We start from the raw sequence: 56,361 nt of genomic DNA on the forward strand, positions 1-56,361 counted from the left end.
CACCACGATCCGGTCGGCGCGATCGAATCGCACCGCCTCGCCGAGGAATCCGGTGGCCACCAGCACGATGGCCAGAATCGCGCAGCACACCACGGCCAGCAGCAGAATCCGCCACGGCGACATGGCATGCCAGATGCCCTCGACCATGCCCGCGCTGAAGGCGCTGTAGACCACCAGCAGGATGGACCCGCGATCCACCAGCTTGGTGGGCTCGGCGTAGCGGGCCAGGAAACCCTTGACCTTCGGCCGGATCAGCTGGCCCAGGAAGAACGGCACCAGTAGCTGCAGCACGATGTCCACCACCGCGGACGGGTCCACACTCGCCTGCCCGGTGGTGTTCATCAGCAGGATCACGAGTGCGGGAGTCAGGAAGACGCCCAGCAGGTTCGACACCGTGGCGCTCACGATCGCGCCCGCCACATTGCCTTTGGCGATGGAGGTGAAGGCGATCGACGACTGCACCGTGGACGGCACCAGGCACAGGAACAGCACACCGGTGTAGAGATCGCTGGTCAGCACATGCGGCACCAGCACCCGGGCGGCGAGACCGATCACGGGGAAGAGCACGAAGGTGCAGACCAGTACGGTCAGGTGCAGTCGCCAGTGCTTGAGGCCCGCGATCGCCTCCTGCGGCGCCAGGCGCGCACCGTAGAGCAGGAACAGAAATCCGATGGCGATCTTCGTCAGCCAGCTCACGACCTCGGCCGCCTCGCCCCGAGCCGGGAAGATACTGGCGAGGACGACCATCGCAAGGATCGACAGGATGAACCCGTCTATGTAGAACTTGCTGAGAAATCGCACCGAAACAGGCTAAACACCATGCTTCCTTGGGATAACACAGCACCCGCGCAGCCGCGATACTGGTGGTGATCGACAGTCACGACGACTCCCGAGGTGGAATCGCCATGGTCCTTCGGACCGACGCGGCCGCGGCCGCAACCGATACGTGGGGGATATCCGGCCCGGCCTTCCTCCTGTTCTATGTCCTCGCCGGCCTTTCGGCCATCGCCTTCGGCTACGCACGGCGCGCGGCGGTGATGCGCGCGGTCGACCCGGCCTGGCCACCGGGCGGGCCGCTGCGCCCCAGCGAAACCGCCATGCTGGTCGACGACCGGCGTCCGGTGCTGGCCGGGCTGGCGCAATTGCGCGGCCACCAGATCATCGACTCCGCCGGCGCGCCGGTCCGGCCGCTGACCGCCGCCGAGGAACAGCAGCTGGATCCGATCTCCCGCGCGCTGCATGCGCACCTGCACAGATCCGGGCAGGCGCGCATGCCCGGCATGCTCGTGGGAACCGCCGGGGTGTCGATGGCGATGCGCGGCGACCTCACCGAACGCGGCTATCTGTTCGGCGAGAAGCAGCGAAAAGCCCTGCGGACAGCGCGGTTTCCGCTCTTCGTATTGCTCGTGCTCGGACTGGTCCGGCTGATCGCGGGCGCGGCCACCCATCATGCGGTCGGCTTCCTGGTGTTCGCCATGATCGTGCTGGCGGTCCTCACCGTCGCGGTGGGCCGGCCGCCGCGCCTGACACAGCGCGGCCGCGACGCCCTCGCCGCCGCCCAGGCCGGCAACCGGCACCTGCGGCCCGCCAGCTCGCCCGCCTATTCCGCCTACGGACCCGACAGTGCCGCGCTCGCCGTCGCGCTCTACGGCGGGCTGGTGCTGTGGACCCTCGACCCGGCGCTCGCGGGGGCAGCCAGCGTGGTCGCAGGTGGCGGTGGTGGCGGGAGTGACGGCAGCTCCTGCGGCAGCGACAGCGGAAGCACCTGCAGCAGTAGCAGTTGCAGCAGCGGCAGTAGTTGCAGCAGCGGCAGCAGTTGCAGCAGCAGCAGCAGTTGCGGCAGCAGCTGCGGAGGAGGCTGCGGGGGATGACCGGTTCACCACTTCCCGAGGGGTCGCTGGGCATCGGCTGGCGGCGCGAGATCTGCGGTCTGGTGGCGGCGCTGGAGGGCATCGGATTCTGCGAGGTCATCGCGGAAACGCTGGCGCCCAGGGATTCCGGCGGCCGGGCCGGCGCGTTCCTCCGGCGCGGTCGCGGGTCCCGGCCCGGTGTCGACGTGCCCGAGGAGCTGGCCGCGCTGGTGGCCCGGGGCATTCCCGCGGTGCCGCACGGTATTTCGCTGTCGCTCGGCGGTGCGGAGTCGGTGGACGACCGGCGGGTCGCCCATCTCGCCGACTGCGCGCGGGCCCTGGGTTCGCCGCTGGTGAGCGAGCACATCGCCTTCGTGCGCGCGGGCGGCCTGGAGGCCGGGCACCTGCTGCCGGTGCCGCGCACACGCGAGGCGCTGGACGCCCTGGAGCGCAATATCTTTCGCGCGAGCCGGCAGTTGGATGTGCCGCTGGCGGTGGAGAACATCGCGGCGCTGTTCGAATGGCCGCACGCCGAGTACACCGAGGCGGAATTCCTGCAGGAGCTCGTCGAGCGCACCGGCGTCCATCTCCTACTCGATATTGCGAATGTCTATGCCAATGCCCGCAATACGTCACGTGATCCGCTCACGGAGCTGTCGCGCCTGCCCGCCGAGCGGGTGGCCTACTGCCATATCGCGGGCGGCCACGAGTCCGGCGGCCGCTATATCGACACCCATGTCCATCCCGTCCCCGCCGAGGTGCTGGCTCTGGTCGCCGAGTTCACGGCCGGCCGCGCCGTCCCCCTCATGCTGGAACGCGACGGAAACTACCCGCCCGCAGCCGAACTCACCGCCGAACTGAACGCCATCGCCACCGCCTCCGGCCGCCCGCCCATCACGCTGCGCCCGGAGGCGATCCCGGCATGACCATCGAATCGGCCCGGACGGCAGGGACACTCGCCGAACAGCAGGCGGCCGTGGTGCGCGCGCTGGTCGCCGGCGCGCAGCCGCCGCCCGGTTTCGACACGGACGATCTCGCCGCCACCGCGCACGGCCTGCTGCACAAGCGGGCCGAGGAGGTGGCGCGGCGGTTCCCGCGCCTGGCGCAGGCCGCCGGGCCCGACTTCCGGGCCCGCTACCTGGACTGGGCGCGTATCCGGCCGAAGACCACCACCAGCGAGGACGCCGCCGCCTTCGCCCGCGACCTCGGACTACCCGATCCGCGGCCGCAACCCGGCAGGCGGCCACGGTGGCCCGGCCGCCGTGGACGATGATGCGTGGGTGGCCTTCCTCACGCGCGATCCACACCACGGCTACCGGCCGAACCCGGCCCCGGCGACCCGGACGGCCAGCCGGATCCTGCTTCGATTCGGGCCGGCGCGCTGGGATTTCGTGCTGCGGCAGACGGTCCTTGCGCCCGGCGGGCAGTCCGGGTGGCACTACCACGACGGGACCCTGTTCGTGCTGGTCACCGGCGGTGCGCTGGATCATCCGAAGGCCGATTGCACCCCGGTCACCATCCGGCCGTGGCGGGTCTTCCGGGAGCCGAGCGGTCCCGGGCACGCGCACCTGGCCCGCAACAGTGGCCCGCGACCGGTGAAACTGACCGTCTTGTACGTCAATCCGAAGGGGAGCCCGCTCGGGCGAACCCTCGGCAAGTGATCCGGATCATTGAGGCAAGCTGGGCCCATGATCGAAGTCGTCACCGTCAGCACCGAGCAGGAACTAGCCGACGCCTACGCGGTGCGCATGAAGGTCTTCGTGGACGAGCAGGGCGTGCCCGCGGACATCGAGATCGACGAACTCGACGAGACGGCCGATCATTTCCTGGCCCGGCTGGACGGCAGGCCGGCCGGGGCCGGGCGGTTGATCGTGCGGGACGGTGTCGGGGTGCTCGGGCGACTGGCGGTGCTGGCGGACACGCGCGGCACCGGGCTCGGCGTGGCGCTGGTGCGCGCCATCGAGGAGCGCGTGCGCGAACGCGGCCTGGGCGCGGTCGAACTGCATTCGCAGACCCACGCGCAGGGCTTCTACGAGAAGCTCGGGTACGAGGCGTACGGCGAGATCGGCATGGACGCGGGCATCCCGCACATCTGGATGCGCAGGTCGCTCACGAACTGAGAGCTAGGCGGTCTCGCAGGCGTCCCGCAGCGAGCACGCGCCGCAGGCGCTGCCGCAGCCGCCGACCTTCACCTCCGGGAACGCGGTGGCGAGCGCCTTCTCGGCGGCGGCCGCACCGGCGCCGAGGGTGAACACCGCGATGACCACGGCCACCACCGCCACGACCAGGGCCGCGATGCCGCCGGCGACCAGCGCGACCGCACCGGCGGCCGCGAGCAGCAGCCCCGCCACCACGGAGGTCGGCGCGGCCACCCGGTTGGCCAGCTCGAAGGATTCCTCGGACTTCACCGCGGCCTCGGAGTGCACCCCGAAATACCGGTTGCCCGGCAGCGTCCCGGTGAATCCGAGCACGCCCGTGACCACGGCCACAACCGCGAGGACAAAGAGGATCAGCGCCACGACGAACACCCGGTAAACGGTACCCCTACCCTTTTTGGGCTCGGGTGAGGCTACGTTTTACCCTGGTGAGCGACCTTATCGGGGATTGGCTGGACAAAGAAGGCAGGACCGTGCAGGACACCCGTGCATCCGAAACACCCACCGCGACCGCGGGTGGGGGCGGCGACGTTCCCGCACACCGCTACAACGCCGACCTCGCCGGCCGCATCGAACAGAAGTGGCAGGGCAACTGGCAGCAGCGCGGTACCTTCTACGCGCCCAACCCGGTCGGTCCGCTGCAGGGCGAGACCCCGGCCGACAAGCTGTTCATCCAGGACATGTTCCCCTACCCGTCGGGTGCGGGCCTGCACGTCGGTCACCCGCTGGGCTACATCGCCACCGATGTCTTCGCCCGCTACCACCGCATGCACGGCCGGAATGTGCTGCACGCCCTGGGTTATGACGCCTTCGGCCTGCCCGCCGAGCAGTACGCGGTGCAGACCGGCGCGCACCCGCGCGACACCACCATGGCGAATATCGCCACCATGCAGCGGCAGCTGGACCGCCTGGGCCTGGGCCACGACCGCCGCCGCACCTTCGCCACCACCGATCCCGAGTACTACCGGTGGACGCAGTGGATCTTCCTGCGTATCTACAACGCCTGGTACGACACGGGCCTGGGCAAGGCCCGGCCGATCGCCGATCTGATCGCCGAATTCGAGGCCGGCAAGCGGGCGGCCGTCGCGGGCCGCGCCTGGAACGAGCTGTCCCCGTCCGAGCGCAATGCCGCCATCGACTCCCATCGCCTGGTCTACCAGACGGATTCGATGGTCAACTGGTGCCCGGGCCTGGGCACCGTGCTGTCCAACGAGGAGGTCACCGCCGACGGCCGCTCCGAGCGCGGCAACTTCCCGGTGTTCCGTAAGCGCCTGTGGCAGTGGATGATGCGCATCACCGCCTACTCCGATCGCCTGGTCGACGACCTGGACGAGCTGGACTGGCCGGAGAACGTGAAGGCCATGCAGCGCAACTGGATCGGCCGCTCGCGGGGCGCGCAGGTCAAGTTCGAGGCCGGCGCGGATCTGATCGAGGTCTTCACCACCCGCCCCGACACCCTGTTCGGCGCGACCTACGTGGTGCTGGCCCCCGAGCACGAGCTGGTCGGCAAGCTGACCGCCGCCACCTGGCCGTCCGGCACCGACGCGCGCTGGACCCTCGGCAACGCCGACACCCCCGTGGAAGCCGTTGCGGCCTACCGGAAGTCGATCGCCGCCAAGTCGGATCTGGAGCGCCAGGAGAACAAGGAGAAGACCGGTGTCTTCCTGGGCACCTACGCCACCAACCCGGTCAACGGCGCACGCGTGCCGATCTTCATCGCCGACTATGTGCTGAGCGGCTACGGCACCGGCGCGATCATGGCCGTCCCCGGCCACGACCCGCGCGACTGGGACTTCGCCACCACATTCGGCCTGCCCATCATCGAGGTCGTCGCGGGCGGCGATGTCGCGGAGGGGGCCCACGCCGGTGACGGTGTCATGGTGAACTCCGGCTACATCGACGGCATGGACATCGAGTCCGCCAAGGCCAAGGTGATCGCCGAACTGGAGGCCAACGGCCACGGCAGGGGCACCGTCCAGTACAAGCTGCGCGACTGGCTGTTCGCGCGTCAGCGCTACTGGGGCGAGCCGTTCCCCATCGTCTACGACGAGGACGGCGCGCCGCACGCGCTGCCGGAATCCATGCTGCCGGTGCGTCTTCCGGAGATGGACGACTTCGCGCCGGTCACCTTCGACGCAGACGACGCCGACTCCGAGCCGTCCCCGCCGCTGGCCAAGGCCACCGACTGGGTGCACGTCGAACTGGACCTGGGCAACGGCGTCAAGAAGTACCGCCGCGACACCAATGTCATGCCCAACTGGGCGGGCAGCTCCTGGTACCAGCTGCGCTACGCGGACCCGACCAATACCGAAACCTTCTGCGCCCCCGAGAACGAGCAGTACTGGCTGGGCCCGCGCACGGCTGAGCACGGCCCGAAGGATCCGGGCGGCGTGGACCTGTACGTCGGCGGCGTCGAGCACGCGGTGCTGCACCTGCTGTACGCGCGCTTCTGGCAGAAGGTGCTCTTCGACCTGGGTGACGTGTCCGGCTCCGAGCCGTACCGCCGCCTGTTCAACCAGGGCTACATCCAGGCCCACGCCTACACCGACGCGCGCGGCGCCTACGTGCCGGCCGCGGAGATCGTGGAACGGGACGGAAAGTTCTTCTGGACCAATGCCTCCGGCGTGGAGGAGGAGGTCTTCCAGGAGTACGGCAAGATCGGCAAGTCGCTGAAGAACGCCATCTCCCCCGACGAGATGTGCGATCTGTACGGCGCCGACACCTTCCGCTTCTACGAGATGGCGATGGGCCCGCTGGACACCTCGCGGCCCTGGGCCACCAAGGATGTCGTGGGCGCGCACCGCTTCCTGCAGCGCGTGTGGCGACTGGTGGTGGACGAGGAGACCGGCGCGGTGAAGGTCACCGACGGCGAGCCGTCGGCCGAGGCCCTGCGCCTGCTGCACAAGACCATTGCCGGTGTCGACGACGACTACGCCAACCTGCGCGACAACACCGCGGGCGCCAAGCTCATCGAGCTGACCAACTTCCTGACCAAGAACTACGGCGACGGCGCGCCCCGCGCGCTGGTGGAACCCCTGGTCCTGATGCTGGCCCCGATGTCCCCGCACGTGGCCGAGGAACTGTGGGAGCGCCTGGGTCACACCACGGCCCTGGCCCACGGCCCCTTCCCGGTCGCGGATCCCGCACTGCTGGTGGCGGATTCGGTCGAGTACCCGATCCAGGTCAACGGCAAGGTCCGCAGCCGCGTCAGCGTCGCCGCCGACGCCGACCAAGCCGCGGTCCAAGCCGCCGCGCTGGCGGACGAGAAGATCGCGGAACTGCTGGGCGGCAAGGCGCCTCGCAAGATCATCGTGGTGCCCGGCCGCCTGGTGAACATCGTCGCCTGAGGTGACCGGCGTTCGGCCCGGTGCGCACCGCGCACCGGGCCGAATTCATGTGCGGCGCAGTCCTACCGGGGTGGGATCAGGACGTCGTCGAGGGTCACCAGCTGCAGGCTGCGTTCCCGGATGATGTCGCTGAGCTGGTCGTAGAGGTGGGTGACCGTCGGCCGGTTGGCGTGACCGATGACGATGGACTGGGCCCGGAACCACTGGCGCGCGGCATCGAGGAGCATGCCGTCGTTGATCACCGGATTGGTGTCGTTCAGGGTGCCGTACCACATGGTCGGCACGGTGTAACCGCAGTCGGCGGCCACGGCGTCGACGCTGCCGTTGTGGTGGCCGTAGGGCGGGCGGTAGTAGGGCGTGCCGTCGGTGCCGTACTGGTTCCAGAGGAAGTCCTTGCACCGCTCGAGCTGGTCGGCGATGGCGCCGCCGGACAGCTTGGTCAGGTCCGGGTGGTCCCAGGTGTGGTTGCCGAGCTGGATCTGGCCCGAGTCGACCAGGGGGCGCAGCACATCCCGATGGTCGAGCCAGCCGGGATAGTAGGCGGTCACGAAGAAGGTCAGCCGAGCCCCGGTGTCCCGGGCGAAATCGATGAAGCCGCGGATGGTTTCGGAACTGGCGCCGTCATCGATGGTGAGCGCCATATGGTTTCCGGCACCGGGCAGCGCGGTGATGGTGCCCGGCCCGATCGGCGTCCTGGGTCCGAAATCCGGTGTCACCTGCGGTATCCCGGGCAGCTGGGGAATGATCCCGCTGCCGGATCCGGTGTCGAAGGGGAAGTCGGCGCGCGATTCGCCCGTGCCCAGCAGGGTGGCGGCCGTACCCGCCGCCAGCATCGTCAGCAGCCGTCGTCTGTCCATTTCGACCCTCATTCAATTCACTACGGTTTGAAACTTCCGCTCCCCCGGCGAAAACCGGCTACGTCGGCGAGACCAGGACATCGTTGAGCGTCACCATGGACAGGTTGCGCTCCCGGATGATCTCGGCCAGACGGTCGTAGCAGTGCGTCACGGCGGGATGATTGGCATGTCCGATGACAATGGCCTGCGCGTTGAAATACTTTCGCGCACACTCGATCAGATAGTCCTCGGTAATGACACCGGAGTCGGACAGCGAGCCGTACCACATGGTTGGGACGGTGTATCCGAGATCCGCTGCCACCTTGTCGACCGTAGCATTGTGGCGGCCGTAGGGAGGACGGAAATACGGCGTCCCGTCCACGCCGAAGGTGTTGCGCAGGAACGTCTTTGCCTGGGTGAGCTGCGTGGCCACCTCGGTGGCGGACAGTTTGGTGAGATCCGGGTGGTCCCAGGTGTGATTGCCCAGCTGGATCTGCCCGGCGTCCACCAGCGGCCGCAGCTCGGCCCGGTGCGTGGTCCAGGAGTCGTAATTCGCGGTGACGAAGAAGGTGAACCGCGCGCCGGTGTCCTTGGCGAATTTGATATACGCGCTGACCACGGCCGGATCGGCGCCGTCGTCGACGGTGAGTGCCAAATCGTTGCCGGTGCCGGGCAATCCGGTAATCGTCCCGGCGGGAATGCGGGATTTCTGCGCGGCCGGCGGCGCGGCGAGCACCTTCGGAGTCGGTGCCGTCGACGGCGTTCCGGCGGGTCCGCTGATGCGTGGCGTCACCTTGTGGGAGGGGCCGGACTCCGCGGAGCAGCCGGTCAGCGCCGCCGCAGTGCCCGCGGCGAGCATCACGAGCAGCTGTCGTCTATCCATCTCTGTCGTTCACTCCGAAGATATATATTTCTCTGCCTCGCCTCCCTCGCAGGGCCTACCCGTTATATCTACGCGCCGTGAACTGAGCACCAATTCTGTGCGAAATGATCGAAATTCAGGACGGAATTTAAGGCTGCTCTCAGTGTGGGATGGGGCGCAGCACGATTTCGGTGGGATGCGCGTCACGCGGGGTCTCGACGGCCTGCCGCACAGCGCGGGCAACCGTTTCGGCCCTGAGGAATTCGCCCGGCCGGTACTCGCGGCCCTCCCCCGCGATGATCTCGCGCTGCATGTCGGTGTCGATGCGCCCGGGATGCACCGAGGTCACCCGCAGCGCGGGCTCCTCCAGGCGCAGTGCGTCGCCGAAGGCGCGCAGCCCGAACTTGCTGGCCGCGTACACGCCCCAGCCCGGATTGGCCCGCAGCCCGGCTCCCGAATTGATCAGCACCACATGGCCGTTGGCGGCGCGCAGCGCCGGCAGCAACACCCTGGTCAACTCCGCGACCGCGATCAGGTTGGCTTCCAACGTATTCCGCCACTGCGCCACCGAGGAATCGGCTATCGTTCCCAGGTCGGCGATTCCGGCATTGTGCACCAGTACATCCAGCCGTTCGATGCCCGCTACGGCGCGCGCTACCGCGGCGTAGTCGGTGAGATCCACCGGCCATCCGGCGCTGCCGGGCAGTTCACGCAGTATCGGTTCCAGGGCCCGGGGCGTGCGCGCGCCCAGCAGCAGCCGATGCGTGGGCGCCAGTTCGCGGGCAATGGCCGCGCCGAGCCCCCGGCTGGCTCCGGTGATCAGCGCGGTCGGCTGGTCGGTGCTGGACTTCGCGGAATTCGCCATGTGATGACCGTAACCGCGTTACCTCGGCCTGCGATGCTCCGGTCGGGCACACCACCGCTAGCTGATCCACGAGAAGGCGAACGAAGTGCAATCTGGCGATCAGGACCCACCCGTCCATCGCGCATACCTGCGGGTGGGGGCGCAGAATAGGGCGATGACACACCCGGGATTCACGCCCACCCAGCTCGCGGCCCGCGCCGCCTACCTGCTGCGCGGCAATGACCTGGGCACCATGACCAGCGCCGCGCCCAAGCTGTATCCGCACATGTGGAGCTGGGACGCGGCCTTCGTGGCGGTCGGCCTGGCCCCGCTCAGCGTGGAGCGCGCCGCGCTCGAACTCGACACCCTGCTCTCGGCGCAGTGGCGCAACGGGATGATCCCGCACATCGTCTTCGCCAATGGCGTGGACGGCTACTTCCCCGGACCCGCACGGTGGGAATGCCGCCGCCTGGCCGCCGACGCCCCCGACGGCCCGGACACCTCGGGCATCACCCAGCCGCCCGTGCATGCCATTGCGGTGCAACGGATTCTGGATCACTCGCGCCGGCACGGCCGCAGCACCCGCGCGGTCGCCGAGGACTTCCTGAACCGGCGCTGGCCCGATCTGATGCGCTGGCACCGCTGGCTGGCCTACGCCCGTGACCCCAAGCAGCACGGCCGGATCACGCTGTACCACGGCTGGGAATCCGGCATGGACAATTCGCCGCGCTGGGATCGCGCCTACGAGAACGTGATTCCCGGTCCGGACCTGCCGCCCTACGAGCGCGCCGACACCCAGGTGGTGGGCGATCCCACGCAGCGGCCCTCGGACCGCGAGTACGACCGCTACCTGTGGCTGGTCGAGCAGATGCGCCGGGCCGGCTACGACGACTACCAGCTGGCCTCGACCATGAGCTTCGCGGTCGAGGACGTGTTCGTAACCGCCATCTTCGCGCTGGCCTGCGATGTACTGGCCAATATCGGCGAGGACTACAAGCAGCCGCACGCGGATGTGCGCGAGCTCTACGAGTGGGCCGACTACTTCCGCGCGGGCGTGGTCGCCACCACCGACGCCCGCACCGGCGCGGCGCGCGACTTCGATGTGCGCGCGGACCAGTGGATCGACACCGAGACCCTGGCCCTCTTCGCGCCGCTGCTCAGCGGCGGGCTGCCGCGCGATGCCGAACGACGGCTGCTGCGCCTGTTCGAGGGCCCGCGCTGGTGCGGGCATCCGGATCTGCGCTACGCGCTGCCGCCCTCGACCTCCCCGGTGTCCAGGGACTTTCGCCCACGCGAGTACTGGCGCGGGCCGGTGTGGCCGGTGATCAGCTGGCTGTTCTCCTGGGTCTTCGCCCGCCGCGGCTGGGCGGAACGCTCGTTCATGCTGCGTGCCGAGGGGCTGCGGCAGGCCAGTGACGGCAGTTTCGCGGAGTACTACGAGCCCTTCACCGGCGAGCCGCTGGGCAGCATGCAGCAGTCCTGGACCGCCGCGTCGGTGCTGGACTGGCTGGGCTGATTCGAGTTAACGATTGGCAAACATCACCGCCCTGCCTTCCCGGCCATAGCGGGCGATCGGCCTAGCCTTTCGGGGCATGACCGGACGCAGCCTGATGAAAGCGCTAACAGTCGCAGCTACAAGCATCCTCATGGCAACCCCGGTGGGGGTGGCCGCCGCCGATATCGACGGCCCAGATGTGGCCTCCTGGCAACACCCGGGAGGCGGGGGCATCAACTGGTTCGCGGTGCGCGGAGCCGGATACGAGTTCTCCATGCTCAAGGCCACCGAGGGCCTCAGCTACGTGAACCCGTTCTTCGTGCAGGACAGCCTGGCCATGCGGGTGGCCGGAGTCGCGCGCGGCACTTACCATTTCGCGCGCCCGAACCTGCCGCCGGAGCCCCAGGCCGCCTTCTACTCGACGATGGTGCTCGGCCAGAACGGGATGCTCGACCTACCGCCGGTGCTGGACCTCGAGGACTCCGGCGGGCTGCCGCCCGCCGCGCTCATCGACTGGACCCACCGCTATCTCAACACGGTCCGGGCCCTGACCGGCCGCATGCCGATCATCTACACCTATCCCCGCTTCTGGCAGACGGCCATGGCCGACACCAATCAGTTCACCAACTACCCACTGTGGATCGCCGACTACCGGGGCAATGACAAGCCCGAGGTGCCGGGCGGCTGGCCGACGTGGACGTTCTGGCAGACCACCAGCTCGGGCAATATCCCCGGCATCGGCGGAGCCGTGGACCTCAATGTCTACAGCGGCGCCCAGGGTGATTTCGCCCGCTTCGCGAACATGCCCTTCAGCGGCAGCAGTTAGCCGCACCCGCAGGCGCGGTGATCCCCGCCCTTGGCATCGTTCACAACACCTGCGACAGGAACTGGCGCAGCCGCGGGGTTTCGGCGTTCTCGAAAAGCGCCTCGGGCTTGCCGGTTTCGACCACCTGGCCGTGATCCATGAACACCACCTGGTCGGAAACCGAACGGGCGAAGCTCATCTCGTGGGTCACCACGATCATGGACATCCCGCCCCCGGCGAGCTCGGACATGAGCGCGAGCACGCCCTTGACCAGTTCGGGATCCAGGGCCGAGGTGGCCTCGTCGAAGAACATGATGTCCGGCTTCATGGCCAGCGCCCGCGCGATGGCCACCCGCTGCTGCTGTCCGCCGGACAGGTTGGCCGGGCGCACATCCGCCTTGCCGGCCAGGCCGACCGCCTCCAGCTGCTGGACCGCCAGCGTGCGCGCCTGCTCCTTGGACAGGCCGTGCAGTTTGCGCGGGCCGAGCGCGATATTGTCCGCGACCGTCATGTGCGGGAACAGGTTGAAGTGCTGGAACACCATGCCGATCCGCTGCCGCAGCCGGTCCGGGTTCTCGCCCAGCACCGACTTACCGCCGAGCAGGATGTCGCCGGAATCGGGTTCGTGCAGGCGGTTGAGCACCCGCAGCAGCGTGGATTTGCCGGAGCCGGACGGCCCGATCACCGTGGTGGTCTTGCCGGCATCCACGTGCACGTCCACGCCGCGCAGAATCTCGTTGCGGCCCAGCGTCAATCGCAGGCCGGTGCCGGTGAGGGAGGCACTCATGCTCCACGCCCTTCCGTGATGACGGCCTGTTCGACCGGGTCCGCGGGATCGTGCCCGCCCTGGGGACGGCCCTCACGCATGCGCTTGTCGATGTAGTTGACCAGGTGGGTGAGCGGCACCGTCAGCAGCAGGTACATCAGGCCCGCCGCCACCAGCGGCGACAGATTCCCGGTCTGCGCGTTGAGATCCCGGCCCACCGCGAACAGTTCGCGCTGGGTGGCCAGCAGGCCCAGGAAGTAGATGAGCGAGGAATCCTTGATCAGCGCGATGAACTGGTTCATCAGCGCGGGCAGCACCCGGCGCACGCCCTGCGGGATCACCACCAGCGTCATGGCCTGCCGGTAGCCGAAACCGATGGCGCGGGCGGCCTCCAGCTGTCCGGCTTCCACCGACTGGATGCCGGAGCGGAAGATCTCACCGATGTAGGCGGCGGCCAGCAGCGCCAGCGCGATCGCGCCCAGCCAGTAGGGATTGTTGCCGGTGACGTTCTTGACCACCGGTCCCACGCCCAGGCCGATGATCAGGATGATCACCACGGCGGGCAGGCCGCGGAAGATGTCGGTGTAAACCCGTGCGGGCCAGCGCAACCAGCGGGTGCGGGAGATGCCCGCCACCGCGAGCAGCATGCCGAGCACGCTGCCCAGCAGGCCCGAGACCAGCGCCAGGATCAAGGTATTGGGCAGACCGGTCCTGATCAGGTCCGGGAAGGCCTTGCGGTACAGCGACCAGTCGAAGAAGGTGTCCTTCAGCTGCTGCAGCGTGGATTTCGGTTGCACCGCGCTGTTGTCGGGCCGGTTGCCCGCGTTCTCGGCCGCGATCTTGGCGAAGTCCGGCAGCTGTGGCGCCGCAACGGCTTTGGAGCCCGGCTTCCAGCCCGGCGGCAGCTCCCGCGGCACCCAGTCCTCGTACAGCTTGGCGTAGGTGCCGTCGGCGATCACCGCGTCCAGCCCGGCATCGAGCGCGTCGGTGAGCGGCTGATTGCCCTTGCGCACCGCCCAGGCGGTGAAGTTGTTGACGCTGAAGGTGTTCTGCACGATCGAGGTCGGATCACCCGGCTTGATGGCGCCGATGGCCTGCTGCGACGGCGCGACCCAGGCATCGATCTGGCCGGTCTTCAGATTCGCGTAGGCGGTGTTGTAGTCGGGGAACTTCACCGGGTCCAGGTGCAGTTCGTTGACGACGTACTCGTCCTGCACGGTGCCCTGCACGACGCCGACCCGATTGCCGCGGTGCAGATCCGCGAAACCCTTGATGGCACTGCCGTTCGGCACCACCAGCGAGAAGTAGCCGAAGTCGTAGCCATTGGTGAAGTCGACCAGCTGCCGCCGCGCGTCGGTGGTGGTGATGCTGGAGGAGCCGATGTCGAAGCGGCCGTTGGCGACCTGGGCCAGCAGGCCGGCGAACTCGGTACCGGTGAACTCCACCTGCAGGCCGAGCTTCGCGCCGATGGCCTTCAGCAGCTCGTTGTCGAAGCCGGTGAACACGCCCTTGGAGTTGACGCAGATGCTCGGCGGCGCGTCGGAGAGGGTGCCGACGCTGAGCTTGCCGGGCGTCAGCAGGCCCAGCTTGCTGATATCGATCTTGGCCGGCGGCTCGGTGGTGGCGGTGGTGAACCGGTCCGCGCCCGCGTTCTGCTGCTCGGAGGCCAGATTGGTCGGTGCGGCGCTGGCCGCGGCCTGGCCGGGCGGCGAACACAGATCGCGATCATCGGCACCGGCACTGCCCGCGAGCGTCGCGATGCCGAGCAGACCGACCAGCACAACTCCTGCCAATGCCGGCAAGCGCGGGGGACGATCTGGGCGCTGCCGCAAGGAAACCATGGCAGACCACCCTAGTGGGGGTGGTCTGCCAGGCCAGAGTTAGCCTCGGCCTGATTCGGCGGAAATCACAGTTCAGGCGCGTCCCTACCGCCGGTTGAAGCCGTCCCGCCAGGCCACGGCCTCCTGGATCCGGCTCATGTCGTAGTCCGGCCCGCCCGAGCTCACGGTGAACAGTGTCACGCCCGCGTCCGCGTAGCCCTCCACCTGATCCAGGCCCGGCCAGGCCACGGACTTCTCGATGGCGGTGGGGTCGGTGCCGACCTCGGCACAGTGCTCGCCCAGGATGCCGATCTTGCGCTGCAGCTCGCCGATGTCGGAGAAGCTGTGCCAGATATCGCCGTACTGGGCGACCAGCCGCAGCGTCTTCTTCTCGCCGCCGCCACCGATCAGGATGGGGATGTCGCGCACCGGCTGCGGGTTCAGCTTGGCCAGCCGGTCGGTGAGGCGGGCCATGGAATCCTTCAGCAGCGCCAGCCGGCTTCCGGCCGTGCCGAATTCGTAGCCGTACTGGTCGTAGTCCTTCTGGAACCAGCCCGCGCCGATACCGAGAATGAGGCGCCCGTTGCTGATGTGGTCCACGGTGCGGGCCATATCGGCCAGCAGATCCGGATTCCGGTAACCGCCGCCGGTGACCAGCGCGCCGAGCTCCACCCGCTCGGTCTGCTCGGCGATGGCGCCCAACATGGTCCAGCACTCGAAGTGCGCGCCCTCCGGGTCCCCGTACAGCGGATAGAAGTGGTCCCAGTTGAAGACGATGTCGACGCCGATGTCCTCACACCGCCGCACCGCGTCCCGGATCAATCCGTAGTTGGGCGCGTGCTGCGGCTGCAACTGAACTCCGATACGAACCGGTCGGCTCATGAGGTGCTCCTCCGTCGGTGATCACTGCGCCCCATTCTGCCCCTCGGCTACGCTCTGGGCCGACCCTCTACTACGGATCGTCCGGCACGTTCCTGCCGGTGAAGGGAAGTGTGAAACCGTGGCAACGGTGACTTTCGACCAGGCCACCCGGCTCTACCCGGGCTCGGCCAACCCCGCCGTCGATGCCTTGAACCTGGAGATCGCCGACGGCGAATTCCTGGTTCTCGTCGGCCCTTCCGGCTGCGGCAAATCCACCTCGCTGCGCATGCTCGCGGGGCTCGAGGAGGTGAGCGACGGCCGAATCCTGATCGGGGACAAGGACGTCACGCACGCCGAGCCCAAGGAACGCGATATCGCCATGGTGTTCCAGAACTACGCGCTCTACCCGCACATGAGTGTGGCCGAGAACATGGGCTTCGCGCTGAAGATGGCCAAGGTCGCCAAGGAGGAGCGGCAGCAGCGCGTGCTCGAGGCCGCCAAGCTGCTCGACCTGGAGCCCTACCTGGACCGCAAGCCCAAGGCCCTGTCCGGCGGTCAGCGCCAGCGCGTGGCCATGGGCCGTGCCATCGTGCGCCAGCCGCAGGTCTTCCTCATGGACGAGCCGCTGTCCAACCTGGACGCCAAGCTGCGCGTGCAGACCCGCACCCAGATCGCCCAGCTGCAGCGCCGGCTCGGCACCACCACCGTCTACGTCACCCATGATCAGGTCGAGGCCATGACCATGGGCGACCGGGTGGCGGTGCTCAAGGACGGGCTGCTGCAGCAGTGCGCCTCCCCGCGCGACCTGTACCGCGACCCGGCCAACCTGTTCGTCGCGGGCTTCATGGGCTCGCCCGCCATGAACCTGTTCACGCTGCCGGTCGGCAATGGCTCGGTCACGCTGGGCGGCTGCCCGCTGCCGTTGCCGCGGTCGGTGGCGGCGGCCACCGGCGAGCGGGTGGTGGTCGGCATCCGGCCCGAGCACCTCGACTCGGTCGGCGACGGGGCCGGGATCGCCATGGAGGTGGATGTGGTCGAGGAGCTGGGCTCCGACGCCTACATCTACGGCCGCACCCTCGGTGACGGGGAAACCATTGTGGCGCGCGCGGATTGGCGCAACCCGCCCGCGAAGGGCACCAAGCTCGCGCTGGTCGCGGACTCGGACCACACGTACTTCTTCCACCCCGGGGACGGACGCCGCCTGAACTGACCTTCGGTCAGTTCCAAGGGGTTCCGGGGGCCGAGCCCCCGGGCCCCCTTATTGACGGGCGCGGGGGCTCCGCGTCTGCTTCCGCCGCCATTCGTCGTTCACCCGGATGCGCAGATTCTCCAGGGGGACTTCGTTTCCCGACGCACTGCGCAGTTCCGCGCGCACGGGTTCGCCCGTGGCATCCTCGAGCCGCTCCAGTGGCGCGGTGCCGTCCTGCAGGTACTTGTCACCCCACTGCCACAGCGCCACGACCGCGGGCAGCAGATCCAGACCCATCGGGGTGAGCACGTATTCGTTGCGGGTGCGCTTGCCGTCTTCCTGGTAGGGCCGCTTCTCCAGCAGTCCCGCATCGACCAGTTTGCGCAGCGCGCTGGAAGCCGCCGCGTCGGTGATGCCGATCCGCGCCGCGAAGCCGTCGAAGCGCGTCGTGCCGTAGTACGACTCGCGCAGGATGAGGATCGCCGAGCGCGTCCCGACGATGTCCATCGCCTTCGCGATCGAACAGGCCTCGGGCTTCCACGAGCCCAGATCGCTGAGTTTTCCCTCCAGTACTGCCGACATGACACACATCATACAACGCTGACTTGCCTTCACTATGGTCAGCTCCTACTCTGACTTTAGAGCGATCAAGTCAGACGCCGTTGTCGGACTCGAATCCGGGGCGGCGCGCCTGGAAGGAACGTCATGAGAGACGCAGTCATCGTCGAAGCCGTCCGCACCCCCATCGGCAAGGGCAAGGCCACCGGCGCCCTGCACGGTGTGCACCCCGCCGATCTGCTCGCCCACAGCCTGCGGGAGGTGGTGCGGCGCACCGAGATCGATCCGGCCCTGATCGACGATGTGATCGGCGGCGTGGTCACCCAGGTCGGCGAGCAGGGCTCCAACCTCACCCGCCGCGCGGCCCTGGCCGCCGGCTATCCCGAATCGGTCCCGGCCACCACCGTGGACCGGCAGTGCGGCAGCAGCCAGCAGGCCATCCACTTCGCCGCCCAGGGCGTCATCGCGGGGGCCTACGACATCGTGGTCGCCGCGGGCGTGGAGTCCATGAGCCGGGTTCCCATGGGCGCCAACCTGATCGGGGCCGAGGACATCGCGGGTGCCGGCTTCGCCGAACGCTACCCGGAGGGCCTGGTACCGCAGGGCATCAGCGCCGAACTCATCGCCGCCAAGTGGGGCCTGAGCCGCACCCAGCTCGACGAGTTCGCCCTCGCCAGCCACGAGAAGGCCGCCGCCGCAACCAAGAACGGCTCGTTCGAGGCCCAGCTCGCCCCCTACGCCGGGCTCTCGCACGACGAGGGCATCCGCGTCGGCAGCACGCTGGAGGCGCTGGCCGGGCTGCGACCCGCCTTCTACAGCGAGGAGATGGCGGCCCGTTTCCCGCAGATCGGCTGGAACATCACCGCCGCCAACGCCAGCCAGATCAACGACGGCAGCGCCGCCACCCTCATCATGACGAGTGAACGCGCCGCCCAGCTCGGACTGCGCCCGCTGGCCCGGCTGCACAGCTTCTCCGTCGCCGGCGACGACCCGCTGCTCATGCTCACCGCGGTCATCCCCGCGACCCGGAAGGTCCTGCAGCGCTCCGGACTCGAACTCTCCGACATCGACCTGTTCGAGGTGAACGAGGCCTTTTCCTCGGTGGTCCTGGCCTGGGCGCAGGAGACCGGGGCCGACCTGTCGAAGGTCAATGTGAACGGCGGCGCCATCGCCCTGGGCCACCCCCTGGGCGCCTCCGGCGCGCGGCTGGCCACCACCCTCGTGCACGCCATGCACGAGCGCGGCGCCCGCTACGGCCTGCAAACCATGTGTGAGGCAGGCGGTCTCGCCAACGCCACCATCTACGAGCGCCTCTGACCCGGTCCGGTCGGCCTGGCAATCCGGGGCCGTGATCGGCGGCCGCCGCCACCCGGCCACCCTTCCAGGATGCCGGGTGCTCGGCAGCAGCGCTGGAGATCAGTTGACGGCGGTGGCCACCAGGATGTGCCCCGCCCCGCCCGCGACGAGAATCACGGGCAGCGCCATCGCGGTCCAGATCCAGCCCCGGCGGCCCGTCATGGCTGCCACCGAGGCCAGCACCAGCGCGCCGACCAGGGCCAGGAACATGCCTCCACCACCGATCAGCAGGCCCCACAGCGCCGATGCGGGTGGGCGGATCACCACGCACTGCACCGAGAAGTCCTTCTTCGCGGTGCAGCGATTGTGGATCAGGTCGAACAGCTTCGCGAACAGGTCGTAGGCCCAGCCGAAGGCCATGACGACCCCGGCCAGATACAGCACCGCCGAGATCAGAATATCCTTGCGGCGCAGCGGCTTACGATCCGGCGCGGCACTCGGCGGTGCCGCTGCGGCCGCCTCCGCCGGGGGCAGTGTGGCGGGCATGGTCCGATCGGCCTCACCGGGCGCCTGCGCGGAACCGCCGCCGACCACGTACTGCGGACCCGAAGCCCACGGCTCCGGCAGCACCTCGGTACCAATGGGCGGCGGGACCACTCCGCCGGGCGGCGAGTAGTTCCCGCTCGGCGGGCGGGGGGAATGCTGCTGCGGCCCAAGGGAGCTCACGGGCGCCTGCCCCGGATGACCGGGACCGGCGGGCGATCGTGGTGCGGCGCCCGGCACCGAGTGCGGGCGCGGATCCTGCGGCGAACCGACCGGTCCGCCCGGCCGCGGCGGGGCACCGGCATTCCCGTGAGCCTGGGGCGGCACCGGCGGTGGTGGGCTCTGCCGCCCGGCCTTGGGCACGGTTGGCCCGGCCGGGTCCATCGCGCCGGGCCGCGGCGCACCGGCGGGCGGCTGCGGTGGCGCGGGCGGTGGGGGCGGACCCTGGCGGCTCCCACCGGGCAGGGTCGGTCCCGCCGCATCGATCGGTTCCCCGGACCGCGAGCCCGGCGCGGGTGGCTGCGGACGTCCGGGTCGCTGCGGCGATCCCGGACCCGCGGGATTCCGTGGTCCCCCCGGCGGCGCGGGCGCGTGTGGTTGACCCGGCGCGCGCGGCGGAGCCGGGGAGAAGCCGGGATCGGACGGAGAATGATCGTCGCGGCCCGGACGGCGGGGCTCGTTGGGCGGGTTCATGTTTGCGGTCTCCCCCAAGGCGCAGGTCTATGGAGCCGGGATCGGCTTCATTCGGCATTGTCGCCGGGCCCGGGCCGCGGCGCCACCTCTTACCGGAACGAGGCGGTGAGTAGGGTGCGGTGGATGAGCGACAGCGGCGATGCGGTGGATTTCGAGTCGGCGGTGGTCTACGCGATTCCCATGCGAACCCGGTTCCGCGGGATCACCGTTCGCGAGGGCATGCTGATTCCCGGTCCCGCCGGCTGGGGTGAGTTCTGCGCCTTCCCCGAGTACGACGACCGCGAGGCGGCGGCCTGGCTGGCCACCGCGGTCGAGCAGGCCGCGGCCGGATGGCCGGAACCGGTCCGGGATCGGATTCCGGTGAACTGCATCGTGCCCGCGGTCGGCCCGGAACGGGCGCGGGAGATCGTGACCGGATCGGGCTGCCGCACAGCCAAAGTGAAGGTCGCCGACCATCCGGATTCCCTGGCCGAGGATCTGGAACGGGTGGCGGCGGTCCGCGAAGCGCTCGGGCCGGACGGCGCGGTGCGCGTCGACGCCAATGCGGTCTGGGATGTGGACACCGCGGTCGACCGGATCCGGCTGATCGACCGCGCCGCAGGCGGTTTGGAATACGTCGAGCAGCCCTGCCGGACCGTCGAGGAGCTGGCCGCCGTCCGCAGGCGGGTGGACGTGCGTATCGCCGCCGACGAATCCATCCGCCGCGCCGAGGACCCGCTGCGGGTGGCGGTGGCGGGTGCGGCCGACGTCGCCGTGCTGAAATGCACTCCGCTGGGCGGGGTCCGGCGCGCGCTGGAGGTCGCCGCGGCCGCCGGACTCCCCTGCCTGGTGTCCTCGGCCCTGGAAACCAGTGTGGGCCTGGCCGCCCAGGTCGCCCTCGCCGGCGCCCTCCCCCACCTCGACTTCGCCTGCGGCCTCGACACCCTGTCCCTGCTCACCGGCGATGTGGTGACCGAGCCGCTGCGCCCGGTGAACGGCTACCTGCCCGTCCCGCGCACCGGGCCGGCACCCGATCCGGACCTGCTCGAGCGCTACCGGCACCCCGACCCGGAACGGACCGACTGGTGGCGGCAGCGCCTGGCCCGGGTCCGGAAACTTCTGCCCTGATCAGGCAATTCGCACGCCGCACGAATACATGGTGGTGCGCAGCAGCAGCGCGGCCTCCGGCCCGATGATGCCGTCCGTCAGCTCGAGGTAGCGACCGCAGAATTCGGGCCCGTGCGGCGCGACCCCGGTGCGCTCCGGCTCGAGGTGGTGGGCGAGTTCGTGCAGGATCACCAATTCGCGCAGGGCCCAGGCGGTTCCATGGGCGTGCAGCGGCACCGCGAGCACCGAACCGGCCGTCTCGTAGTGCGCCGCCTGCGTCCCGGCGCGCGCTCGCACCGTGACCGGCCGCGCCGCCCCGTCCCACCGGGCGCGCACCCAGTTCAGCGCGAGTACCCGATCCACGTACGCCTGTACCGATTCCACCGACGCGAACCGCCGCTCGATCGGCAGCGTGAGTTGGGACCCGTGCACTTCGACGGTCCGTGCGCCGAATTCGTCGGCGCGATCGAACATTCCGCGCACCAGCCCCTCGGCGTCGTACACCCGGGACCGCTGCGCATCGCGGACGGCCATGCGCGCGTTCGCTATTCGCCCGCGCCGCGGGGCAGCTGCCCCCGCACGCCGCCCAGCTCCGGCGAATCACCCAGCCGCGCGGCCTTACCCGCCCGGTCACCGGCCCGCCGCGCGGCCGCCGAGTACCCGGCCGAGGCCTGCGGGCCGCGCCAGGTACCGCGCGCCTCGGAGGTCCGGGTGTAGAAGTCGGTGAGCGCGAGCTCCTTGTCGCGCAGGGCGAGCGCCGTTCCGGTGGGCACGGATTCGGCGGCGTCGGCCCGCACCGCCTCGGTCTCCACATCCGCCTTGACCTCGGCCAGGCGGCGGCCGATGCGGGCGGCGAAGGCCATCTGGAAGTTCAGGCGCGCGGTCACCGCGGCCACCGGCACCTCCACCGGCCGGTGGAAGGTGCGGCCGTAGCGGCGCTCGATCACGACCTTCTCGGTAGTGGCCGAACGGTAGGCGCCGGACTTGATGTACTGGTCGGAGGCACGCACCATCTGGATCAGCAGGCTGGTGTAGAGCGCCTCGCAGGTGTCGATATCGGTGTCGAATCCGTAGGCGTACACCGTCGTCGACGATCGGGCCACATCGCAGCGCACGTCATTGGCCGCGGCGATGGCCACGAACAACTGCACATAGGTTCGCAGCCCGCGCTTTCCGGCCGCGCCGATCGGAATCACCCGCTGCGCCGGCGTGGGCCGCCGCTCCCGATTCGCGATATGTGCCCGCGCCACCGCCAGATCCACCGACGAGCTGGTCGCGAGCCGCTGCGCGGCGGCCAGGAAGGCCTCGGCCTCGTGCTCGTTGTCGGTCGATTCGGCCTGCCGCAGCAGTCCCCCGATCCGGGTGAGCATCTTGTCTGTATCCAATGGCCCTCCGCTTCGCTCCGGGCGGGTTCGCGGCCCCGAGGTCTCGATTCTTCCCTCCTCCGCTCCTCCGCTTCGCTCCCCCGCTCCAAGGCGGAGGTCTATTCCAGCCGCAGTCCAGAATCGAGACGGCCGCGAACCTCTGGGATGATCAACAAGGTAGCCCCGGCGGACGATAGCGTCACCATGTATCTTGCCTTGTGCACCCCCGGCTGAGTGTGCCACTGGTCACTCATCAACCCTGGAGTATCCGCGATGGCTTTGAAGAAGGTGTCGTCCCTACGATCGACGCTGGTTCCGCGTGCCGTGCTGGCCGTGACCTCGGCGGCATTGCTGACGGCGACATTCGCCAGCGGTTGCTCCAGCAGCAACAGCGGCAGCAACTCCACCGCCGAAAACCTCACCGGCCGTGGGCCGATCACCTATGTCGAGGGCAAGGACACCACCGAGACCGGCGCCGTCAAGCAGCTCATCGAGCGCTGGAACGCCGCGCACCCGGACGAGAAGGTGACCTTCAAGGAGCAGTCCAACGACGCCTCCCAGCAGTACGACGACCTGGTGCAACACCTGCGCGCCAAGGAATCCGACTACGACGTGGTGGCACTCGACGTGCCGTGGACCGCGGAGTTCGCCGCCAAGGGCTGGATCCAGCCGCTGAAGGACTCCTTCGCCATCGACACCTCCACGCTGCTGTCGCCGCCGGTGGCCTCGGCCACCTACAACGGCACGCTGTACGCGGCCCCGCGCAACACCAACGGCGGCCTGCTGTTCTACCGCAAGGACCTGTTGCCCGAGCCGCCCAAGACCTGGACCGAGCTGCTGGCCGACTGCCCGAAGGCCAAGGACGCCGGAATCGGCTGCTACGCAGGACAGTTCGCGCAGTACGAGGGTCTGACCGTGAACACCGCCGAGGTCATCAACGCCTTCGGCGGCAGCTTCGTCGGCTCCGACGGCAAGACCCCGACCGTGAACAGCCCGCAGGCCAAGCAGGGCCTGCAGACCCTGGTCGACGCCTACAAGAACGGCGACATGCCGAAGGAAGTCATCACCTTCAAGGAGCCGGAGTCGCAGAACGCCTTCGTCACCGGAAAGGTCATGTTCATGCGCGGCTGGCCGTCCTCCTTCGGTGAGGCGGGCTCCGACGCCTCCGCGGTCAAGGACAAGTTCGGGGTCGCACCGCTGCCCGGCAAGGACGGCATCGGCGCGTCCACCCTCGGTGGCTACAACGCCGCCATCAGCGCCTTCTCCAAGAACAAGGCCACCGCGCTGGACTTCCTGCGCTTCCTGATCAGCGAGGACGCCCAGCACATCGTTGCCGCCGGCGCGCTGCCGCCGGTGCGGGCCTCCGTGTACGACGATCCGGCCCTGATCGCCAAGATGCCGTACCTGTCCGCGTTGAAGGACTCCATCGCCTCCGCGGTGCCGCGGCCGGTGACCCCCTTCTACCCGGCGGTGTCGAAGGCCATCCAGGACAACGCCTATGCTGCGATCACCGGAACGGAATCTGTCGACGCCGCAATCGATGCCATGCAGAAGGGCATCGAAACCGCCGGATCCTGAGCCGCGCTCGCACCCGATGCGCACACCACGATCCATCGCGTAGCCCCGTAGGAGAGAAGAAAAGGTGTCACGTCCTTCGGGAGCGACCGATGTCGCGCCGCCACCCGACCTGACGGAACAAACAATGCGAAACGGACAGCCACGACCGAAACGCCGCGGGGCCGCCCTCGGGGTTTCGGCTCGGGCGTGGCTGTTCGTCACGCCGGTGCTGCTCGCACTGACGGTTGTCATCGGGTATCCGGTGGGCCGGGCAGTGTGGATGTCCTTCCAGAAGGACGCGGGCCTGGACAAGTCCACCGGCATGTTCGTCGAAGGCGGCAGCGCCGGATTCGGCAACTACAGCCACTGGCTGCTGCAGCAGTGCACCAACTCGCTCGGCGAGACCGTGTCCTGCCCGCCCGGCAACACCGGCTCCCAGTTCTGGGCCGCCGTCGGGGTCACGCTGCTGTTCACCGTGGTCACGGTGGCGCTCGAGACCACCATCGGCCTGGGCATGGCGGTCATCATGGGCAAGACCTTCAAGGGCCGCGCGCTGCTGCGCGCCGCCGTGCTGATCCCCTGGGCCATCCCGACCGCGGTCACAGCGCGGTTGTGGGAGTTCATGTTCCAGTACAACGGCGTGGTGAACCGGGTGCTCGGCACCCACATCCTGTGGACCGCCGACGCCTGGCCCGCCCGCTTCGCGGTGATCATCGCCGACGTGTGGAAGACCACCCCGTTCATGGCGCTGCTGATTCTGGCCGGCCTGCAGGTGATCCCGGAGGACGTCTACGAGGCCGCCCGGGTCGACGGCGCGTCCGCCTGGCAGCGCTTCGTCAACATCACGCTGCCGCTGCTGAAACCCGCTCTGCTGGTGGCGGTCCTGTTCCGCACCATGGACGCGCTGCGCCTGTACGACCTGCCCGCCATCATGACGCGGAACCTGGCCGCCACCCGCACCGTCTCGATGCTGGTGACGGAATCGAAATCGCTGCCCAACAGCGCCTCCGCGCTGTCGGTCATCACCTTCCTGCTCATCTTCACCGTCGCGTTCTTCCTGGTGAAGGTGCTGGGGGCGAACGCCGTTCGCACCCAGGAAGAGCAGCGGGAGGCGCACTGATGAGCATCGAACTCACGAAGGATGTCGTGGCCGAGCCGAAAAAGCCGATCCGGCAATCGGTTTCGTGGACCAAACGCCTGGCCTCCGGGCGCGTGTACGTGGGCGCGCTGATCGTGCTGGTGTGGGGGCTCGGCCCCTTCTACTGGATGGTCGTCACCGCCCTGCGCGATCCGGCCTACACCTTCGACAACACCCCGTGGCCCACCCACGTCACCCTCGAGAACTTCCGCAACGCCTTCGACACCAGCCGCGGCAACAACTTCGGCCGGGCCCTGGTCAACAGTGTGATCATCGGCAGCGCCACCACGGCGGCCGCGCTGATCCTCGGCGTGATGGCGGCCTACGCGCTGGCGCGGCTGACCTTCAAGGGCAAGTACCTGGTGTCCGGGCTGGTCCTCTCGGCCTCCATGTTCCCGGCCGTCGTGCTGGTGACGCCGCTGTTCCAGCTGTTCACCAATATCGGCTGGATCGGTCAGTACCAGGCCATGATCATCCCGAACATCTCGTTCGTGCTGCCCATGACGGTGTACATCCTGGCCTCGTTCTTCGCCGAACTGCCATGGGAATTGGAGGAGGCCGCCCGCATCGACGGCGCGTCCCGCTTCCAGGCGTTCCGGCTGATCATGCTGCCGCTGGCCGCGCCGGCGGTGTTCACCACCGCGATCCTGGCGTTCATCGCCGCGGTCAACGAGTACCTGCTGGCCTCCCTGCTCTCCAGCGACAAGACCGAACCCGTGACCAAGGCGATCGCCCGCTTCTCCGGCAACGATCCGCTGGTGCCGCCGTACACCGCGATCATGGCCGCGGGCACCATCGTCACCATCCCGCTGGTCATCATGGTGCTGCTGTTCCAGCGCCGCATCATCTCCGGACTCACCGCCGGCGGCGTCAAGAGCTGAGTGTTCGGGTAGGTGGTTCGGGGCCGTTGTCCCCGAATCACTTACCCGCTCCGTCCGGGCGCGTCGATTAGCATTGGTCCCGCCGCGCGGGGTGGTCGCGGCCGGCTCGAAAGCTTTGTCGACGCTCCGGAAGGAGATGCTCGTGAGCTCGTCCCGCAGCAGGCGGCGTGGAAGATCCGCGTCATCGGCCGGCACCGCCGGGGCGTCATCGAGCACCGCCGGGTGGAACGAGCTGGCCACCGCTGCCGCGCATCGGCAGCGTCCCCACCCGCACAGCCGGCCCCGGCGCCGCCCGAAACCGCCCCGGGATCCCGACCAGCCCGAACCCGCGCCGAAACCGCCCCGCACCCGCGGGCAGCGCATCCGGCGACTGCTGCTGGCACTGTTCCTGGTCCTGGTGATCATGCCGACCACCCTGGTGGGCATCGCCTACTGGAGCGCCGAGATCCCGGACCCGGATACGGTGCAGACCAACCAGATCGCCACCATCCTCGGCTCCGACGGCACCACGGTGATCGCGAAGGTCGTTCCGCCGAAAGGCAATCGGGTGCCGGTGCCGCTGACCGACGTACCCCTGCCGGTGCGCCAGGCCGTGCTGTCGGCCGAGGACCGCAACTTCTACCGCAATCCGGGCTTCTCCACCACCGCGTTCCTGCGCGCGGCCCGCGACAACCTGCTCGGCCGCGACGACGCGGGCGGCGGCTCCACCATTACCCAGCAGTATGTGAAGAACGCCTTCCTGACTTCGGAACGCACGCTGAGCCGCAAGATGCGCGAACTCATCATCTCCGCGAAGATGGCCCGCGAATGGAGCAAGGACGACATCCTCGCGGCCTACCTCAACACCATCTACTACGGTCGCGGCGCCTACGGCATCTCGGCCGCGGCCAAGGCGTACTTCGGCAAACCCGCGCCCGAACTGACCCTGGCCGAGGGCGCGGTCCTGGCCTCGGTGATCCGCACCCCCTCGCTGCTGGATCCGGAGACCCACCTCGACCAGCTGCGCGCCCGCTGGGGATACGTCCTCGACGGCATGGTCGAGATGGGGGTACTGGACCGCAATGACCGTGCCGCCACCCAGTTTCCGGCCATCGTCCCGGTCGCCCAGGTGGACGACAGCACCCCGCGCGGCCCCGAGGGGCTGATCCGCGCGCAGGTCCTGCGCGAACTGCGCGCCTCCGGCATCAGCGAACGCGAGCTGAATACCGGTGCGCTGCAGATCATCACGACCATCGACGCGAAAGCACAGCAGGCCACGCTGAACGCGGTCGGCAAGGTACTGGGCGGGCAGCCGGGCGAACTGCGCACCGCAGTGGTGTCGATCGACCCGCGCTCGGGGGCGGTGCGCGCCTACTACGGCGGACCCGACGGCACCGGCTTCGATTTCGCGCAGGCCCCGCTGCAAACCGGTTCGGCCTTCAAGACTTTCGCCGTGCTGGCCGCACTCGAGCAGGGCATTTCCCTGTCGTACCGGCTCGACAGCGCACCCCTGACCGTCAATGGGGAGAAGATCCAGAATGTGGACGGCGAGTCCTGCGGCATCTGCTCGCTCGGCGAAGCGTTCAAGCGCTCCCTCAACACCAGCTTCTACCGGCTGGCCCAATCCCTGTTCGAGGGCCCGAAAGCCATTGCGAACGCGGCACATCAGGCCGGTATCCCCGACCAGATCCCGGGCCTTCGCGGCAACACACTCACCGAGGACGGGGGCGGCCCACCGCTGCCCGCCATCGTGCTGGGCGCCTACTCGGTGCGCCCCATCGACATGGCCTCGGCCTACGCCACCCTCGCCGCCTCCGGCACCTACCGCGCCCCCTATTTCGTCCAGAAGGTGGTGACCGGCGACGGCCGCGTCCTCCTCGACCGCGGCGCCGACCCGAACAAACCCGACCAGCGCATCCAGTCCTCGATCGCCGACACCGTCACCCAGGCCATGCTCCCCATCGCCGCCTACTCCAACGGCCACACCCTGGCGGGCGGCCGCCCCTCGGCCGCCAAGACCGGCACCACCCAGCTCGGCGACACCGGCCAGAACAAGGACGCCTGGATGGTCGGCTACACCCCTACCCTCTCCACCGCCGTCTGGATGGGAACCGAACAGTCCCAGCCCATCCGCACCGCCCGCGGCGCCCCGATCTACGGCGCCGGCCTCCCCGCCGACCTGTGGAAACAAACCATGGACGCCGCCCTCGACGGCACCCCCATCGACCAATTCCCCAACCCCACCCCCAACTCCACCCCCAACAACCTGATCCCCAACCAGCCCCCCGACCCACCCTCCGGAACGCCCCCCGGCAACGGCAATTACGACATTCTCAACCCACCCACCCCGTCCCCCCAACAGCAACCAGTCCTCGTCATCCCCCCAGCCCCCACCCCCAAACAAGTAGAAATCTTCCCCGGCCTCAGCGTCCCCGTCCCCGGCTAAGCCGGGTGGCTCGTCGTCGTATGCCAACGTGCCAACTGATTTCGCAACGGTCGGGGTAACTCACCGGGTACGTCCAAAATGGATTCGGCTCCCACCCGTTGGCACGCGTCCCCAACTCCAACGGCTCTCAACCATGCGCTGAAGTCTCGGGGAGGCGGGGGAGCAGTCCCGGGGAGGCGGCATTGATCATGTTTCGCGCCTCCTTGCCCATCTCCGCGCGGCCGCGGATATTGTGGAAGCCGCCACCGGATTCAGCGACTCCGAATGCCGGTGGCAGGATGCGGGTTGGGAGCAGGGTGGGGTCGGAGACAGCACGAGACATAGGGGCGACGCCGGTGGAATTCAATGTCGTTGAACGCCACGAAACGCTGGTAGCCGGAACGGTGCTACGCAGTCCGGCACTCGCGGTCGAAGGGCCGCGCCGCGCGAAGGTCGAGGAGGCTTGGAAACGTAATCTGGCACGCGATCTGCCCGGCCCGCCGGCGACCGCCTATGTGGATCACGCACCCGAGATCGGTTCGTATCTGACACATATCGTGGGCTACGAATGCAACAAGGCGGACGACCTATTGCCCGGCGATGTACTCGCCCGTATCCCGGCCGGAAAATTCGCCCGCTTCAATCGCACCGGCGACAATCTCGGCGACACCATCGTGTCGATCTGGCGCACGGTCTGGGACCTCGAGGCGGCCGGCACCCTGGTGCGCGCCTACACCGGGGATTTCGAGCACTATCCGGACAACCGGACGGTGGAGGTTTTCGTCGCGCTGGATCTGAGCGCGGAGGGGTAGGGGAGCTGTGGACTTCGAAATCGTCACCCTGGATGAGTTCCTGGTCGGCGGGCTGACCATTCCCCTGGCGGGCCGCGAGGTCACCGCCCGCGACCTGGACCTGGTCAACTTCACCTGGGACCGCTACCTGGCCCGCGAGAAGAGCGTCGAACGCGTCGCGGCCTACATCGGCCAGAACGACCACGCGGTAGCCGTTCTGGGATACGAGCTTTCGAGCATGGCCGACCTCGACACCGGCGATGTGATGACCCGCATCCCGTCGGGCCGCTACGCGAAATTCGTTGTCTCCGACAAGCCTTACGACCTGCTGCGCACCGCGTGGGCGAAGGTCGCCAAGGCCGAGAACGCGGGCACCATCACCCGCTCCCACACCGCGGAGATCGAGCGCTACACCGGCCCCACCTCGGTCGAGGTCTACGTCTCCCTCGACTGACATCGAACGACGAAGGGCGGCATCGCGATTCGCGATGCCGCCCTTTGCGTTGCAGGGTTCCTACTCGGCCCCGATGATGAACGCCTCGAGCTGGGCCCGGGCGACGTCGTCGGCGAGCTGCTTCGGCGGGGACTTCATCAGGTAGGCCGACGCCGGGAGGACCGGGCCGCCGATGCCGCGGTCGCGGGCGATCTTGGCCGCGCGCACGGCGTCGATGATGATGCCGGCCGAGTTCGGCGAGTCCCACACCTCGAGCTTGTACTCCAGGTTCAGCGGCACGTCACCGAAGGCGCGCCCCTCGAGCCGGACGTAGGCCCACTTGCGGTCGTCGAGCCACTCGACGTAGTCCGACGGGCCGATGTGCACGTTGCGGTCGTACACCTTGCCCGAGAGCGGGCCCTCGAGGTTGGAGGTCACGGCCTGGGTCTTGGAGACCTTCTTCGACTCCAGCCGCTCGCGCTCGAGCATGTTCTTGAAGTCCATGTTGCCGCCGACATTGAGCTGGTAGGTGCGGTCCAGCACGACGCCGCGGTCCTCGAACAGCTTGGCCATCACGCGGTGGGTGATGGTCGCGCCGACCTGGGACTTGATGTCGTCACCGACGATCGGCACGCCGGCGTCGACGAACTTCTGGGCCCACACCGGGTCGGAGGCGATGAACACCGGCAGCGCGTTGACGAAGGCCACACCCGCGTCGATGGCGCACTGGGCGTAGAACTTGTCGGCCTCTTCGGAACCGACCGGGAGGTAGGAGACGAGGACGTCGACCTTGGCATCCTTGAGCACCTTGACGACGTCGACCGGCTCGGCCTCGGACAGCTCGATGGTCTGCGCGTAGTACTTGCCGATGCCGTCCAGCGTCGGACCGCGCTGCACGGTGATGCCCGACGGCGGCACGTCGGAGATCTTGATGGTGTTGTTCTCGCTGGCGAAGATCGCGTCGGACAGGTCGAAGCCGACCTTCTTGGCGTCGACATCGAACGCGGCGACGAACTTCACGTCGCGGACGTGGTAGGGACCGAACTTCACATGCATGAGCCCGGGAACGGTCGAATTCTCGTCCGCGTCCTTGTAGTACTGCACGCCCTGAACCAGGGAAGATGCGCAGTTACCCACGCCGACGATGGCCACCCGAACTTCGGTGTTGATCTCACTCATGGCCGATATTTCCCTCTTTCTGTGGTGCCGCCTTCGTCGATTGCTCCGCAGCAATCAACTCGTTGAGCCAGCGCACTTCGCGCTCGCTTGATTCGAGACCGAGTTGATGGAGCTGGCGGGTATAGCGGTCCAGTTGCCCGCTGGCGCGCTTTATCGCTTCCCGCAGTCCTTCTCGGCGCTCCTCGACCTGCCTCCGCCGCCCCTCCAGGATTCGCATCCGCGCTTCCGCGGGGGTGCGGCCGAAGAAGGCCAGATGAACGCCGAAGCCGTCGTCGGTGTAGTTCTGTGGTCCGGTGTCGGCGAGCAGTTCGGCGAACCGCTCCCGCCCGGTGTCGGTCAGGTTGTAGACCCGCCGCGCACGGCGCGTTGCCAAGCCCTGCGGACTCTCCTCGGCGATGAGGCCGTCGGACTGCATGCGCCGCAGGGCCGGATACAGCGACCCGTAGGAGAAGGCCCGGAACGGGCCCAGCAGACCGGTGAGCCGCTTGCGCAACTCGTAGCCGTGCATCGGTGATTCGAGGAGCAGCCCGAGGATTGCCAACTCGAGCACGGGCTTCACCTCCTGACTGTTCTGTTCAGACCTAACCGATGGATGCAGTTCCAAACTATATCGCGCCGATATATTTTGCACGCGCCATGCGGCGTATCCCGACGTGACGACCGATCTCCGCCCGATCGGGGTAACTCGCCGGGTACTCCCCGAGATCGGGTTGGCACCCGACCGCCGGCACGGGTGACCAGTGCCGACGGCTTCCGGCCGCCCGCAAAAGTTCCGGGGAGGCGGAACAGCGCGTGCGGGCTCCGGGGGCCCGCAAGTACTCTGGGTCCCGTGCGAATACAGCGGCAGGTAGTGGACTATGCGCTCCGGCGCCGGTCCCTGCTGGCCGACGTCTACGCGGGCCGGGTGGACGTCGCCGAAGTGTGCGATGCGAATCCGTACCTATTGCGTGCGGCGAAGTTCCACGGGCGGGGGAGCGAGGTCACATGCCCTATCTGCAGGAAAGAGCAGCTGACTCTCGTATCGTGGGTCTACGGCGACGGGCTCGGTCCCGTGGCGGGCTCCGCCCGCACGCCGGAGGAACTGGTCCGGTTGGCCGAGACTCGGGAAGAGTTCTCGGTGCATGTGGTCGAGGTGTGCCGGACCTGTAGTTGGAACCATCTGGTGCAGTCCTACGTGCTGGGGCTGGCCCCGGCGCCGACACGCCGCCGGCGCACCAGCGCCCGGCGCACGGCTGCCGAGTGAGAGGCCACGTCGACTGCTGAACAGCGGGCAGGAGCCTGCCCGTCGCGGTGCACGCGCGTGACCGCATCGAGCCACCCGGACCGTATCGACCTAGTTATTGGAGAGCCAGGCTGTGACATCGCCCTATGACGACGGACCGCACGGCGGCCGCCCCCGTGGCGGTTCGCAACCCGGCCCCGGCGGCTACCCGCCGCAAGCGCAGGGAGGTGGAGCGAGACCGGCAGGACCGCCGCCCGGGGCACGTCAGCCCGCGGGACGTCCCGCACCAGGGAATGGTGTCCCGCAGCGCGGACCCGCGGGCGGTCCGGGTGGTATGCCGCCGCGCGGACCCAATGGGCAGCCGCAGCGCGGACCCGCGCCGCAGGGCGGTCAGCCGCCGCGGCGTCCGGGGCCGCCGCCCCAGCGTCCCGGCAATCCGGATGCGACACGCAAGCTTCCCAATCCCGCCAATTCCGGCCCGAACGAGCGGGTGAATACCGGAGCGCGCCAGGCGGTTCCGAATCACATCTCGCGGGCGGCCACCTCCGACCGCACCCAGCGGATCGACGATCGTGCGGTGCGCTCGGGCGCGGGCACCGGCACCCGGCCGCGCCCGGGCGAAGACCACACCCGTCCGCCGTCGGGCGCGCAGCCCGCGGCCCGGCGCGCGCAGGGCGGCACCCCCGCGGGTCCGCCGCCGCGGCGGCCCGGTGGCGGCTCCGGCGGAGGCGGCGGCAAGGGCGGCAAGGGCTCCCGCAAGACCTCGTATTGGCGGCTGGCCCGGCGCCTGGTCTACATCGGTATGGCGCTGGTGCTCGGGCTGGCGAGTTCGGTATTCCTGTACGCGTATTCGACGGTGAACGTGCCGCAGCCCGGCGACCTGAAGAACAATCAGGTGGCCACCATGTTCATGAGCGACGGCACGTCGGTGCTGGCGAAGGTCATTCCGCCGGAAGGCAATCGCACCGACGTCACGATCGACCAGATCCCGCCGCATGTGCGCAATGCGGTGATCGCCGCGGAGGACCGGTCCTTCTACACCAACCCGGGCTTCTCCATTCAGGGCTTCGGCCGCGCGTTCGTCGGTCAGCTGACCGGCAATACGGACGCCGGTGGTGGTTCGACGATCACCCAGCAGTACGTGAAGAACGCGATGGTCGGTAACGAGCACTCGCTGACCCGAAAACTGCGCGAGCTGGTGATCTCGGCCAAGATGGCCAAGCAGTGGTCCAAGGATCAGATCCTGGCCGCGTACCTGAACACCATCTACTTCGGCCGTGGCGCCTACGGCATCGACGCGGCGTCCAAGGCGTACTTCGACAAGAAGGTCCAGGACCTGTCGGTGGCCGAGGGCGCGGTGCTGGCCGCGACCATCCAGCAGCCGTCGAACCTGGATCCGGAGAAGAATCCGCAAGGGGCGCAGGCGCGCTGGAAGTACGTGCTGGACGGCATGGTCGACGGCGGCAACCTGCCCGCGACGGACCGTGCGAACATGCAGTACCCCACCGTGATTCCGGCGGCGCAGGCGCAGAAGGACAAGACGCTGGACTCCGGGCCGGAGGGCCTGATCAAGACCCAGGTGCTCAAGGAGCTCGAGGCCGCCGGCATCACCGAGCACGATCTGAACACCGAGGGCCTGCAGATCACCACGACCATCGACGCCAAGGCGCAGCAGGCTGCCGTGGACGCGGTCACCAAGGTGATGGACGGCGAACCCGACAAGCTGCGCGCCGCGCTGTCGTCGGTGGATCCGAAGACCGGTGCGGTGCGCGCCTACTACGGCGGCTCCGACGGCCAGGGCCTGGACTACGCGAATCAGGGTCTGCCGCCGGGCTCCTCGTTCAAGGTGTTCGGTCTGGCCGAGAACCTGGAGATGGGCAAGCCGCTCTCGACGCTGTACGACTCCTCGCCGGTCACCGTGCACGGCATCACGATCACCAACGTCGAGGGCGAGCAGTGCGGTATGTGCACCATCGCCGAGGCGCTCAAACGCTCGCTGAACACCAGCTTCTACCGCATGGAGCTGGACATGACGGGCAACGGCCCGCAGAAGATCGCCGATATGGCGCACAAGCTCGGTATCCCGGACACCATTCCGGGCGTGGGCAAGACGCTGGTCGAGCCGGACGGCAGCCCGCCCAACAACGGCATCGTGCTGGGCCAGTACCGGGTGCGCACGCTGGACATGGCCTCCGGGTACGCCACCCTGGCCGCCTCGGGCATGTATCACGCGCCGCACTTCGTGCAGAAGGTCGTCGCCTCCGACGGCACGGTGCTGCTGGATCGCGGCGAGACCGCGGGTGAGCAGCGGGTCTCGGCGGCGGTGGCGGACAACGTGACCGACGCGATGAAGCCCATCGCGGCGTGGTCGCGCAACCACCAGCTCGCCGGCGGCCGCCTCTCGGCCACCAAGACCGGTACCAACCAGAAGGACGGCAGCAACGAGAACCGCGACGCCTGGATGGTGGGCTTCACCCCGTCGCTGTCGACCGCGGTCTGGGTGGGTACCGATCAGGGTGACGCGCTGCGCAATGCCAGCGGCGGCATGATCTACGGCTCGGGTCTGCCGGCCGACATCTGGAAGGCCACCATGGACGGTGCCCTCAAGGGCACGCCCAACGAGAACTTCCCGAAGCCGGCCGTGATCGGCGGTCAGGCCGGTGTGCCGTCGTGGTCGGCGCCGTACACCGCGCCGTCGACCACCGAGCAGCAGGTGGCGCCGCCGGTGATCACCACCAGCCAGATGCCGATCCCGGGTCTGCCGTGGTCGATTCCGGTTCCGGGGCTCGCGCCGAATCCGCAGAACCAGCGGCAATCCCAGCCGGAGACCCAGGATCAGGGCAATGGCAACGGGAACGGCAATGGGACCGGTCCGATGCCGGGTCAGCCGGTGGCGCCGGCCGACGGTTCGACACCGACGACCGCACCGAACGGCGGCTATGGAAACGGCAATGGGACCGGCAACGGCAACGGACGCCAGCAGACTCGGTAGCCTGCTGCCGTGATCGAGCAGGAACTGGTGCACCGGCCGGGCGCCTCGGGCGCGCCGGCCGGTGACGCGCTGAAGCCGGGGGAGGCAGCTGGAGTGGAGGATGCTGGCGCACAGCGCGATACGCCGGTGGTCTACGAGTCGCCGGAACCGCTGGCGGCCGATCTGCGGTCGGCCGACGACCGGGACAAGCCCAGTCGCACCGATACGCTGACCGCGCAGCTCTGCGATCTGATCGGCGGGCCGGTCGGCGACCACGCGGTGATCGGCCGGGTGCGTTTCTGGACCCCCATCCGGGTGCTGATGGCGTTCGCGGTGCTGTTCCTGGCGTTCAGCTGGTTCGGCAAGGCGGGCTGCATCCAGCAGCGGCCCGACGCCAACGGCGTCATGGGCCTGGATTGGAACAACGGCCGCCAGTACATCGCCATGTGCTACTCCGACACCGTGCCGCTGTACGGGGCCGAGCATCTCAACGAGGGCGCCTTCCCGTACAAGAAGCAGTGGGTGGAGTTCCCCGACGGCCGCCCGCAGGTCCGGTACATGGAGTATCCGGTGCTGTCGGGCCTGTACCAGTACGTGTCCATGGGAATCGCCAAGGCGTGGAAGCTGTCTCCGCTGCCGGGACACAAGGCGCTCGAGGTGGTCATCTACTTCGATGTGGTGGCCATCGGGCTGTCGCTGGCCTGGCTGGTGACCATCTGGGCGACGGCGCTGACGGCCGGGCGGCGGGTCTGGGACGCCGCGCTGATTGCGCTGTCGCCGCTGGTGCTGGTGCATGCGTTCACCAATTTCGACACGCTGGCAACGGCTTTCGCGGCGGGCGGGCTGCTGGCCTGGGCGCGACGGCGGCCGGTGCTGGCGGGCATACTGCTGGGCCTGGGCGGGGCGGCGAAGCTGTATCCGCTGCTGCTGCTGGGGCCGATCCTGATCCTGTGCGCCCGCGCCGAGCGACTCGGTGAGGACGAGGCGGCGTGGGGCGGCATCCGCCCGCTGCGCGCGGCGGGCGGGGCCATCGCGGCGGCGGCCATCACCTGGCTGGCGGTGAACGCGCCCATCGCGGCGCTGTATCCGAACGGCTGGTGGGAGTTCTTCCGGCTCAATACCGAACGGCATGCCGACCCGGATTCGGTCTACAACGTGATCACCTCGTTCACCGGCTGGACCGGCTTCGACGGGATACTGAGCGCGCAGCAGGCACCCACGGTGCTGAACGCGGTGTCGCTGCTGCTGTTCCTGGCGGCCTGCGCGGGCATCGGCTGGATCGGCCTGACCGCGGCGCGCCGGCCGCGCCTGGCGCAGTTGGCATTCCTGGTGGTGGCGGCGTTCCTGCTGACCAACAAGGTGTGGAGCCCGCAATATTCGCTGTGGCTGGTGCCGCTGGCGGTGCTGGCCCTGCCGGAGCGGCGAATCCTGTTGGCGTGGATGACGATCGACGCCCTGGTCTGGGTGCCGCGCATGTTCTATTACCTGGGCCAGGACCACAAGGGCCTGCCCGAGCAGTGGTTCACCGGCACGGTGGTGCTGCGCGATCTGGCGGTGATCGGGCTGTGCGTCCTGGTGATCCGGCAGATCTACCGTCCGGATGAGGATCCGGTGCGCCGCGACGGCGCCGACGATCCGGGGGGCGGCATCGTCGACCGCGCCCCGGATCCTTCGCATGCCTGGTTGCCGCCGTTGCTACGGCCCAGGCAGCCGATGCCGGTGCCCTAGAGGAAGCGGGCCAGCTGCGGCACCGCCTCGCCGGGGTGCTTGGCCTGGAATCCCTCACCGAGGGCCTGGAGCTTCCAGTCCGCGCCCGGGGCCGGGCGGTACACCTTGGCCATCGCCATGGCGGTGAAGGACATGCCGCCCGCGAGGGTGAAGCGGGCGAGTTCGGCGTTGGTGGCGCTGTCGACCAGGCGGCAGTAGGCATTGGCGATCTGCTCGAACGTGTGGCCCTTGTAGGAGGTCACCATGAACAGCAGCGTGGTGACCTGGGCCGGGATGCGGGAGAGATCGACCATGATCTCCTCGTCGTCGCCGTCGCCCTCGCCGGTCAGGTTGTCGCCCTGGTGGCGGATGGCCCCGTCCTTGGAGTTGAGGCTGCCGTAGTAGACGACATCGACGGGGCTGTGGTCGGCGAAGAGCACCACCGAGGCGTCCAGGTCCACGTCGACGGACTTGTTGCCGAAGATGCCGCCGCGCTTGACCGGATCCCAGCCCAGGCCCATCTTCACGTAACCCAGTGCGCTGCCGCCTTCTTTGCGCAGGTTGATGCGCTGGCCCTTGACCAGGCTGACGGCGTGGCCGACCGGCAGATCGCGATCCTCCTGCGCCGGCCGCGAGTAACCGCCGACCGGCGGGGGAAAGTCGCCGACGGGCTGCTGGTAGGCGGGCGGCGGCGGATACGACTGTCCCGGAGGCGGATACCCCGTGCCCGTCGGCGGCGGGTAGCCGCCCGTGGGCTGGTACTGCTCGGTCGGTGCGGGCGGCGGGTAGCCGCCGGCGGGCGCGTATTGCGCGGGCGGCGGCGGATAGCCCCCGGCCGGCGGGTACTGGTCGGTGGGCTGTGGATAACCCTGTCCCGGCGCGGGCGGCGGGTAGCCGCCGGTCGGCGTGTAGTTGCCGGTGGGCGCGGGGGCCGGGTATCCGTTCGGCGCGGGCGCGAATTGTTCGGGCGCGGGCGCGAATTGCTGTGGCGGGGAGGTGAATTGCTGCGGCGCGGACGCGAACTGCTCCGGGGCGGGCGGGGACGGCGGGGCGGGGGACGGCGCGGGGGATTGCGGGGCCTCGTTCACCTGGACGCCGTGGTCGGTGACCAGCGCGGCGAATCCGCCCGCGTAGCCCTGTCCGACGGCGCGGGCCTTCCATCCGCCCTGGCGCCGGTACAACTCCAGTGCGATGACGATGGATTCGCTGCTGAGGCCCTCGATCCGATACTCGTACAACGCGTTTCCGGCCGCATCGCTGACCTGCGCGACCGGCACGGGCAGCTGTCCGAAGCTGGCGGTGGCGTCGTCGAGGGTGATGACGGCCCGAAGCTGTTCGATATCAGCGGGAATCGCGTCCAGCGACACGGCGAGGACGGCGGGCCGACCGGGCGGGCCCGGCCGCAGGGTCACACCGGGCCCGGAGGGTTGGTTGAAGAACACGAAATCGGCATCGGAGCGCACCGTGCCTGCGGTGGTGACCAGCAGTGCGGACAGGTCGGCCGGTGCGCCCACCTGCACGCTGATCACCAGATCATGGACGCTCAGAGGGCCGTTCTGGCCCTTCACCAAAACTGCGGACAAGATCGACCCTTCGTTGTCGGTGCTGTCGTTGCCACTCTACGAGAACATGGCGACACGGACCTGCGGCGTGGTTGCGGTGGTGTCCGGGGATGCCCGGACGGCGTGGCAGTATCGGCTGGGTGAGCGACGGTGAGGTCGATCCCGCGGAAGCGCACGAACAGTATCTGCGAGCCTTCCGGCACCCCGCCGTGTCCCGAGACCAGCTGCGCGACCTGCTCGATGCCGTGAACGCCTTCCTGGACACCATCACCCCCAAGCGTGGCGAGTACGTCCCCAGCGGCGGCTGGGCCCCCGAGTCCACCGCCATGGCCTTTCAGATCGGCCGCGCGGTCGAGCAGGTGCTGTCCGAGCGGGAGGACGCCGATCGGGAGCTGGTGCGCCGCCGCGATATTCGCGACCGCCTGGTGGCGGCCCTGGACGCGGTGCTGGATTGCCTGCGCACCCTGCCGGACCTGGCCGACGCCGAGGTGAAGCTGGGCACCATCTGCGTGAACGAGGGCTTCCAGGTCTACGAGGACGGGTCGGTGCGTACCACTCCCATGCAGGAGGCGGGCGCCGATGCCGGGCTGCTGGAGCGCCGCCGCGCCGAATTGGACGAGCAGATGACGGCCGCGGTGGCCGCCCGGGCCGACCTGGTGGACGACACCACCGACCTGATCCGGGAGCGGCTCGGGGTGGCCGAGGTGGGGATTCCCTGGGTGATCCTGGCCGCCACCCATGGCGGGCTGGACGTGTCCGAGCCGTTCGAATTCGCGGCCGAGCACCTGCCCGACTGCGAATTGCGGGATCTGATGGTCCAGCTGGTGACCGATATCGAGCTGGCCCGCACGCTGGAGGAGCCTGCCGAGCCACAGCATTAGCCGGAATCGCCACCAAAGCCGCACCGGCGGTGCGAGTCTGGCTCGCAGGGACCCGAACCGGCCTTCCGAGGGGAGAATTCGGTGAAGAAGCTCATCAATGATCCGGCCGAGGTGGTGGCTGCCGCGCTGGCCGGCCTGGCCGCGGCGCATCCCGAACTGCGGGTGGATGTGAAACAGCGCATCGTGGTGCGTGCAGACGCGCCGGTTCCGGACAAGGTGGGCCTGGTCTCGGGCGGCGGTTCCGGTCACGAGCCGCTGCACGGCGGGTTCGTCGGGCTCGGGATGCTGGACGCGGCCTGTCCGGGGGAGATCTTCACCTCGCCGGTGCCCGATCAGATCCAGGCCGCCACCGCAGCGGTGGACGCCGGGGCGGGTGTGCTGCACATCGTGAAGAACTACACCGGCGATGTCATGAACTTCGAGATGGCGGCCGAGCTGGCGGCCGCCGAGACCGGTACCGAGGTGCGGTCGGTGGTGGTGAACGACGATGTGGCCGTGCAGGACAGCCTGTACACCGCCGGGCGGCGCGGGGTGGGTGCCACGGTGATCCTGGAGAAGATGGCGGGCGCGGCCGCCGAACAGGGCCGGCCGCTGGCGGAGGTGGCGCGCGTCGCGGAGTCGGTGAACGCGCGGTCGCGCAGCATGGGCATGGCGCTGACCTCGTGCACGGTCCCGGCGGTCGGGCATCCGACCTTCGAGCTGGGCGAGCACGAGATGGAGATCGGCATCGGCATTCACGGCGAGCCTGGCCGGGTGCGGGTGCCGCTGGCCCCGGCGCGGGATGTGGCGCAGATGCTGCTGGAGCCGATCCTCGCGGATCTGCCCTTCGCGCAGGGTGATCGGGTGCTGTGCTTCCTCAATGGGATGGGCGGCACGCCGCTCATCGAGCTGTATGTGATGTTCGACGAGGTGTCGCAGATCCTGCGCGGGCACGGGATCCACGTCGAGCGCTCGTTGGTCGGCCCGTACCTCACCTCGCTCGAAATGGCGGGCTGTTCGATCACGCTGACCAGGCTGGACGAGGAGCTGACAGCGCTGTGGGACGCGCCCGTGCGGACTCCGGCGCTGCGGTGGGGGATCTGATGGCGGCGGTGGACGCGGCCGCGTGGGTGCGCGATTTCGCGGCGCTGGTCGACGAGAACGCCACCGAGCTGACCGCGCTGGACGCGGCGATCGGCGATGCCGATCACGGCACGAATATGCAGCGTGGCATGGCGGCAGCCGTTGCGGCGCTGGATGATTCGACTCCGGGCAGTCCCGGGGAGATCTGCAAGCAGACCGCCATGGTGTTGATCCGCACCATCGGCGGTGCCAGCGGTCCCCTGTTCGGGACGTTCTTCCTTCGCTTCGCCGCGGCGATCGAAAATGGTTCCGATATAGCCGATTTCGCGCGCGCGTTCCGGGCCGGGCTGGACGGTGTGATCGCGCGCGGCAAGGCCGAGCCCGGCGACAAGACCATGGTCGATGCGCTGGGACCTGCGGCCGACGTCCTCGAGAAGCAAGTGGCGAGTGGCGGGTCGGCACAGCAGGCTCTCGATGCCGCCGTGATCGCCGCGGAGGCCGGTCGGGACGCCACCACGCCACTGGTCGCGCGCAAGGGGCGGGCCTCGTATCTGGGCGAACGCAGTGCGGGACACCAGGATCCGGGTGCCACCAGTGCGGCGCTGCTGGTCCGGGCCGCCGGACAGGCGCTGCGATGATCGGCCTGGTGGTGGTCTCGCACAGCCGGGCGCTGGCCGAGGCCGCGGTGGCGATGGCCGCCGGGCTGCTGCCCGATCAGGGCGTGCCCGTCCGGATCGCGGCGGGACTGTCCGGCACCGAACTGGGCACGGACGCCGTCGCTGTCGCCGAGGCGATCACCGCCGCCGATTCCGGGGACGGCGTCCTGGTGCTGATGGATCTGGGCAGCGCGGTGCTGTCCGCCGAGACCGCGCGGGATCTGCTCGAATCCCCCGTCGCCGTGCGACTTTCCGCCGGACCGCTGGTCGAGGGCCTGGTGTCGGCGCTGGCCGCGGCCGGTGGTGGCGGCGATCTGGACGCGGTCGCGCGGGAGGCCGGGAACGCCCTGGCCGCCAAACACGCGCAGCTCGGCGACTCCGCCGGCACCGGCCTCCCCGGCGATCCACAGTCATCCACAGCTGTGCAGCCTGTGGATGATTCGGCGATCACCGAAATCATCGAGGTGACGAACGAACACGGCCTGCACGCCCGCCCAGCCGCCGAGCTGGTCTCGGCCCTGCGCGAGGTCGAGGCGGTGGTGGCCCTGCGCAATGCCACCACCGGCGCCGGTCCGGTCCCGGGCGACAGCCTGACCCGGGTGCTCACCCTCGGCGTGCATCCCGGCCAGCGGCTGGAAGTCAGCGCGACCGGACCCGAAGCGGCGCGGGCAGTCGCCAAAGTCCGCGCCCTGACCGAGAATCGAGATCATGACCAGTCTCGCTGAGAAAGCCACGACGTTCCTGTCCCTGCACCAGCCCGGGAATCCGGTGATCCTGCCGACGGTCTGGGATTCCTGGTCCGCGAAACTGGTGCAGGACGCCGGATTCGGGGCGCTCACCATCGGCAGCCACCCGCTCGCCGATTCCATGGGCAAGCCCGACCAGGAGGGCATGACCTTCGCCGAGGTGCTGGGCCGGGTACGGGAGATCACCGCCACCGTCGACATTCCGGTGTCGGTCGACCTGGAGTCCGGTTACGCCGAGAAGCCCTCCCGGATCATCGAGGGCCTGCTCGAGGCGGGCGCGATCGGCTTCAATCTCGAGGACTCCGTGCACAGCGAGGGCGGGCGGCTGCGCACCCCGCAGGAGCATGCCGACCTGGTCGCCGAGCTGCGCGCCGCCGCGGACGCCACCGGCGTGCACGTGGTGATCAACGCCCGCACCGACGTCTTCCTGCGCCCGGACACCGGCGCCCCGGAGGAGCGACTGGAGAGCGCGCTCACCCGGCTGCGGCTGGCCGCCGAGGCGGGCGCGGACGTGCTGTACCCGGTGGGCCGGCACGAGCCGGACGTGCAGCGCACGCTGACCTCGGAACTGCCGTTGCCGGTCAATGCCATCGGCCTGCCCGATCAGGGTTCGCCCGCCTACTTCGCCGAACTCGGCGTGGCGCGAGTCAGTTTCGGCCCGTTCCTGCAGCGCGCCCTCACCGAGGCGGCGAACACCCTGCTGGCCGGCTGGCGCTGATCAGGACCGGACCCGCAGGAAGTAATCGAGGATCTCCTCCGCGGCGCGGATGCCCGACGCCGCGGTGACGGCCACGCGCGGGTGGTTCCAGTTCCGTTGTTCCAGTTCGCCGTGGCGGGGCCGGATGGCGACGTCGGCGGTGCGCAGCATCTCGGCATCGAGCGCACCGTCACCCGCGGCCAGCAGGCGCGATTCGGGATGCAGTTCGCCGGCGTCGAGCAGGCGGCGGCGCACCTCCTGCACCGCGCGGCTCTTACAGACCGGCGCGGGCATGGTGTAGATCTTGCGGCCCTGCTGGGAGACCGTCCAGCCGCGCGGGCGGCACCAGGCGTCCCAGTCGGCGAGGAAGCCGGCGGGCACCCGCTGCGGATCCACCACCAGATAGCAGAACAGGTCGTCGGCCTCGCGCAGGCGCAGGGCGAAGGATTCGTCCACGCGCGCACGCAGTTCGGTGCGCACCTCGACCAGGGTGGCGCATTCGGCGCGCACCCGCGCGTCCAGCGCGGAACGCCAGCGCCGGTCGGGGAGCCCGTTGCGCAGGATGGTGCCGCCATTGCTGGTGACTGCGTAGGGCAGGGGCCCGCCGGGCAGCCGGACCCGGTGGTACTGCTCGATGGTGCGGGTGGTGACCGGAACCACGGCCGCCGCCGACGCGAGCCTGCTCAGCCGCTGCGCCGCGACGACCGTCATGTACGACAGTGGCTGTCCCTCATGGTGTTCCACGCACACCGTGTCCGGTTCGGTGTTCCCGAAGGCCGCCCGCGTGTAGATCACCGTGCGATCCAGATCCGTCGCCACCATCATCCCGTGCTGCCGCACCGGCTACCCCTTCACTTCCTTGATCAAGCCCATACAGGCATACGCCAAATCCGGTACCGTCTCGACCGGCACGCCGCGTGCCGCGGCGAGCAGGCGGATATGGGCGTGTTCCGCCGCGTGCGGATCCCGCACCAGCACCCGCCACGGCACCCGGCGCAACAGCACCCGGGTCGTCTCTCCCACACCGGGTTTCACGAAATTCACGCTGGAGATCCCGTAGGCCGCCCGCACCCGCTCCACCGACTCCCAGCCCGCCCAGGTCGGGGTCCGGTCAGCGGTTTGCAGGTCGCGTACCCCCGCGTCCACCAGCGGCCGCACCCGGTCGAAGCAGGCGCTGACGGTGTCGAGCAGATGGCCGGACACATCCTGGCCCGCGAGCTCGCGATAGAACTTGGCCCCGTGGAACTGTCCCGGCCCGATCAGGCCGGCATTGAGCACGGTGCGCGAAACCAGTCCCGACACAGTGGAATTCAGGCAGGCCGAGGCGATCAGGAAGTCGTCGCGGGTGCCGTAGGTCCGCACACAGCTGCCCGGATCCGCGAGCACCGCGAGGTCGGGGTCGAACCGCGCCCCGCCCGCCGCGTGATGGGCATCCAGTGCGGCGGTCAGTTCCCGGGTGATCGCGCCTTTGCCGGTCCATCCGTCCACGAACACGACCTGCGCCGGATCATGATGCCGGGCAAGATAATCCAGCGCCGTCGCGTCGATCCCCCGATCCCGCACGATCGACACCGCGTAGTGCGGAACCTCGATCCCCCGGCTCCCCAGCCAGCGCCGCATGAGCACCCCCACCGGCGTCCCGGCCCGAGCCAGCGACACCAGCACCACGTCGCGACCCCGCTCGCTGATCACCAACTCCGACACCGTCGCCACCGCCAGCGCCAGCCGCTCGGCGCTCTCCGCCAGCACCCGCTCGAACAACTCCCGATACGCCGCGTCCGGCTGATACTCCACCGGCAGCGACTCCGCGTAATGCGCCACCCCCGCCTGAATCCGCCGTTCTCGCTCCGCCACATCGGCTTCCAGCGCCACCCCGGACAGATCGGTCAACAGCCACGCCACCTCATCCCGCGCATACGACCCGAACTCCGGCCCGTACAACGGTTCCGGCAGCTCCGGCGCATGGCTCGAGCGGGCGGCGGCGAGGGCGCGAGGGTCCGCGTCGGGGAGCACGGCCAGCAGCACGTCTGCGCCCGACGCCGTCAGGACATCGACGAGTCCACCGGCAGCCGTGAGCTTTTCGGTGTCCGCCGGGCTGTCGATGATGACGAGCAGGATCGGGTCGGCGGCGGTCTCGGTGCCCGGCCAGCGCGCGTTGTAGAGGAAGCGCGGGCTTGCCTCACCGAGTTCTGGTGCGGTGAAACGGAATCCACGACGCAGCGGGTAACCCGCCTCGTCCAGGACATAGGCGGGGGAGCGCGTCGTTGTCTGGTATCGGGTGGGGATTCCACGGTCTGCCAGTGCTGCGGCGATACGCAGCGGCAGGTACATGAGTTCCTCGTGGGCGATGACGATCACCGGGCGCCGAGGGTCCGTCGCATCGGTCACTGTCGTGAGGGCACGGGTCAGCTCGGCCACCGCGTGGCTGAGCGCCGCATCGAAGGACGCGGCATCCGAGTCGAGGAAACCGTGGCGGCCGCCCTCGGGAACCTGGTGCGGCCAGGGCAGTTCGACGCGGAGGCAGGCGCCGGTGCGATCCGCGATCGGGTTCAGTACCGGTTCGGGCAGGGCGGTGACGGCGTCGATCAGGCCCGCCGGCAGGCGGGTGCTGCCGCTGGCCAGGCAGACGGTGTCGATGCGGGCGCCGAGTCCAGCGGCCGCCGTGTCGAAGGCGCGGCGGTCTGCCTCGGTGCGCATGTCCACCAGCGAGGCCAGGATGTAGCGGCTGCGGGGAGTGTGCGTATGCAGGGCCCGGATGGCGTCCAGAGCGGTTGCGCCGGTCGAGATCTCGTCGTCGACGAGCACCATGGGCAGGTCGTTGTGGAAGATCGCGGCGGGCATCGGCTGCAGCAGGTGGGAGGTGGCGTGCGAGTGGCCCTCCTCGAAACCGGCGAGGGTCTCGGCGGTGGGCACGTCGCGGCGGGTTGAGTGCAGGTAGCAGCGCGCGCCGAGGCGGGCGGCCACGGTGTGGCCGAGTCCGGTCGCGGTTTCGGCGAAGCCCAGCACCACCGCGGCAGTGACCGGCCGATTCCGCTGCGACGCAACATCTCCCGTGAGCAGCTCGCGCACCAGGTCGCCGAGCCGGTTGCCCGCGTCGAGCACGCGATGCGGGTCGGTCGGGAGGTGTTTCCCCAGCACGGTCGAGACCAGCAGGTGCGCGCGGCGAGGATTGCGGCGCAGGCCGGGTTCGACGAGCGTGTCGATGCGCCAGTCGGGTTCCAGCAGTGCGGAATCGGTGTGGCGGAGGGTGAGCCCGAGGTGCCGGGTGGCCCAGGGTAGGGCGGGATCGGCGGTCACGATTCGACCAGGGCCTTGAGCAGGTCCACGAAGGAGACTCCTTGATTGGCGACGCCGAAGACCTTGGCGCGCAGCATGATCTGGTGCGCCCAGCTGCGGTGCGGGCGCATCTCGTTCATCTTGTTCCGGTACTCGGAGGCGGCGACACCGCCCGCGGCGGTGCTCAGGATGTCGACGGCATCGGCGTATTCCTCGTGGGTGACGATCGAGAGGGCGTGCACGACGGCCACATGCGAGGGGTGGATGACGGTCTTGCCCTGGATCCCGTTGGCGCGGTCCAGGGTGATCTCCCGCAGCAGCCCGTCCAAATCGCGGCTGACCAGCGACTGCCGGAAGGGGACGGCGTCCACCTCGGCGAACGGCGAGGTGCGCAGCAGCGGCCGGAACATGCGGGCGTGGTCGGCGAAGTACTCCCAGACCGGTCCGGTGATGGTGAAGCCGGTGCCGTCGGCGCGACCCAGGTAGTTGACGATGTCGGCGATCACGTCGGCGACCACGCGCACGTCGTAGATGGTGAGGTCGCGGTCGCGGCGAATCCCGAAGGTGGAGCACATGTCCGTGGCCCCGATCCGCACGGCGAGAATCCGTTCGCGGTGCTCGGCGAGCAGCGCGCCGATGCGGCGGAGTTCGCGGTCGCGGGTCTCGCGATGAACCAGTGCGGGGGATTCCAGCACCGGCATCCCGAAGACGGTGCGGCCCAGGCGCTGTGCGGCCAGGCCCAGCGCGTGCAGGTAGTCGGCCGCGCAGGAGCTGTCGAATTTGGGCAGCACGAAGCCGGTGAGCGCCGCCGCCCCGGGCCCGAGCCGGTCGGCGATCTCGCCGATGCTGTGCGGGTCGCGGACCCGCACGAACAGCAGCGGGTAGGCCTCGCCGCTGCCGGCCAGTTCGCCGACGGTCCGGGCGGCCTGCCATTTCGCGGCTTCGACGGCGTGGTCGGCGACCGCGTCCTCGAGGTCGATGACCATCGAGCACACGCCGCGTTCGGCGCGGCGCAGGATGGTGGCGGTCAGATCGGGCCGGGTGGCGGGCACGTACAGGGTCGCGCCCAGCGCCATGGCCAGCAGGTGGCGGTCGACGGAGCCGCCGAAGGGTTCGGGCAGCCGGTGGAACAGCCGCCGCAGCTCCGGGCCCGGCACCTGCCGGAAATGCCGCAGCGGGAAGCGTTTCCGCAGGGAGACCGGGGCGACATCCGGATCGCTGGTGATCATCGCGGTCATCGTCGCGGTCGTCCTCCTGCTGACTTTCTGTCTATCTGTCGGTATTTCGCATGCGCTCGACCACTCCGGCGACGAACGCGGAGATGGCGTCGAGTTCGGACACGTAGGCCCAGTAGTCGGGGTGGCGTCCGGTCAGGCCCGCGCTCGCGCGATCCAGGCGTTCCGCCTGGGCGTCGAGCACCGAACCCCATTGCGGGACCACGCCTTTGTTGACCGCGAGCATCTGCGCGTCGCGCAGCTTGAAGCGGACGGCCTTGGCGCGGTCGGCCGGCTGGTCGCGGACCGCGCGCAGCAGGGCGAGCCGATCGGTCACGGTCTCGGCGCGCTCCTCGGCGGTGGCGAGGTGGGCGCGGGCGGTGGTGGTCAGGTCGAGCGCGTCCTCCGGGTCGTGGTTGGCCAGGGCGGCCCGGGCGCGGGCCAGATCCGCGTCGGCGGCCGCGACGGCCTCCCGGGCTTGTCGCTCATTGTTGGCCAAATCGTTCGACGACGCAGCCGCGAATTCCCGCAGCAGCGCCGACATGGCCGGAGCGATGCGGTCCAGGCGGTTGCGAGCGGCGTCGAGCCGGGTGGCGGCGGAGGCGAGGGCGGTGGTGGCCGAATGCTGTTTGCCGGGTGCGGCTTCCAGGGCGGTGGACAGGTCGCGGTTCAGCGTCTCGAGCCGGGTGGCGGCGTCGCGGGTGGCGCCGCCGGCGCCGGTGGCGACCGCGGCCTCGAGTGTGAGCAGTCCCTCATCCACGGCGGCCGCGCATTGCCGGATCGAGGGGTAGGCGGCGTGGGGTGAGGCGTCGGCGGCCTGTCGCAGCTGTGCCGCCTGCGCCCGCACCTGCGAGACCAGTTGCGGCACCGAGCCGTACACCGCGACCGCATGCTCGAGGTGGGGCTGATTGCCCCGGTAGAACTCGTCGACCCCGCGCGCGGCGTCGGCGAGTCTCCGGATGACGGTGTCGATCTCGGGCTGGGCGACCGGGCCGCCGTCCTCGCGTTCGGCCTGCTCCAGGCGGTCATTGAGGGCGAGGTAGGCGCCGGAGGCGTCATAGCAGCGGGCGCGCACCGGTTCCCAGCGCGCGGCCATGCCGCGCTCGGGGAACAGCGCGGCGGATGCCGTGACGGCGGCCTCGGCAATGGTCTGCCGCTGGTCCATATCCAGGAATGCTGTCGTCAGTACCTGCCGGGCCTGCTGCACCCATTCGTTGTTCCGGGGTGTCCGGAACCATCCGCGTCGACGGCCTGCCACGCCCCCGATGGTAGGAGAAGCGGCTCGTCGGGGCGACAACGACGAGGCGTTGTGAAAATCTGTCAGATGACAGTTGCTTCCGCACGCCAGGGTTGACCCTTCCCTACCCAAGACTTGGGAAAACCATTACTGTCGAGGCGGCGGAACCGACACGCAGGACACGCCGTTAGCCAAGAAACACTTCAAACGCGCTACAACGGAAGGATTCCCGCAATGGGTGTCAGTTTGTCCAAGGGCGGCAACGTTTCACTGACCAAGCAGGCTCCGAACCTGACCCAGGTGGCCGTCGGCCTCGGCTGGGACGTCCGGACCACCACCGGCACCGACTTCGACCTGGACGCCAGCGCCATCGCGACCGGCGCGGAGAAGAAGGCGCTGTCGGACAAGCACTTCATCTTCTTCAACAACCTGCAGTCCCCGGAGGGCACCATCGTGCACACCGGTGACAACCTGACCGGTGAGGGCGAGGGCGACGACGAGGTCATCAATATCGACCTGGCGAACACCCCGCCGGCCATCGAGTCCATCTTCTTCCCGGTGTCGATCTACGACGCCGACTCGCGCGGCCAGAGCTTCGGCCAGGTCCGCAACGCCTACATCCGGGTCGTGGACCGCGCCAACGGCGCCGAACTGGCCCGCTACGACCTCTCCGAGGACGCGTCCACCGAGACCGCCATGGTGTTCGGCGAGCTCTACCGCAACAATGGTGAGTGGAAGTTCCGTGCGATCGGCCAGGGCTATGCCTCCGGCCTCGCGGGCATCGCTCGCGACTTCGGCGTCAATGTCTGAATCGAACAACTAGCGACACGAAGAGGGCTCGGTCGCACGAGCCCTCTTCGTGTGTCCGCCGACCCCATCCACGACCCGGCACAACGAAAGGCCCGCTGCGGTGCGAATATTCGGCCTCTCCATCATCGTCACCGTACTGTCGCTGCTCGCGGCCCTCGTGTACGGCGGTCCCACGGCCCTGCTGCTGTGCGCCATCCTCGGCGTCCTCGAGGTCTCGCTGTCCTTCGACAACGCGGTGATCAACGCCAGCATCCTGCAGCGGATGAGCGAGTTCTGGCAACGGATCTTCCTCACCGTCGGCGTGGTCATCGCGGTTTTCGGTATGCGCCTGGTATTTCCGCTGGCCATCGTGTGGATCACCGCGGGCCTCAACCCGGTTCGCGCCTTCGACCTGGCCATGAACCCGCCCGCCGACGGGGCCCTCACCTTCGCCGACGGCAGCCCCTCCTACGAGAAGCTGCTCACCGACGCGCACCCGCAGATCGCGGCCTTCGGCGGCGCGTTCCTGCTGCTGCTGTTCTTCAACTTCATCCTCGAGGAGCGCGAGGTCACCTGGCTGGGCTGGATCGAACGCCCGCTGGCCAAGCTCGGCAAACTCGACATGCTCGCGGTGGTGCTCACCCTGGGCGGCATCGTTATCGCGGCGGAATTCATCGCGGCCGACGACGACCGGTCCACCGTGCTGCTGGCCGGCATCCTCGGCGTGATGACCTACATCCTGGTCGACGGGCTCGGCTCGCTCTTCCATGCCGAGGAACACGCCGAAGAACAAGCCGCGAGCGGGCCCTCGGCCATCGTGAAGGCGACCGGCAAGGCCGCGTTCTTCCTGTTCCTGTATCTGGAAGTGCTCGACGCCTCGTTCTCCTTCGACGGCGTGATCGGCGCGTTCGCCATCACCTCCGACCCGATCCTGATCGCCCTGGGCCTGGGCCTGATCGGCGCCATGTTCGTCCGGTCCATCACCGTCTACCTGGTGCGCAAGGGCACGCTCTCGGAGTACGTGTACCTCGAGCACGGCGCGTTCTGGGCCATCGGCGCACTGGCGGTCATCCTGCTGATCACCATCGGCGTGCACGTCAACGAGGTGATCAGCGGCCTGGTCGGCGTGGCCTTCATCGGAGCGGCGTTCATCACCAGCGTGATCCGCAACCGGCGCGAGCAGGCCGAGTCCGACGAGGACGAGGACGACGAACCCGCAGGCCTGGAGCCCACCCCCGTCGGCTGATCCACCGAGACAGGAAAGCCCGCCACACCAGCGCGTGTGGCGGGCTTTCCTACGATGGTCACACCCGCGCGGGCTGCGGCATCGAGAGGTGGCGGCGGGCAGTCTCGGGCTCGGCCTGGGTGGGATTCGGTGTGGCGCGACGGGAGGCCAGGACCATGCCGACCAGTCCCACGCCCAGACCCGCAACTGTCAACGGGCGCAACGGCTGATCGATGACGAGCCAGGCCATCACCGCGGTCACCGCCGGGATGGCGAAGAAGAAGCGGCTGACGCGGGTGGTGTCCCAGCGCTGCAGCATGGTGTTCAGCAGCAGGAACGCTCCCATGGAATTCACCAGCACCATCCAGACCATGGAACCCGCGAAACGGGCCGGGTCCGCGATGTGGAAGTCGCCGCCCGCCACGGCCATCGCGCCCGCGAAGGGCACGCTGACCGCCACGTGCAGGGCGGTGCCGGCGCGCGGATCGATCGCGGGGGTGAAGCGCTTCTGGTACACGGTGCCGAGGCTGAGGCCGAGCAGGCCCACCACGCACAGCAGCAGGCCCACCAGCGAGAAGCTGGACTGATCGACCACCGCCAGGCCCACCCCCAGACCGCCGACCCCGAAGCCCAGCCACTGCCGGGCGCTCACGGATTCGCCCAGGCCACCGGCGAATACGGCGATCACCACCGGGCTCAGGCCCTGCACCAGGGAGATGACGGCGGCGGTGACGTGCTCGTGCATGGCGGTGTAGAAGGCCCCGAACTGCACCATCTGCATGAGCAGGCCCGCCACCAGCGTGTGCGCGAGGACCCTGCCGCGCGGCCAGACCGCCCGCGCCAGTAGGGCATACGCGATGAGCAGCAGGCCGGCGATGCCGAAGCGGGCGAACAGCACCAGCATGGGCGGCGCCGCGCCCACGCCGATGATGCCGGCGATGAAGGCGCTGCTCCACATGAGGATGAGGGCCGGCGGGCCCGCCACTTCGAAAAGCCGGTTGTCCATGATTCCTCCACGCCGCTAACCGGTTCAGGTGGTTATACCGTGACACCTTCTTGAATAACCTGTCAAGGGGGTTACTATGAGGACATGTCCACCTTCGCCGATCCGCACCTGTTCGTCAGCGGCAATCTCGCGCTGAACTTCATCGGTACGGCTCAGGAACGACGCACCACCTTCATCGACAGGCTCAGCAGCGACGACGAACTCGCCGAATGGGTAACGGCGGCAGGCATCCTCGACACCGCACCGGACTGCACCGGTGCCCTCGCGCGGGCCGTGAAGCTACGCGAGGCCGCCTGGCGGCTGATGCTGGCCACCCTCGACGGCGAACCCGCCGCCGACGCCGACCGGCGACTCGTCAACCGGCACGCTCACGACACCCCGCCCGAGCTCACCCTGCGCGCCGACGGCAGCGTGCACCGTGGCGGGACACTCGATTCCGCGCTCGCGGCCATCGCACGCTCCGCCATCGAACTGCTCGGCAGCCCCGACCGGGACCGCATCAAGGAATGCGGGCGAGACGCCTGCACCCGCCTCTACATCGACACCTCACGCGGCGGTTCGCGCCGCTGGTGCGATATGGCGGTCTGCGGAAACCGGGCCAAGAGCAAGGCGTTCCGCGCCCGGAACACCGAGCCCGCCGGCTGACCGCGCCCGCGCCGTCACGAACAGGAAGAAGAACACCACCAGCAGCGCGGCCCGGCCCCACACGCCGATCTGCACGATGTTCTGCTCGAATCCGGCATCACGGCCCGCACCCAGGGCATAGAAGTAGCGGAAGACGCCGATCCCGATACACGCGTCCGCCATCAGGTAGGTGACGGTCAAGCTCCACGGCACCTCCAGCAGCACCAGGAACGGGATCAGCCACAGCGTGTACTGCGGCGAATGCACCTTGTGGAACAACAGGAATCCACACAGCATGGCGCCGCTGACACCGATCCACGGATACACCCCCGCCAGCTGATACCGCCGCCAGCCCAGCCAGCAGGCCAGCCCGAAGGACCCCAGCACCAGCAGCGGCGAGGCGGCCGACACCACGGCCTGGAACGTCGACTCGCCCTCGCTGGTCTGGGCGAACAACGGGCGTAAACCCCAGTACCAGATGGAATTCGTGGTGATGTCGGCCTGCCGCAGCTGCTGGAAGGTGATCGACGCCCGCCAGCCGTCATAACCCGCCAGCGCGAACGGCAGATTGATCGCGACCACCGTGCCGACAGCGGTGCCGGCCACCATGAGCGCGCCGCGCACATCGAATCGCCGCTCCCGCAGCGGGTTTTCACCGAGCAGCACGTAGATCAGCAAGGGCAGCACGAAGATTCCGGGATACAGCTTGAAACAGAAGCCGATCGCCAGGAATACCGCCGCGGCTATCGCCCGGTCCCGCAGGGAATATCGCGTCAGCACGGTCATCACGTAGAACGCGGCCACCGCGGTGGCCACCACCGGCAGTTCCCAATTGTGAAAGGCATAGAGCACCAGGGGCGGACCGGCCGCCCACAGCAGCGCCGCCGGACCGGCCATCCGGGCCAGCAGATACGCGGTGAGCAACGCGAACGGGGCCAGCAGCAGCGCCGAGCGCAGCAGGAAGTCCGCATCGGTGTGCGCGCCGATGCCGCCGATCCACATGAGCAGACCGCTCAGCACCGGATACTCGACCGCGCCGCCGGTCAACTGGCCATCGGGTGTGATGCCGCCCGTTATATACGGAAAGACGTGTTCATTGATGCCGCGGCCCAGCCACAGGTACTGAATATCGGAATAGCAGACATTCGAGTCCTTGATGACATCGAAAATGGCGCTGCGACCCGACTCCTCGAACGGCCCACCGGCACACCGCGCCTTGTTCACATACGCGATCAGCAGGGTGACCCCGCACACCAGCGTCGACGTGACCGCGATCATCGACCGGCCCACCTCGCGGCGGTGAGCGACCGCTGCGCTGGCGACAGGTCGGTTCGGCATGCGCACCACCATAGGTCTCTCTTCGGCGTGTCCGCGTGTTCAAGCTCGGGACTGGCCCGATTTCGCAGGCCATGCCTATCTATCGCCCGGCCGCCGCCGACGTGAACACGCGAGCAAGAGCCTCGATACCCCGGCGCGGAGCACCGCGTTCCCTCATGTAGCCTTGTCGGGTTGCTGACGCAACGAACCCTCCTGCCCACGGACAGTCCGTGGGCCGTTCACAGTCCACAGGAGGTGATGAGGTCCGTGCGTCATTATGAAGTGATGGTTATTCTCGATCCGCAAATGGACGAGCGCACCGTCGGCCCGAACCTGAACAACATGTTGGGTGTTGTCGGTGCCGAGGGCGGCAAGGTCGACAACGTCGACATCTGGGGCCGCCGTCGTCTCGCCTACGAGATCGCCAAGCAGGCCGAGGGCATCTACGCGGTCGTCACCCTGACCGCCAAGTCCGAGACCGTCAGCGAACTCGATCGCCAGCTGGGCCTGAACGAGTCGGTGCTGCGCACCAAGGTGCTGCGCCTCGACAAGAAGTAGTCCAGTCCTCCCGCAACGTCGCTCGTAACCGTCGGTGCCTATCTCTAGGCTGACTGGCAAACCGTGCACTGAGCCCATGATCGGGCGTGCACGGGCGAGCGCATTGCGGACTGCACCGGAAAGCAGGAGGAACCATGGCCCAAGGCGACACGGTCATCACCGTCATCGGCAATCTGACGGCTGACCCCGAGCTTCGATTCACGCCCGCGGGAGCGGCCGTCGCGAACTTCACCGTCGCGTCGACTCCCCGCGTGTTCGACCGTAATACCAATGAATGGAAAGACGGCGAAGCGCTTTTCCTGCGCTGCAACATCTGGCGTGAAGCTGCGGAGAATGTGGCCGAGAGTCTGACCCGTGGCTCGCGAGTGATCGTGAGCGGACGACTCAAGCAGCGCTCCTACGAAACCCGCGAGGGTGAGAAGCGCACGGTCGTCGAACTCGAGGTCGACGAGGTGGGTCCCTCCCTGCGGTACGCGACCGCGAAGGTCAACAAGACCACCCGTGGCGGTGGTGGCGGCGGCTTCGGCGGTGGCGGACAGGGCGGCGGCCAGCAAGGCGGCGGCTTCTCCGGTGCTGGCAGTGGTGGGGGTCGTGGCGGCCAGAGCGCCGGCGACGACCCATGGGGCAGTGCCCCCGCGGCCGGCTCCTTCGGGGGCGGCGCGATGGACGACGAACCGCCGTTCTAGACAACGGCTTTCCCCGGAATCCGCCCCGACGGCTGGGTTCCCGAAATTACGGAGTTGAAAGACCATGGCCAAAGCACCGGCACGCGAAAAGGTGCTGAAGAAGAAGGCTTGCACCTTCTGCAAGGAAGACAAGGCTGGCAAGAAGAACAACACGGCCGGCGCCAAGATCGACTACAAGGACACCGCGCTGCTGCGCAAGTACGTGTCCGATCGTGGCAAGATCCGCGCTCGCCGGGTGACCGGCAACTGCGTCCAGCACCAGCGCGATATCGCTGTCGCCGTGAAGAACTCGCGTGAGGTCGCTCTGCTGCCTTACGTGTCCACCGCCCGCTGAGAAAGGAAGGCACAGCAATGAAGCTCATCCTCACCGCTGATGTCGACAACCTCGGTGCGCCCGGCGACACCGTGGAGGTCAAGGACGGCTACGGCCGTAACTTCCTGCTGCCGCGCGGCCTGGCGATTGTCGCCACCCGTGGCGCGCAGAAGCAGGTCGAGGGCATTCGCCGGGCGCAGGATGCCCGCCGCGTGCGCGACCTGGACCACGCCAACGAGCTGAAGCAGGCCATCGAGGGCCTGACCGGCGTGTCGCTCGCGGTCAAGACCGCCGGCACCGGCAAGCTCTTCGGTTCGGTCACCGCCGCCGATGTCGCCGCGGCCATCAAGGCCGCCGGTGGCCCGGTCGTCGACAAGCGCAGCATCGAGCTGCCGAAGGCCCACATCAAGAGCACCGGTAAGCACGGTGTCGTGGTGCACCTGCACCCGGATGTGATCGCCAAGGTCGACCTGCAGGTCACTGCCGCCGAGTAATTCGGTTCGTCGGAGGCCGCCTCAGCTGTGGGGCGGCCTCCGATTTTCTTTGTTCGATTTTTTCTGTTTGCCAGATATTCGCTGATTGCGTGTCGCGTGTACCGGGGCGAGGTGTCGGCATGCAGAATTCACGATGTTCGCCCGGGTTGTGGATTACTCGGCAAACCAACCATTCTCGTTGTGCGACAGGTCACAAACGTGAGACCGTCCGTTCACCCAACACGCCCGGACGTTACCGTCCCGCGACACGCCGCACCCAATTGATCCACAATTACACACAATGCGAATTTCGCCACTACCAGCGTATTGAGTGACCGCATCGACTGTTGTCCCCAAGTTTTCCACAGGGGGTGCACAACAGTTGGTGAACAATACCCACGTTGTCCACAGGTGTGTACACAGCTCGGTTTGGCGGGTCACCGTCCGGTCGCCTAGGTTCGCATTCGATGTCGTGACCACTGCCCGGGACGACACGACTCCGTGTATCCAGCGCCCACCACCACGGGTTTGCCACCGCGCCTGCACAACTCGGCGTGGCGGCGCCGCGTGGCGGACCGAACCTGTCGGTGCGCAGGCGTACAACGGTCATGGACTCGTTCCGGGCGCGAGGAGAGAGGACGGTCGAGCCGATGGCAGTCATCGACGATCGCGGCCACGACGATCACGGGCCCTCCGACTATCCCGACGCCCCCGGCGAGGATTTCGGCCGTCAGCCACCCCACGACATGGCCGCCGAGCAATCCGTCCTGGGCGGCATGCTGCTGTCCAAGGACGCCATCGCCGATGTCGTGGAGGTCATCCGCCCCGGCGACTTCTACCGCCCCGCCCACGCGGCCGTCTACGACGCCATCCTCGACCTCTACGGCCGCGGCGAACCGGCCGACCCGGTGACGGTGGCCGCCAACCTCGACCGCCGAGGCGAGCTCAAGCGCATCGGCGGGGCCCCGTATCTCGTCACGCTGACCCAAACGGTCCCCACCGCGGCCAACGCCGGCTACTACGCCGAAATCGTTGCGGAGAAGGCGATCCTGCGCCGTTTGGTGGAGGCGGGCACCCGAATCGTCCAGTACGGCTACGCCGGCGCCGACGGCCAGGACGTCGCCGAGGTCGTCGACCGCGCCCAGGCCGAGCTCTACGACGTCACCGAACGCCGCTCCAGCGAGGACTTCGCCCCGCTCACCGACATCCTCCAGCCCACGATGGACGAACTCGACTCCATCGCCTCCCGAGGCGGCATCTCCCTCGGCGTCCCAACAGGTTTCACCGAACTCGACGAAATCACCAACGGCCTCCACCCCGGCCAGATGATCATCGTCGCGGCCCGACCCGGTGTCGGAAAGAGCACGCTTGGTATGGATTTCATG

General features: G+C 68.8%; 55 protein-coding genes (2 of these 55 running past the window's edge). 33 read left to right on the forward strand and 22 right to left on the reverse strand.

The features are described 5' to 3' along the window. A protein-coding gene (locus ACFXIV_RS30055; protein ID WP_364609476.1) for a bile acid:sodium symporter family protein crosses the window boundary here: on the reverse strand, positions 1-801 show its 5' portion. The gene continues 168 nt to the left of window position 1, outside the view; the window shows 801 of its 969 coding nt (coding positions 1-801); it begins with the start codon at positions 799-801; the stop codon falls past the left edge of the window. 104 nt (positions 802-905) lie between these two features. Here ACFXIV_RS30055 and ACFXIV_RS30060 point away from each other — a divergent pair, with 104 nt between their 5' ends. The 5 genes from ACFXIV_RS30060 to ACFXIV_RS30080 are packed head-to-tail and all read left to right on the forward strand — an operon-like array spanning position 906 to position 3,970. After that, positions 906-1,871, forward strand: coding sequence for a TIGR04222 domain-containing membrane protein (locus ACFXIV_RS30060; RefSeq protein WP_379402939.1), 966 nt, complete (start codon positions 906-908; stop codon positions 1,869-1,871). Further along, positions 1,868-2,776 (forward strand): DUF692 domain-containing protein, encoded by a 909-nt coding sequence (locus ACFXIV_RS30065; protein ID WP_379402940.1) that lies wholly within the window; start codon positions 1,868-1,870, stop codon positions 2,774-2,776. Before ACFXIV_RS30060 ends, ACFXIV_RS30065 begins: the two co-directional genes overlap by 4 nt. Next, positions 2,773-3,123 carry a hypothetical protein gene (locus ACFXIV_RS30070; protein WP_379402941.1) on the forward strand — a complete coding sequence of 117 codons (351 nt, stop codon included), beginning with the start codon at positions 2,773-2,775 and terminating at the stop codon, positions 3,121-3,123. The genes ACFXIV_RS30065 and ACFXIV_RS30070 overlap by 4 nt, the downstream gene beginning before the upstream one ends. Continuing rightward, positions 3,113-3,511: a hypothetical protein gene (locus ACFXIV_RS30075; RefSeq protein ID WP_379402942.1), complete on the forward strand. Its 399-nt coding sequence runs from the start codon at positions 3,113-3,115 to the stop codon at positions 3,509-3,511. Before ACFXIV_RS30070 ends, ACFXIV_RS30075 begins: the two co-directional genes overlap by 11 nt. 27 nt (positions 3,512-3,538) lie before the next feature. After that, the gene (locus ACFXIV_RS30080; protein WP_379402943.1) at positions 3,539-3,970 is read left to right on the forward strand and encodes a GNAT family N-acetyltransferase; all 432 of its coding nucleotides are present in this window, start codon (positions 3,539-3,541) and stop codon (positions 3,968-3,970) included. Positions 3,971-3,973: 3 nt separating this feature from the next. Here ACFXIV_RS30080 and ACFXIV_RS30085 read toward each other — a convergent pair whose 3' ends face one another. Continuing rightward, positions 3,974-4,378, reverse strand: coding sequence for an SdpI family protein (locus ACFXIV_RS30085; protein WP_379402944.1), 405 nt, complete (start codon positions 4,376-4,378; stop codon positions 3,974-3,976). A gap of 101 nt (positions 4,379-4,479) precedes the next feature. Between ACFXIV_RS30085 and leuS the strand changes: the two genes are divergently transcribed. After that, entirely contained in the window at positions 4,480-7,353 is a 2,874-nt protein-coding gene (gene leuS / locus ACFXIV_RS30090) for a leucine--tRNA ligase (protein ID WP_379402961.1), read from the forward strand. Between the two features lie 62 nt (positions 7,354-7,415). Here the strand turns inward: leuS and ACFXIV_RS30095 are convergent, their stop codons facing one another. The 3 genes from ACFXIV_RS30095 to ACFXIV_RS30105 form a co-directional block, all read right to left on the reverse strand. Continuing rightward, positions 7,416-8,210, reverse strand: a complete 795-nt coding sequence (locus ACFXIV_RS30095) for a polysaccharide deacetylase family protein (RefSeq protein WP_379402945.1) — start codon at positions 8,208-8,210, stop codon at positions 7,416-7,418. Positions 8,211-8,268: 58 nt separating this feature from the next. Then, positions 8,269-9,072 (reverse strand): polysaccharide deacetylase family protein, encoded by an 804-nt coding sequence (locus tag ACFXIV_RS30100; protein ID WP_379402946.1) that lies wholly within the window; start codon positions 9,070-9,072, stop codon positions 8,269-8,271. Positions 9,073-9,211: 139 nt separating this feature from the next. Next, positions 9,212-9,916: an SDR family oxidoreductase gene (locus tag ACFXIV_RS30105; protein ID WP_379402947.1), complete on the reverse strand. Its 705-nt coding sequence runs from the start codon at positions 9,914-9,916 to the stop codon at positions 9,212-9,214. A 154-nt stretch (positions 9,917-10,070) separates the two neighbouring features. Here ACFXIV_RS30105 and ACFXIV_RS30110 point away from each other — a divergent pair, with 154 nt between their 5' ends. Further along, positions 10,071-11,411: a glycogen debranching protein gene (locus ACFXIV_RS30110; RefSeq protein WP_354841085.1), complete on the forward strand. Its 1,341-nt coding sequence runs from the start codon at positions 10,071-10,073 to the stop codon at positions 11,409-11,411. 94 nt (positions 11,412-11,505) lie between these two features. Continuing rightward, complete coding sequence (locus ACFXIV_RS30115) at positions 11,506-12,216, forward strand: glycoside hydrolase family 25 protein (protein WP_379402962.1); 711 nt, start codon at positions 11,506-11,508, stop codon at positions 12,214-12,216. Between the two features lie 40 nt (positions 12,217-12,256). Here ACFXIV_RS30115 and ACFXIV_RS30120 read toward each other — a convergent pair whose 3' ends face one another. From ACFXIV_RS30120 to ACFXIV_RS30130, 3 genes are all read right to left on the reverse strand, one after another. After that, positions 12,257-12,982 carry an amino acid ABC transporter ATP-binding protein gene (locus tag ACFXIV_RS30120; RefSeq protein ID WP_379402948.1) on the reverse strand — a complete coding sequence of 242 codons (726 nt, stop codon included), beginning with the start codon at positions 12,980-12,982 and terminating at the stop codon, positions 12,257-12,259. Continuing rightward, positions 12,979-14,802, reverse strand: a complete 1,824-nt coding sequence (locus ACFXIV_RS30125) for an ABC transporter substrate-binding protein/permease (protein WP_379402949.1) — start codon at positions 14,800-14,802, stop codon at positions 12,979-12,981. Before ACFXIV_RS30125 ends, ACFXIV_RS30120 begins: the two co-directional genes overlap by 4 nt. Positions 14,803-14,886: 84 nt before the next feature. Then, positions 14,887-15,663, reverse strand: coding sequence for an LLM class F420-dependent oxidoreductase (locus ACFXIV_RS30130; protein ID WP_379402950.1), 777 nt, complete (start codon positions 15,661-15,663; stop codon positions 14,887-14,889). A gap of 118 nt (positions 15,664-15,781) precedes the next feature. Between ACFXIV_RS30130 and ACFXIV_RS30135 the strand changes: the two genes are divergently transcribed. Further along, on the forward strand, positions 15,782-16,852 hold the full coding sequence (locus tag ACFXIV_RS30135; RefSeq protein ID WP_379402951.1) for an ABC transporter ATP-binding protein: 1,071 nt from the start codon (positions 15,782-15,784) through the stop codon (positions 16,850-16,852). Positions 16,853-16,900: 48 nt separating this feature from the next. Here the strand turns inward: ACFXIV_RS30135 and ACFXIV_RS30140 are convergent, their stop codons facing one another. Further along, the gene (locus ACFXIV_RS30140; protein ID WP_379402952.1) at positions 16,901-17,413 is read right to left on the reverse strand and encodes a winged helix-turn-helix transcriptional regulator; all 513 of its coding nucleotides are present in this window, start codon (positions 17,411-17,413) and stop codon (positions 16,901-16,903) included. 123 nt (positions 17,414-17,536) lie between these two features. Between ACFXIV_RS30140 and ACFXIV_RS30145 the strand changes: the two genes are divergently transcribed. Continuing rightward, the gene (locus tag ACFXIV_RS30145; protein WP_379384284.1) at positions 17,537-18,706 is read left to right on the forward strand and encodes a thiolase family protein; all 1,170 of its coding nucleotides are present in this window, start codon (positions 17,537-17,539) and stop codon (positions 18,704-18,706) included. A gap of 99 nt (positions 18,707-18,805) precedes the next feature. On the opposite strand, the gene ACFXIV_RS30150 is transcribed toward ACFXIV_RS30145, so the two are convergent. After that, positions 18,806-19,411: a hypothetical protein gene (locus tag ACFXIV_RS30150; RefSeq protein WP_379402953.1), complete on the reverse strand. Its 606-nt coding sequence runs from the start codon at positions 19,409-19,411 to the stop codon at positions 18,806-18,808. 633 nt (positions 19,412-20,044) lie between these two features. Here ACFXIV_RS30150 and ACFXIV_RS30155 point away from each other — a divergent pair. Then, positions 20,045-21,028: an o-succinylbenzoate synthase gene (locus ACFXIV_RS30155; protein ID WP_379402954.1), complete on the forward strand. Its 984-nt coding sequence runs from the start codon at positions 20,045-20,047 to the stop codon at positions 21,026-21,028. Here the strand turns inward: ACFXIV_RS30155 and ACFXIV_RS30160 are convergent, their stop codons facing one another. Together ACFXIV_RS30160 and ACFXIV_RS30165 are read right to left on the reverse strand one after the other, a co-directional pair. Then, positions 21,029-21,541 (reverse strand): TIGR04338 family metallohydrolase, encoded by a 513-nt coding sequence (locus ACFXIV_RS30160; protein ID WP_379402955.1) that lies wholly within the window; start codon positions 21,539-21,541, stop codon positions 21,029-21,031. It lies immediately after the preceding gene. Between the two features lie 11 nt (positions 21,542-21,552). Next, positions 21,553-22,392 carry a DUF2786 domain-containing protein gene (locus ACFXIV_RS30165; protein ID WP_379402956.1) on the reverse strand — a complete coding sequence of 280 codons (840 nt, stop codon included), beginning with the start codon at positions 22,390-22,392 and terminating at the stop codon, positions 21,553-21,555. 252 nt (positions 22,393-22,644) lie between these two features. Between ACFXIV_RS30165 and ACFXIV_RS30170 the strand changes: the two genes are divergently transcribed. The 4 genes from ACFXIV_RS30170 (at position 22,645) to ACFXIV_RS30185 (ending at position 28,372) form a co-directional block, all read left to right on the forward strand. Then, complete coding sequence (locus tag ACFXIV_RS30170; RefSeq protein WP_379400669.1) at positions 22,645-23,949, forward strand: ABC transporter substrate-binding protein; 1,305 nt, start codon at positions 22,645-22,647, stop codon at positions 23,947-23,949. Positions 23,950-24,073: 124 nt separating this feature from the next. Continuing rightward, positions 24,074-25,048 carry a carbohydrate ABC transporter permease gene (locus ACFXIV_RS30175; RefSeq protein ID WP_379400670.1) on the forward strand — a complete coding sequence of 325 codons (975 nt, stop codon included), beginning with the start codon at positions 24,074-24,076 and terminating at the stop codon, positions 25,046-25,048. Continuing rightward, positions 25,048-25,947 carry a carbohydrate ABC transporter permease gene (locus ACFXIV_RS30180; RefSeq protein ID WP_379400671.1) on the forward strand — a complete coding sequence of 300 codons (900 nt, stop codon included), beginning with the start codon at positions 25,048-25,050 and terminating at the stop codon, positions 25,945-25,947. The genes ACFXIV_RS30175 and ACFXIV_RS30180 overlap by 1 nt, the downstream gene beginning before the upstream one ends. A gap of 136 nt (positions 25,948-26,083) precedes the next feature. After that, positions 26,084-28,372, forward strand: coding sequence for a transglycosylase domain-containing protein (locus ACFXIV_RS30185; protein ID WP_379400672.1), 2,289 nt, complete (start codon positions 26,084-26,086; stop codon positions 28,370-28,372). 127 nt (positions 28,373-28,499) lie between these two features. Here ACFXIV_RS30185 and ACFXIV_RS30190 read toward each other — a convergent pair whose 3' ends face one another. Further along, positions 28,500-28,694: a hypothetical protein gene (locus tag ACFXIV_RS30190; RefSeq protein ID WP_379400673.1), complete on the reverse strand. Its 195-nt coding sequence runs from the start codon at positions 28,692-28,694 to the stop codon at positions 28,500-28,502. Between the two features lie 13 nt (positions 28,695-28,707). Between ACFXIV_RS30190 and ACFXIV_RS30195 the strand changes: the two genes are divergently transcribed. Together ACFXIV_RS30195 and ACFXIV_RS30200 are read left to right on the forward strand one after the other, a co-directional pair. Further along, the gene (locus ACFXIV_RS30195; RefSeq protein WP_354841042.1) at positions 28,708-29,163 is read left to right on the forward strand and encodes an effector binding domain-containing protein; all 456 of its coding nucleotides are present in this window, start codon (positions 28,708-28,710) and stop codon (positions 29,161-29,163) included. 7 nt (positions 29,164-29,170) lie between these two features. Further along, positions 29,171-29,596: a GyrI-like domain-containing protein gene (locus ACFXIV_RS30200; RefSeq protein ID WP_354841040.1), complete on the forward strand. Its 426-nt coding sequence runs from the start codon at positions 29,171-29,173 to the stop codon at positions 29,594-29,596. A gap of 60 nt (positions 29,597-29,656) precedes the next feature. On the opposite strand, the gene ACFXIV_RS30205 is transcribed toward ACFXIV_RS30200, so the two are convergent. Together ACFXIV_RS30205 and ACFXIV_RS30210 are read right to left on the reverse strand one after the other, a co-directional pair. After that, the gene (locus ACFXIV_RS30205) at positions 29,657-30,754 is read right to left on the reverse strand and encodes an inositol-3-phosphate synthase (protein WP_379400674.1); all 1,098 of its coding nucleotides are present in this window, start codon (positions 30,752-30,754) and stop codon (positions 29,657-29,659) included. Then, positions 30,747-31,304, reverse strand: a complete 558-nt coding sequence (locus tag ACFXIV_RS30210) for a PadR family transcriptional regulator (RefSeq protein WP_356996002.1) — start codon at positions 31,302-31,304, stop codon at positions 30,747-30,749. The genes ACFXIV_RS30205 and ACFXIV_RS30210 overlap by 8 nt, the downstream gene beginning before the upstream one ends. Positions 31,305-31,583: 279 nt before the next feature. On the opposite strand from ACFXIV_RS30210, the gene ACFXIV_RS30215 reads away from it, so the two are divergent. From ACFXIV_RS30215 to ACFXIV_RS30225, 3 genes are all read left to right on the forward strand, one after another. Beyond that, positions 31,584-31,997 carry a DUF5318 domain-containing protein gene (locus ACFXIV_RS30215; protein WP_354841034.1) on the forward strand — a complete coding sequence of 138 codons (414 nt, stop codon included), beginning with the start codon at positions 31,584-31,586 and terminating at the stop codon, positions 31,995-31,997. 313 nt (positions 31,998-32,310) lie between these two features. After that, entirely contained in the window at positions 32,311-34,968 is a 2,658-nt protein-coding gene (locus ACFXIV_RS30220; protein ID WP_379400675.1) for a transglycosylase domain-containing protein, read from the forward strand. 93 nt (positions 34,969-35,061) lie between these two features. Beyond that, positions 35,062-36,675: a glycosyltransferase family 87 protein gene (locus tag ACFXIV_RS30225; protein ID WP_379400812.1), complete on the forward strand. Its 1,614-nt coding sequence runs from the start codon at positions 35,062-35,064 to the stop codon at positions 36,673-36,675. Here the strand turns inward: ACFXIV_RS30225 and ACFXIV_RS30230 are convergent. Further along, positions 36,672-38,237 (reverse strand): TerD family protein, encoded by a 1,566-nt coding sequence (locus ACFXIV_RS30230; RefSeq protein WP_379400676.1) that lies wholly within the window; start codon positions 38,235-38,237, stop codon positions 36,672-36,674. The two genes, ACFXIV_RS30225 and ACFXIV_RS30230, sit on opposite strands and share 4 nt — an antisense overlap. Before the next feature lie 119 nt (positions 38,238-38,356). Between ACFXIV_RS30230 and ACFXIV_RS30235 the strand changes: the two genes are divergently transcribed. From ACFXIV_RS30235 to ACFXIV_RS30255, 5 genes are all read left to right on the forward strand, one after another. Next, positions 38,357-39,097 carry a hypothetical protein gene (locus ACFXIV_RS30235; RefSeq protein ID WP_379400677.1) on the forward strand — a complete coding sequence of 247 codons (741 nt, stop codon included), beginning with the start codon at positions 38,357-38,359 and terminating at the stop codon, positions 39,095-39,097. Between the two features lie 81 nt (positions 39,098-39,178). Then, positions 39,179-40,180, forward strand: a complete 1,002-nt coding sequence (gene dhaK, locus ACFXIV_RS30240) for a dihydroxyacetone kinase subunit DhaK (protein ID WP_379400678.1) — start codon at positions 39,179-39,181, stop codon at positions 40,178-40,180. Next, positions 40,180-40,797 (forward strand): dihydroxyacetone kinase subunit DhaL, encoded by a 618-nt coding sequence (gene dhaL / locus ACFXIV_RS30245; protein WP_379400813.1) that lies wholly within the window; start codon positions 40,180-40,182, stop codon positions 40,795-40,797. The genes dhaK and dhaL overlap by 1 nt, the downstream gene beginning before the upstream one ends. After that, positions 40,794-41,540, forward strand: a complete 747-nt coding sequence (locus ACFXIV_RS30250) for an HPr family phosphocarrier protein (protein ID WP_379400679.1) — start codon at positions 40,794-40,796, stop codon at positions 41,538-41,540. The genes dhaL and ACFXIV_RS30250 overlap by 4 nt, the downstream gene beginning before the upstream one ends. Beyond that, a complete protein-coding gene (locus ACFXIV_RS30255) occupies positions 41,521-42,279 on the forward strand; it encodes an isocitrate lyase/phosphoenolpyruvate mutase family protein (protein WP_379400814.1) in 759 nt (252 codons plus the stop codon). The genes ACFXIV_RS30250 and ACFXIV_RS30255 overlap by 20 nt, the downstream gene beginning before the upstream one ends. Here ACFXIV_RS30255 and ACFXIV_RS30260 read toward each other — a convergent pair whose 3' ends face one another. Genes ACFXIV_RS30260 through ACFXIV_RS30275 form a run of 4 tightly spaced genes read right to left on the reverse strand, consistent with a single transcriptional unit; the run spans position 42,280 to position 48,006 of the window. After that, complete coding sequence (locus ACFXIV_RS30260; RefSeq protein WP_364609748.1) at positions 42,280-43,083, reverse strand: HAD family hydrolase; 804 nt, start codon at positions 43,081-43,083, stop codon at positions 42,280-42,282. A gap of 18 nt (positions 43,084-43,101) precedes the next feature. Beyond that, a complete protein-coding gene (locus ACFXIV_RS30265; protein ID WP_379400680.1) occupies positions 43,102-45,555 on the reverse strand; it encodes a phosphoribosyltransferase in 2,454 nt (817 codons plus the stop codon). Continuing rightward, positions 45,552-46,763, reverse strand: coding sequence for an HpcH/HpaI aldolase/citrate lyase family protein (locus tag ACFXIV_RS30270; RefSeq protein ID WP_379400815.1), 1,212 nt, complete (start codon positions 46,761-46,763; stop codon positions 45,552-45,554). Before ACFXIV_RS30270 ends, ACFXIV_RS30265 begins: the two co-directional genes overlap by 4 nt. Positions 46,764-46,803: 40 nt before the next feature. Continuing rightward, positions 46,804-48,006: a hypothetical protein gene (locus ACFXIV_RS30275; RefSeq protein ID WP_379400681.1), complete on the reverse strand. Its 1,203-nt coding sequence runs from the start codon at positions 48,004-48,006 to the stop codon at positions 46,804-46,806. Between the two features lie 213 nt (positions 48,007-48,219). Here ACFXIV_RS30275 and ACFXIV_RS30280 point away from each other — a divergent pair, with 213 nt between their 5' ends. Beyond that, positions 48,220-48,795 carry a TerD family protein gene (locus ACFXIV_RS30280; protein ID WP_379400682.1) on the forward strand — a complete coding sequence of 192 codons (576 nt, stop codon included), beginning with the start codon at positions 48,220-48,222 and terminating at the stop codon, positions 48,793-48,795. Between the two features lie 100 nt (positions 48,796-48,895). Further along, positions 48,896-50,020 carry a DUF475 domain-containing protein gene (locus ACFXIV_RS30285; protein WP_379400683.1) on the forward strand — a complete coding sequence of 375 codons (1,125 nt, stop codon included), beginning with the start codon at positions 48,896-48,898 and terminating at the stop codon, positions 50,018-50,020. A 58-nt stretch (positions 50,021-50,078) separates the two neighbouring features. Here the strand turns inward: ACFXIV_RS30285 and ACFXIV_RS30290 are convergent, their stop codons facing one another. After that, positions 50,079-51,005 carry a DMT family transporter gene (locus tag ACFXIV_RS30290; protein ID WP_379400684.1) on the reverse strand — a complete coding sequence of 309 codons (927 nt, stop codon included), beginning with the start codon at positions 51,003-51,005 and terminating at the stop codon, positions 50,079-50,081. A gap of 84 nt (positions 51,006-51,089) precedes the next feature. Here ACFXIV_RS30290 and ACFXIV_RS30295 point away from each other — a divergent pair, with 84 nt between their 5' ends. Continuing rightward, entirely contained in the window at positions 51,090-51,650 is a 561-nt protein-coding gene (locus tag ACFXIV_RS30295; protein ID WP_379400685.1) for a CGNR zinc finger domain-containing protein, read from the forward strand. Here the strand turns inward: ACFXIV_RS30295 and ACFXIV_RS30300 are convergent. Next, positions 51,552-52,967 carry a glycosyltransferase family 87 protein gene (locus ACFXIV_RS30300; RefSeq protein ID WP_379400686.1) on the reverse strand — a complete coding sequence of 472 codons (1,416 nt, stop codon included), beginning with the start codon at positions 52,965-52,967 and terminating at the stop codon, positions 51,552-51,554. The genes ACFXIV_RS30295 and ACFXIV_RS30300 overlap by 99 nt on opposite strands. Positions 52,968-53,213: 246 nt before the next feature. Here ACFXIV_RS30300 and rpsF point away from each other — a divergent pair, with 246 nt between their 5' ends. The 5 genes from rpsF to dnaB all read left to right on the forward strand — a co-directional run. Next, complete coding sequence (rpsF, locus tag ACFXIV_RS30305) at positions 53,214-53,504, forward strand: 30S ribosomal protein S6 (protein ID WP_083869414.1); 291 nt, start codon at positions 53,214-53,216, stop codon at positions 53,502-53,504. A 134-nt stretch (positions 53,505-53,638) separates the two neighbouring features. Continuing rightward, positions 53,639-54,190 (forward strand): single-stranded DNA-binding protein, encoded by a 552-nt coding sequence (locus ACFXIV_RS30310; RefSeq protein WP_364609364.1) that lies wholly within the window; start codon positions 53,639-53,641, stop codon positions 54,188-54,190. A 64-nt stretch (positions 54,191-54,254) separates the two neighbouring features. Then, positions 54,255-54,524 (forward strand): 30S ribosomal protein S18, encoded by a 270-nt coding sequence (rpsR, locus tag ACFXIV_RS30315; RefSeq protein WP_040814320.1) that lies wholly within the window; start codon positions 54,255-54,257, stop codon positions 54,522-54,524. A 17-nt stretch (positions 54,525-54,541) separates the two neighbouring features. Further along, complete coding sequence (gene rplI, locus ACFXIV_RS30320; RefSeq protein WP_354841000.1) at positions 54,542-54,997, forward strand: 50S ribosomal protein L9; 456 nt, start codon at positions 54,542-54,544, stop codon at positions 54,995-54,997. 629 nt (positions 54,998-55,626) lie between these two features. Continuing rightward, a protein-coding gene (gene dnaB, locus ACFXIV_RS30325; protein ID WP_379400687.1) for a replicative DNA helicase crosses the window boundary here: on the forward strand, positions 55,627-56,361 show its 5' portion. The gene runs 660 nt beyond the window's last position; 735 of the gene's 1,395 nt are visible here — the first part of the coding sequence; the start codon lies at positions 55,627-55,629; its stop codon lies off the right edge, out of view.

The organism is Nocardia sp. NPDC059236, assembly GCF_042754085.1.
Classification (GTDB): domain Bacteria; phylum Actinomycetota; class Actinomycetes; order Mycobacteriales; family Mycobacteriaceae; genus Nocardia.

Excerpts from the sequence above, each read along its gene's own strand:
- ACFXIV_RS30300 (WP_379400686.1), bottom strand. The coding sequence starts at position 52,967 with ATGCCGAACCGACCTGTCGCCAGCGCAGCGGTCGCTCACCGCCGCGAG.
- ACFXIV_RS30080 (WP_379402943.1), top strand. The coding sequence starts at position 3,539 with ATGATCGAAGTCGTCACCGTCAGCACCGAGCAGGAACTAGCCGACGCC.
- ACFXIV_RS30205 (WP_379400674.1), bottom strand. The coding sequence starts at position 30,754 with ATGAGTGAGATCAACACCGAAGTTCGGGTGGCCATCGTCGGCGTGGGT.
- ACFXIV_RS30120 (WP_379402948.1), bottom strand. The coding sequence starts at position 12,982 with ATGAGTGCCTCCCTCACCGGCACCGGCCTGCGATTGACGCTGGGCCGC.
- ACFXIV_RS30145 (WP_379384284.1), top strand. The coding sequence starts at position 17,537 with ATGAGAGACGCAGTCATCGTCGAAGCCGTCCGCACCCCCATCGGCAAG.
- ACFXIV_RS30070 (WP_379402941.1), top strand. The coding sequence starts at position 2,773 with ATGACCATCGAATCGGCCCGGACGGCAGGGACACTCGCCGAACAGCAG.
- ACFXIV_RS30250 (WP_379400679.1), top strand. The coding sequence starts at position 40,794 with ATGATCGGCCTGGTGGTGGTCTCGCACAGCCGGGCGCTGGCCGAGGCC.
- ACFXIV_RS30270 (WP_379400815.1), bottom strand. The coding sequence starts at position 46,763 with ATGATCACCAGCGATCCGGATGTCGCCCCGGTCTCCCTGCGGAAACGC.
- dhaL (WP_379400813.1), top strand. The coding sequence starts at position 40,180 with ATGGCGGCGGTGGACGCGGCCGCGTGGGTGCGCGATTTCGCGGCGCTG.
- ACFXIV_RS30095 (WP_379402945.1), bottom strand. The coding sequence starts at position 8,210 with ATGGACAGACGACGGCTGCTGACGATGCTGGCGGCGGGTACGGCCGCC.
- ACFXIV_RS30160 (WP_379402955.1), bottom strand. The coding sequence starts at position 21,541 with ATGGCCGTCCGCGATGCGCAGCGGTCCCGGGTGTACGACGCCGAGGGG.
- ACFXIV_RS30155 (WP_379402954.1), top strand. The coding sequence starts at position 20,045 with ATGAGCGACAGCGGCGATGCGGTGGATTTCGAGTCGGCGGTGGTCTAC.
- rplI (WP_354841000.1), top strand. The coding sequence starts at position 54,542 with ATGAAGCTCATCCTCACCGCTGATGTCGACAACCTCGGTGCGCCCGGC.
- ACFXIV_RS30110 (WP_354841085.1), top strand. The coding sequence starts at position 10,071 with ATGACACACCCGGGATTCACGCCCACCCAGCTCGCGGCCCGCGCCGCC.
- ACFXIV_RS30185 (WP_379400672.1), top strand. The coding sequence starts at position 26,084 with ATGCTCGTGAGCTCGTCCCGCAGCAGGCGGCGTGGAAGATCCGCGTCA.
- ACFXIV_RS30065 (WP_379402940.1), top strand. The coding sequence starts at position 1,868 with ATGACCGGTTCACCACTTCCCGAGGGGTCGCTGGGCATCGGCTGGCGG.
- ACFXIV_RS30100 (WP_379402946.1), bottom strand. The coding sequence starts at position 9,072 with ATGGATAGACGACAGCTGCTCGTGATGCTCGCCGCGGGCACTGCGGCG.
- ACFXIV_RS30260 (WP_364609748.1), bottom strand. The coding sequence starts at position 43,083 with ATGATGGTGGCGACGGATCTGGATCGCACGGTGATCTACACGCGGGCG.
- ACFXIV_RS30130 (WP_379402950.1), bottom strand. The coding sequence starts at position 15,663 with ATGAGCCGACCGGTTCGTATCGGAGTTCAGTTGCAGCCGCAGCACGCG.
- ACFXIV_RS30180 (WP_379400671.1), top strand. The coding sequence starts at position 25,048 with ATGAGCATCGAACTCACGAAGGATGTCGTGGCCGAGCCGAAAAAGCCG.
- ACFXIV_RS30140 (WP_379402952.1), bottom strand. The coding sequence starts at position 17,413 with ATGTCGGCAGTACTGGAGGGAAAACTCAGCGATCTGGGCTCGTGGAAG.
- rpsR (WP_040814320.1), top strand. The coding sequence starts at position 54,255 with ATGGCCAAAGCACCGGCACGCGAAAAGGTGCTGAAGAAGAAGGCTTGC.
- ACFXIV_RS30295 (WP_379400685.1), top strand. The coding sequence starts at position 51,090 with ATGTCCACCTTCGCCGATCCGCACCTGTTCGTCAGCGGCAATCTCGCG.
- ACFXIV_RS30175 (WP_379400670.1), top strand. The coding sequence starts at position 24,074 with ATGCGAAACGGACAGCCACGACCGAAACGCCGCGGGGCCGCCCTCGGG.
- ACFXIV_RS30220 (WP_379400675.1), top strand. The coding sequence starts at position 32,311 with ATGCCGCCGCGCGGACCCAATGGGCAGCCGCAGCGCGGACCCGCGCCG.
- ACFXIV_RS30125 (WP_379402949.1), bottom strand. The coding sequence starts at position 14,802 with ATGGTTTCCTTGCGGCAGCGCCCAGATCGTCCCCCGCGCTTGCCGGCA.
- ACFXIV_RS30170 (WP_379400669.1), top strand. The coding sequence starts at position 22,645 with ATGGCTTTGAAGAAGGTGTCGTCCCTACGATCGACGCTGGTTCCGCGT.
- ACFXIV_RS30115 (WP_379402962.1), top strand. The coding sequence starts at position 11,506 with ATGAAAGCGCTAACAGTCGCAGCTACAAGCATCCTCATGGCAACCCCG.
- ACFXIV_RS30290 (WP_379400684.1), bottom strand. The coding sequence starts at position 51,005 with ATGGACAACCGGCTTTTCGAAGTGGCGGGCCCGCCGGCCCTCATCCTC.
- ACFXIV_RS30280 (WP_379400682.1), top strand. The coding sequence starts at position 48,220 with ATGGGTGTCAGTTTGTCCAAGGGCGGCAACGTTTCACTGACCAAGCAG.
- ACFXIV_RS30190 (WP_379400673.1), bottom strand. The coding sequence starts at position 28,694 with ATGTCTCGTGCTGTCTCCGACCCCACCCTGCTCCCAACCCGCATCCTG.
- ACFXIV_RS30060 (WP_379402939.1), top strand. The coding sequence starts at position 906 with ATGGTCCTTCGGACCGACGCGGCCGCGGCCGCAACCGATACGTGGGGG.
- ACFXIV_RS30310 (WP_364609364.1), top strand. The coding sequence starts at position 53,639 with ATGGCCCAAGGCGACACGGTCATCACCGTCATCGGCAATCTGACGGCT.
- ACFXIV_RS30105 (WP_379402947.1), bottom strand. The coding sequence starts at position 9,916 with ATGGCGAATTCCGCGAAGTCCAGCACCGACCAGCCGACCGCGCTGATC.